We start from the raw sequence: 50,067 nt of genomic DNA on the forward strand, positions 1-50,067 counted from the left end.
TGGATGAGGTGTGCGAGTGCGCGGGGGTCGCGGGTGGTGTCGCGGTCGGCGAGGACGACGCGGGCGCCCGAGGTGAGGGGGACGTAGATTTCCAGGGTGTGGATGTCGAAGGCGACTGTGGTCACGGCGACGAGGGTGTCGTCGGTGTCCAGTGTCAGGTGTGTGCGCAGGGCGGCTGTGAAGTTGCCGAGTGCGTGGTGGGAGACGACCACGCCCTTGGGGCGGCCGGTGGAGCCGGAGGTGTAGATGACGTAGGCGGGGTGGGCGGGAAGCAGTGCCGTGCCGCGGTCGGTGTCGGTCAGGTTTTCGTGGCGGAGGTGTGAGATCGCCTCGGTGGTCTCCGGGGTGTCCAGGACCAGTCGTGCGGTGTCTTCGGGCAGTGCGGGCGCGATCGCCGCGGTGGTCACCACCAGCGCCGGTGCGGCGTCCGCCAGCACGTAGGCGATCCGGTCGGCCGGATGACCGGCATCGACGGGCACGTACGCCGCCCCCGCCTTCAAGACCGCCAACAGGGCGACCACCAGGTCGACCGAGCGGTCCATCAGTACGGCGACCCGGCCCTCCGGCCCCACCCCCCTGGTGACCAGCAGTCGCGCCAGGCGGTTCGCCCGGGCGTTCAGCTCCGCGTACGTGAGCTGGGTGTCCTCGAACACCACGGCGGTCGCGTCCGGCGTGAGCGCGGCCTGAGCCTCGAACAGCTCGGGAAGGGTCGCGGCGGGAACGTCCCGGGCGGTGTCGTTCCACTCCACCAGCGTGCGCCGGTGTTCGACCGTGGTGGCCAGACCCAGCCGGGCGACCGGCGAATCGGGCTCCAGACGGGCCAGGGACGTGAGCAGATGAAGGAACCGCGCCTGGTGGGCGGCGTTCTCCTCTTCGGTGTAGAGCGCGGGGTTGGCCAGGAAGTCCACCCGCAGACCCGCGTCCCGCTCGTAGACGAGGATCGTCAGGTCGTCCACCGCACCGTTCGCCAGGTAGGTGCGCGCGGTGGTCTCGCATCGCCCGAACCGGGGCATCGTGCGGTCATCGGGAAGGAAGTTGATGACGGGGCCGTACATGCGACCGTCCGTACGGGCGATCTTCAGGTCGCGACGCAGGTGTTCGTAGCGGTAGCGCTGGTGCTGCAGGACCCCCCGGCTCCGTGCGGACGCCTCACGGGCCAGCTCACGCACGCTCATGCCCGGCGCGACGGGCAGACGCAGCGGCAGCGCCTGAGCCATGCTCGCCAACGACCCGCGCAGACGGGAGCCCTTGCGTGCCGTGACGGTGAGCCCCAGCACGACCTCCTGCGCCTGCGCCATCCGATGCACGTAGAGCCCGGCGGCCCCGATCAGCAGGGCGGGCAGGGCGACGCCCGACGCGCGGGCCAGCTGTCGGAGCGACTGCGCGACCTCGGCCGAGGCCACGGCGGTCCGGCGGTGAGACGTACGGGACGCGAACGCCGTCCGCGAGGCCAGGGTGACGGCCTCGGGCGCGTCCCCCATCTGCTCCGCCCAGTAAGCCCGGTCCTGTGCGAACTTCTCACTCGCGCGGTACGACTCGTCGTCGGCCACGATCTCGTCGAGGGTGGCGAACGGCGTGAACGGGCAGTCCTTCCCGTCCTCCAGGGCGGTGTAGATCTCCGCCACCCGGTTCAGCCACACCGAGTATCCGATGCCGTCCAGGGCGATGTGATGGGCCGCCAGATACACCACGGTCCTGTCCTCGCCCACCAGCAGCGCGGCGAGAGCCCAGATCCGGCCGTCCTCGAGATCGGCGGGGCGGGCCGCCTCGGCACGCATCCACGCCTCCGCGGCCGCCACCGGCTCAGGCTCCTGCCGCAGGTCGATCACGGGCAACCGGAAGTCGAGCGGGGCGTCGACCACCTGCCACGGCCCGTCGCCGGTCTGCCCGAACCGCGCACGCAGCAGCTCGGTCTCGGCCACCGCCTGGCGGAACGCCTTCTCCAGCAAGGGGAGCCGCAGAGTACCGGCGATGTCCAGGTAGTCCGCCATGTTCTGGGCCGGGCTCTCCGGATCCAGTGCCTGGGCGTACCAGATGCCTTCCTGAGCCGCGGTCAGGGCCTTTGTGGCGTGGTTCGGCATATCGAAATGTCCCGTGTACTCGGTATCCAGCGAGGAATCGGCAAAAGGTCCTGCGCCGCGCGGACTCGGCATCCGTCGGTGAGGAATGTGGCTGACACACCCTCTTCGGTTCCCGGAAGCCTGGCAGTGGGCGCGGTGCCATGCTGGATCACCCCGGTGGCGACCAGCGAAGTCTCATAACCGTGGCCGATTATGTGATGAGTTCGCCGATATCGGACGAAAAGGTTCTCCGCTGCCTTGAATGCGGCCTGGGTGAACAGTTCGGTGCCCGACAGGTCACCCCGGGACGCACATCGGCCCAGGTCCGGGCCCGGGCGGCGGATCGGGGATCCGTCTCAGGGCTCACGTCCGGGTGGTGCGGAGGTCGGTCGGCGAAGAAGTGAAGGAAAGCGCGTGCGGCGGTCCCTGCCCGGGGGCTGATCGCCCCCGGGTGCGGTCCGCCGGAATCCGGCGGACCGCGAAAACCGCTGTGCTCAGTTGCCGCCCATGGCGTCGACCAGGCTCTGGGGTCGCATGTCGGTCCAGGTGCGCTCGATGTAATCCAGGCAGTCCTGCCGTGGAGCCTCGCCGAACGCGATCTCCCAGCCCCCGGGCACATCGACAAAGGTCGGCCAGAGCGAGTACTGCTTCTCCGAGTTGACCAGCACCAGGTAAGTAGCTTCTTGGTCCTCGAACGGGTTCGTCACGTTAGGGCTTTCTGCACTCATTGCTTCATTGCTTGTGTTCTTGGTGAACTTGACTCAGAGGGGAGTACAACCGCCCCAAGTGAACAGGAAGGTACTCCGGGTCGGCTTTAGGATGATCTTGCCGTGGCCGGTAAGCCCGGTCTTCGCACTTGAGCGGCACATCTCGCCGATGTGTTGACTACCTGTCACACCGTGTGATGTGCACGGTGGTACGGCTCCGGGACGCGGGACGCCGCGACGTCGCCGGCGCGTGCTGCCCGAGGTGGAGGTGCCGGGCGTCGACGGGACGGACCCGGCCCCGGACCGAGTGCCCGCCGGGTCGCGACACACCGTCGGACCTCGACGGCGACAACGTGGCAGCGCCCTTGCGGTGGCAGCACCCTTTTCACAGGTTGTTAGCCCGTTGTCACCCTGACTCACCCCAACCGTTAGGTCTCCGACGGATCATGGCAGGCGATACGGAGGTGCCGCCGGGGAGGCCGCCGACTGGCGTGCCCGTCCCTCAACAGGCCTCGGCTGCCGCACCCGACCGAAGTCAGCGACGTTCGGATGACCGGACATTCACCCGCTGGCCCCGGACTGTCCGCACGTCTCGTGAGTGAGGCGACACCCACGCGGATCCGCACCACGGTCCGACCAGACGCCAGAGCAAGGACGCAAACATGACGAACCCGTTTGAGGATCAGGACGCCCAGTACCTCGTGCTGGTCAACACGGAGAAGCAGTACTCGCTCTGGCCGACCTTCGTCGAGGTCCCCCAGGGTTGGGAGACCGCCTTCGGTGAGGCCCCGCGACAGGACTGCCTGGACTACATCGAGAAGACGTGGACCGACATGCGTCCCCAGAGCCTGGTCGACGCCATGGGCGGCAACTGAGCCGGAGCCCGGACCACGGTCCGCCGGCGATCCGGCGGACCGTGTCGGGGGCTCGACCGGAGCCGCCGCCGGGCACGCCACGGTGCTCAACGAGGGCCTGTGGGCCCCACCGTCTCCAGGTCCGAGGAACTACTGATCCCTCCATGCGCTCTCCAAGGCAAAGCACTCGCCACCGGCTGCCACGACAGTTCCGACTCGTCTGGGCCGCCGTGACCGTCTCGAGCATCGGCGACGGTATGCGACTGGTCGCCCTTCCCCTGCTCACCGCCCGCCTCACGGACGACGCCCGGTTGGTCGGACTGGTGGCCTTCGCCGGACAGCTTCCCTGGCTGCTGGTCAGCCTCGCCTCCGGCGTCCTCGCCGACAGGTTCGAGCGCCGCCGTCTCCTGTGCCTCGTCGACACGGCACGAGCGGCCGTCATGGCCGGCCTCGTGGTCCTCACGATGCTCGACGGCCTGTCCGTGCTGCTGCTGGCCGGTGTCGCCTTCCTGCTGGGCTGCGGCCAGACTCTCTACAACGGAGCCTGGTCCGGCATGGTGCCCTCCCTGGTGCCACCCGAAGGACTGACCAAGGCGAACTCGTACCTTCAGATCACCGTGCTGTTCGCCGGCCCGCTGCTGGGGACCCCGCTGGGTGCGGTGCTCTTCGGGGTCGCCCCCGCGCTCCCGCTCGCCGTCGACGCGCTGTCGTTCGTGTGCGCCGCGGTACTGGTCATGCTGTTGACAGGCGGAACACGGGCCGTCCCCGAGAAGAGCGTTCCCGCGCGGCGGTCACTGCGCCAAGACGCTCTGCAAGGACTTGTCTGGCTGTGGCGGCACAGCCAGATGCGCCGACTGTGCGCGGTCTCCGCCGTGAACAACCTCGTGGTGGTCGGTCTCATGTCCGTCCTCGTCCTGTTCGCTCAGCAGAGACTCGAACTGGGAAACTCGGGCTACGCGGTGCTGGTGGCGGCCTTCGCGGTCGGAGGCCTCGCCGGAGTGCCGCTCGCACCTCGCCTGGAGAAGCGGATCGGCGCGGTGCGGCTGCTGCGGCTCGGCATGCTGATCACCGGTGTCCTCTGCGCGGGCATGGGCATGGCCGGGTCGGTCCTGGTGGGGATGCTGGTCATCGCCGGGTACGGCGCGGTGAGTCTGGTCTGGGCCGTCACCGCGGTGTCGCTTCGGCAGTCGCAGGTTCCGGCCGAGTTGCTGGGCAGGGTCACCATGGCCTTCCAGATGGCTTCCGTGAGCGCGGGAGCCCTGGGGGCGCTGCTGGCGGGACTGGTCTACCAGGGCGTCGGTCCCCAGGCCCCCTTCTTCACCGGGGCGGCACTGCTCTGCCTTGCCGGTGTCTTCCTCTATCGCGCTCCCGCCGACGCCCCGGTGGAGGCGACGGCCGCGGCGCCGTCCCGGCGGACGAGCCCGGCTCCTCCTGAGTGAGGGCGGTGGTGAGGCGCTGTCACTTCGCAGCGAGGCTTGCGTCGGTTCCACGGGGCCGGATGGTACAAGCGGGGGCATGACCGACGAGTTCATCCTCCTGCCCCTCCGTCCGGGCCGTGCCCGATGACCGCGGGCGTCGACACCCCGGACCGCCGCGGCCGCACCGGGCTCGACCGGACCGGCCGCGACCTGACCCGGAACCCGCGTGTGAAGGTGCGGGACGTGAAACTGCTCTCCAGCCACTGGTACGTGGAGCGCACGACCACCTTCGACTTCCGCCGCACCGACGGCACCTGGAGCACCCAGGAGCGTGAGACGCACGACCGCGGCAACGGCGCCACGATGCTGCTGTACGACACCACCCGCGGGACCGTGCTGCTCACCCGCCAGTTCCGCTTCCCGGTGTATGTGAACGGGCACCCCGACGGCATGCTGATCGAGACGCCCGGCGGGGTGCTCGACGACGCCGACGAGCACCCGGAGGAGGCCGTGCGGCGCGAGGTGACCGAGGAGACCGGCCACACCATCGACGCCGTTCAGCATGTCTTCGACATCTATATGAGCCCCGGCTCGGTCACCGAACGCGTCAGCTTCTACGCCGCCGCCTACGGGCCTTCGACCCGCACCCACGAGGGCGGCGGGCTGGGTGAGGAGGGCGAGGACATCGAGATCCTCGAACTGCCCTTCCGCAGGGCCCTGGAGATGATCCGCACCGGAGAGATCGCCGACGCCAAGACGGTCATGCTGCTGCAATGGGCCGCCCTGGAAGGGCCGTTCGCCGAGCGCTAGCCGCCCTGTCCTCGACGTGAAGTGCGCTTCGCCCTGATGGCTCCCGTTCGTGCCCTGGACAACCGGGAACGAACGGGAGGTATCGCCATGAAGTACCGCGCCATCGGCACCGTTCGCTGGAGGGGAGCCTCGGGGCGCTGGAGCCGGGGCTGACGGTGGAGCCACGGGTCCGGCTGGACGGCGCGCGCCGACGTCAGGGCCGTACCAGGAGCTGGAAGTCGAAGGAGTACCGGGAGGCGCGGTAGAGGTGCGTCCCGTACTCCACGGCGCGGCCGGTGTCGTCGTAGGCCGTGCGCTGCATGGTGAGGAGTGCGGCGCCCTCCCTCTCGTCGAGGCGGGCGGCCTCCTCGGCGGTGGCACCGCGGGCGCCGATGGTCTGGCGGGCGCTGTGCAGGGTGACGCCGGTGGAGCGCAGCACGCGGTACAGGCCGGTGGTCTCCAGTCGGCCGGTGTCCGGCGGGAGCAGGCCCGCGGGCAGGTAGTTGCACAGGAACGCCACGGGGTGGCCGTGGGTGAGGCGGAGCCGTTCCAGGACGGTGACCTCGCCGCCCTCGGGCAGGGCGAGGGCCGCCGCGACGTCCGCGGCGGCCGGCGCGGTCTCGTTGCGGACCACCTCGGTGGTGGGCTGCTGTCCGGCCGCCTCCAGGTCGTCGTAGAGGCTGCTCAGCTCCAGCGGGCGTCTCACCTTGCTGTGCACGACCTGGGTGCCGACGCCCCGGCGGCGCACCAGCAGGCCCTTGTCGACCAGGGACTGGATGGCCTGGCGGACCGTGGGCCGGGACAGGCCGAGGCGCACCGACAGGTCGATCTCGTTGCCCAACTGGTTGCCCGGAGTCAGCGTTCCGTGCTCGATGGCCGCCTCCAACTGCTGGGCGAGCTGGTGGTAGAGCGGCACGGGGCTGGTGCGGTCGAGTGCGAAGTGCACGGCGGCGAGCCCGGAGACAGTACGTGTCATGGCGTCCCTCCCGGCCCCCACCGTAGCAGTTTGTTCTAACATTAGGACCTGCTTGTGAAATGATGTCTTAACAAAGTATTGACAGTGGGCGTGCCAAGGGATTTGATCCCGTCCCAACGACAGCCTTTCCCTCCATCGCTCAGTGAGGTGCAGGAAAGATGGACCGCTCTCGCACGATCACCTCCGCCCTGGCCGTGGCAGCGGCGGCCGCCCTGGTCCTCGCCGGCTGCTCCAGCGGTTCCGGCGGCAAGAAGGCCGAGGAGGGAGCGGACGGCGCCTCGGCGGGCAAGGCCGACACGCCCCGCATGACGGTCGCCCTGGTCACCCACCAGGCCCCCGGAGACACCTTCTGGGACATCGTGCGCAAGGGAGCCGAGGCCGCCGCCGCGAAGGACAACGTCAAGCTCGTCTACTCCGCCGACCCCAACGCCGGCAGCCAGGCCAACCTGGTCCAGAACGCCATCGACCAGAAGGTCGACGGCATCGCCGTCACCCTCGCCAAGCCGGACGCGCTCAAGGACGTCCTCGGCAAGGCCGCGCAGGCCGGGATACCGGTCGTCGGCCTCAACTCCGGTCTGAGCGACTGGAAGCAGCTCGGCCTGATGGAGTTCTTCGGCCAGGACGAGACCGTGGCCGGCGAGGCACTCGGCAAGCGGCTCAACGAGGAGGGCGCGAAGAACGCCGTCTGCGTGATCCAGGAGCAGGGCAACATCGGTCTCACCCAGCGCTGCGACGGCGTGAAGAAGACGTTCGAGGGCACCACGCAGACCCTCAACGTCAACGGCACCGACATGCCCTCGGTGAAGTCGACGATCACCGCCAAGCTCAAGCAGGACGCGGCCATCGACTACGTCGTCGCCCTGGGCGCGCCCTTCGCGATGACCGCCGTGCAGTCGGTGTCCGAGGCCGGCAGCGAGGCGAAGGTCGCCACCTTCGACCTGAACAAGGACCTGACCGGCGCCATCGAGCGCGGCGACATCCAGTTCGCCGTCGACCAGCAGCCCTACCTCCAGGGGTACCTGGCGGTCGACGGGCTGTGGCTCTACGAGAACAACGGCAACTACAGCGGTGGCGGCGAGCAGCCCGTGCTGACCGGCCCGGCCTTCGTCGACAAGTCCAACGTCGCCCGGATCGCGGAGTTCGCCGCGAAGGGGACCCGGTGATGGGCATGGCCCAGCAGGCGGCGCCGGCGGTGGCGACACCGCCGGACCCCGGCGCCGAGCCGGCCGACGGACGCACCCGGCAGCGACCGCTGGTCGTGCGGCTGCTCGCCCGGCCCGAGGTCGGCGTCTTCCTCGGCGCCGCAGCCGTGTTCGTCTTCTTCCTGATCGCCGCGCCCTCGCTCCGCCAGGGCGGCTCGATGGCCACGGTCCTCTACCAGGCGTCGACCATCGGCATCATGGCGCTGCCCGTGGCCCTGCTGATGATCGGCGGCGAGTTCGACCTGTCGGCCGGCGTCGCCGTCGTCACCTCGGCGCTCACCGCGGCCATGCTCAGCTACCAGCTGACCCTGAACGTGTGGACGGGCGTGATCGTCGCGCTCGTGGTGTCGGTCGGCGTCGGCGCGTTCAACGGCTGGGTGCTGGTGAGGACCGGGTTGCCGAGCTTCCTCGTGACCCTCGGGACGTTCATGATCCTGCAGGGCGTGAACCTCGCCGTCACCAAGCTCGTCACCGGCAACGTCGCCACCGACGACATCAGCACCATCGACGGCTTCGAGCAGGCCAGGACCCTCTTCGCCTCGTCCTTCGACGTCGGCGGCGTCCAGGTGAAGATCACCGTGGTGTGGTGGCTCGTCTTCGCGGCGCTGGCCACGTGGGTGCTGCTGCGGACCAAGTACGGCAACTGGATCTTCGCCGTCGGCGGCAACAAGGAGAGCGCGCGGGCGGTCGGTGTCCCGGTGACCTTCACCAAGATCACCCTGTTCATGCTGGTCGGCTTCGGCGCCTGGTTCGTCGGCATGCACCAGCTCTTCTCCTTCAACACCGTGCAGTCCGGCGAGGGCGTCGGCCAGGAGCTGATCTACATCGCCGCGGCCGTCATCGGCGGCTGCCTCCTGACCGGCGGCCACGGCTCCGCCATCGGCCCGGTCTTCGGCGCCTTCATGTTCGGCATGGTCCAGCAGGGCATCGTCTACGCGGGATGGAACCCCGACTGGTTCAAGGCGTTCCTCGGTGTGATGCTGCTCGGTGCCGTCCTCATCAATCTGTGGGTGCAGCGCACCGCGACCCGGAGGTGACCGCCATGACCAGCACCCACGGACCAGCGGTCCAGGACGCCGCGCCCCAGGGCGCCGGGGCCCTCGTCGAACTGCGCGGCGCGGGCAAGTCCTACGGCAACATCCGCGCCCTGCACGGCGTCGACCTCGCCGTCCACGCCGGCAAGGTCACCTGCGTCCTCGGCGACAACGGCGCGGGCAAGTCCACCCTCATCAAGATCGTCTCCGGGCTGCACCGGCACACCGAGGGCGAGTTCCTCGTGGACGGCGAGCCGGTGCGCTTCGGCACCCCGCGCGAGGCCCTCGACAAGGGCATCGCCGCCGTCTACCAGGACCTCGCGACGGTCCCGCTGATGCCCGTCTGGCGGAACTTCTTCCTCGGCTCCGAGCTCACCAAGGGGCCCTGGCCGGTTCGCCGCCTCGACATCGCCCGGATGAAGCGGACCGCCGACGAGGAACTGCGCGCCATGGGCATCGTCCTCGACGACCTGGAGCAGCCCATCGGCACGCTGTCCGGCGGCCAGCGCCAGTGCGTGGCCATCGCCCGCGCCGTGCACTTCGGCGCCCGCGTGCTCATCCTGGACGAGCCGACGGCGGCCCTCGGCGTCAAGCAGTCCGGCGTGGTTCTGAAGTACATCGCCGCCGCCCGCGACCGTGGCCTCGGCGTCATCTTCATCACCCACAATCCCCATCACGCGTACATGGTCGGCGACCACTTCAGCGTGCTGCGCCTCGGCACCCTCGAACTGAGCGCCGACCGCAGCGAGGTGAGCCTGGAGGAGCTGACCCACCACATGGCCGGCGGCACGGAACTCGCCGCGCTCAAGCACGAGCTGGCGCAGGTGCGGGGCGTCGACGTGGAGGAACTGCCCGAGGCCGATGACCTCTCCGGGCCGCCCTCCAAGGAGACCCCGGCCTCCTCCGCCTCTCCGGCCTCCTCTTCCGAAGGGACCACCTGACATGGCCGACACCCCCGCCCTCGACCGCATCCGCGTCGGCTCGGCGCCCGACTCCTGGGGCGTCTGGTTCCCCGACGACCCCCGGCAGGTGCCCTGGGTTCGCTTCCTGGACGAGGTCGCCGAGGCCGGCTACTCATGGATCGAGCTGGGCCCCTACGGCTATCTGCCGACCGACCCGGCCCGGCTCACCGACGAGGTGGAGAAGCGCGGCCTGAAGGTGTCGGCCGGCACCGTCTTCACCGGCCTGCACCGCGGCCCGTCCGTCTGGGACGCCACCTGGGAGCACGTCAGCGAGGTCGCCGCCCTCACCCAGGCGATGGGCGCCCGGCACCTCGTGGTCATCCCGTCGTTCTGGCGGGACGACAAGACCGCCGAGATCCTGGAGGCGCCGGAACTGACCGGCGAGCAGTGGGCGCACCTGACCAAGGGCATGGAACGCCTCGGGCACGAGGTCAAGGAGACCTACGGCCTCGACATCGTCGTGCACCCGCACGCCGACACCCACATCGACACCGAGGAGCACGTCGAGCGCTTCCTCGACTCCACCGACTCCGGGCTGGTCCGACTCTGCCTGGACACCGGGCACTACGCCTACTGCGGCGGCGACAGCGTCAAGCTGATCGAGACGTACGGCGAGCGCATCGGCTATCTGCACCTCAAGCAGGTCGACCCGGAGATCCTCGCCGACGTCGTCGCGAACGAGGTGCCGTTCGGGCCGGCCGTGCAGCGCGGCGTGATGTGCGAGCCGCCGTCCGGGGTGCCGGAGCTCGGGCCGGTGCTCACCGCCGCCCAGAAGCTGGGCGTGGACCTGTTCGCGATCGTCGAGCAGGACATGTACCCCTGCGAGCCGGACAAGCCGCTGCCGATCGCGGTGCGCACCCGCAAGTTCCTGCGGTCCTGCGGAGCCTGACGGCCACCGGAGGCGGTCCTGCGGGCTTGACAGCACCGGAGGCGGTCCGCGGAGACCGGGGGCCCGCCCGGAGGCGGGTCCGCGGCGCGGGTGGGTCACCCCTCGTCCGCGGGCTGCCTCCGCCCCCGCACCACCAGCACCCCGCCCACCACGGCGAGCACGAACCCGGCGGCCGCCGCGCCGATCGGGACGGTGCGGCCGACCGCGCGCAACTGGGCGCCGTCCGCCTTCGCCTTGTCCACCGCGAACCTCTGCGTGGCCGGGGTGTGGCTGAGCTTCTCCACGTCCAGCAGGACCACGGCGTCCTTTTCGGCGCCGGGCGCGCGCAGGGTCTGACGGGGACCCAGCTGGGCGTACAGGACACGGCCCGTGGGCTGGTCGACGACCAGCTTGATGCCGTGGTTGGAGTACCACTCCTCGGCGAAGACCTGGGAGGCCTCGGGCCGTCCGACGAGGGCGCCGGGGACCTGGCGGGTGCCGACCTTGGTGGGCGGCACGGTGCCGGTGAAGACGTACCCCCGGTAGCCGCGGACCTTCTCGGTGCCCCGGTAGGAGAGGGTGACCGCCGAGCCCAGCTGGCTGTCCCACCAGCGGTAGGAGCGCTTCTGCACGTCGAACGGGAACTTCAGATAGGCCTCGCCCTCGTGGTACGGCTGCTCCTCGCAGCAGTGCGCGGGCCGGTTGCTGGTGCGGTCGGTGACCCAGCGGGCGGTGGAGAAGTCCAGCGCGTCGTGCGGGTCCGCCGCGGGCAGCGACTTGTCCGTGTCGACCGTGGTCACCACGTCCCACACGGCGCGGCCGCTGCGTTCGCTGTCGGCGACGTCGCCGCGCACCCGCTGGGTGACGGTCACGGTCCGGTCGTGGAGCGTCTCTGTCTCCGCGACGTCGAAATAGCTGCCCGTGCCCTTGTAGACGGCGGTCACATCGATGTCGACCGGGGTCACCGCCGCACGTGGTGTGACGTACCACACCAGCATCGGCGCGAGGACGAGCAGGAAGACACCCAGGCCCAGCAGGACCAGGGAGAGGGGCGAGGCGCTACGGCGCATCCGGCACTCCAGGGCTTGGCTGCCCCGGGACCGTAGGCCCTGACGCGGCGCCGCGTCTACGCACCCGCGTGACAAACCGGTTGCGTGCCGCGCTCATGGACACGCCAAAATGGCGCACACCCGCGCCGACCCCGGAGGCCCCGTGATCCACCGCACCCTGGCCGAGTCCGACCTCGACCGTATCGGCGCGCTGCTGCCCACCGGCGAGGTGGGCGTCTGGGCGGACGCGGACCTCTTCCGCGAGCGGCTCGCCACGGGGGAGTACCGGCCGGAGTGGACCTGGGTCGCCGAGGAGGCCGGTGAGCCGCGGGCCGTGGCGGTGTGGTGGGGCAACCCCGGTGACGAACGGCCCGGCGCGCTCGACACTCTGAACGCCGTCACGTCCCCGGCCCGCACCGACGTCGTCGCCGGGCTCCTCGACGCCGCCCACGCCGCCTTCGGGGGGACCCCGCCGGAATTCCACCTCCTGCTCCCCGTCGACTGGCGGGAGCGGCCGGACGTCGTCGCCGGCCTCGGCTGGCGGCAGGAGGCGGCCCGGCGTGCCGGACTCACCACCGCGGTCGAACGGCTCCGCTACGAGTGGACCCGCGACAGCGGCGTCCCCGCGCCGCCCCGCCGGCTGCGCTTTCGTCCCGAGCCCGACGACGAGGTCTTCGTCGGCCTGTTCCGCCGGGTGCTCGACGGCACGCTCGACGCCGCGTCCGCCACCGGGGCCGCGGCGGTGGGCGCCGACGCGCAGGCCCGCGCCGACGTCGCGTTCTACCGGGACACGATGCCGGGCGAGCGCTCCTGGTGGCGGGTGGCCGAGGACGCCGACGGACGCCCGGCCGGCTTCGCGCTGCCCTCCCGCAACACCGGCTCGCACGTCGTCGGCTACCTGGGCGTCCTGCCCGAGCGGCGCGGTCACGGCTATGTCGACGACCTGCTCGCCGAGACCACCCGCATCCTGGCGGAGGAGGCGGGCGCGGACGTCGTCCGGGCGGACACCGACCTCACGAACCGCCCCATGGCCGCCGCCTTCGACCGCCTCGGGTACCGCGACGTCACCCGGCGGATGGTGCTGTCGGCGCGGCGGTGAGCCGGGGGAGTCGCCGCGGGCCCGGCGCCCGCGGCCGTCCGGGGCTCACCTCGGTGCCATCGTCCGGGTGCGCTCGGCGGGCGCCGGGCCGGGCCGTGTGCGAGATTGCCGACTGAGGGAGGCCGGGCCGCGCGTCGCCGTCCCGCACTGGTGCCGCCAGGGCACGACACCGGCCCGCCCGCCGTGACGTCCCACGACCCCGGGGGTTCGACCCGATGGCCCTGCACAAGACCCGCCGCCCGGAGCCGGGCCCCGAAGAAGACGTGTACACCCTGCCCATCAGCGCGCGGGCGCTGCCGAAGTACCGGATGCCCGACGGCGTCTCCGACGCTCGCGCGGTCCGGGCCCTGATCCACGACGAGCTGAGCCTGGACGGCAACGCCTCGCAGAACCTGGCGACCTTCTGCACCACCTGGGCGGAGCCCGAGGTGCACCAGCTGATGGACGAGTGCCTCGGCAAGAACATGGTCGACAAGGACGAGTACCCGCAGACCGCCGCGATCGAGGACCGCTGCGTCCATATGCTCGCCGACCTCTGGAACGCCCCGGACGGCGCCTCCACCGTCGGCTGCTCCACCACCGGCTCCAGCGAGGCCGGCATGCTCGGCGGACTCGCCCTGAAGTGGCGCTGGCGCGAACGCCGCCGCGCCGAGGGCAAGCCCACCGACCGCCCCAACCTGGTCGTCGGACCGGTCCAGGTGTGCTGGGAGAAGTTCGCCCGCTACTTCGACGTGGAGCTGCGTCAGGTCCCCCTGGAGAAGGACGCGCTGGGACTGCGCGCGCACCAACTGCGCGAGCACGTCGACGAGAACACCATCGGCGTGGTCGCGATCCTCGGCGTCACCTACACCTGCGTGTACGAGCCCGTCGCCGAGATCGTCGCGGAACTCGACCGCATCCAGGCGGACACCGGGATCGACATCCCGGTGCACGTCGACGCGGCCAGCGGCGGTTTCGTCGCCCCGTTCCTCCAGCCCGACCTGGTGTGGGACTTCCGGCTGCCCCGCGTCGCCTCCATCAACGTCTCGGGCCACAAGTACGGCATGGCGCCGCTCGGCGTCGGCTGGGTGGTCTGGCGCTCGCCCGAACTGCTCCCCGAGGAGCTGGTCTTCCGCGTCTCCTACCTCGGCGGCGACATGCCCACCTTCGCCCTGAACTTCTCCCGTCCCGGCGGCGAGGTGATCGCCCAGTACTACAACATGCTGCGTCTTGGCCGCGAGGGCTACGCCAAGGTGCACGGGGCCTGCGCCCGCACCGCCGGGATGCTGGCCGGACAGGTGGCCGCCATGGGCCCGTTCACCGTCCTCCACGACGGCCAGGGCGCCCTGCCCGCAGCCGCCTGGACACTGACCGACCCCGGCACGGCGTCCTTCACGCTGTACGACGTCACCGACCAGCTGCGCCGCCGCGGCTGGCAGGTACCGGCGTATCCGCTCGCCCTGGGCCGGGAGGAGACCGTCGTGCAGCGCGTCCTGGTCCGGCACGGCACCAGCTACGACAAGATCGCGCTCCTCGCGAGCGACCTGCGCACCGCCGTCGACCAGCTGCGCGCGGGACGGGCGGCCCACGTGACGCCGCAGCCCGGGTTCCACCACTGACCCGGGCGGCTCAGGCGGTACGCACCTCCTCGACGCGGACGGGGCGGTGCTCCCGCAGCGACAGCGTGCACGCCTCCGCGATCCAGCCCGCCTCCAGCGCGTCCGCGACCGTGCACGGCGAGGGCCGGCTGCCCGCGACGACCTCGGTGAAGGCGCCGAGTTCGGCGCGGTAGGCGGCGGTGAAGCGGTCCATGAAGAAGTCGTGCGGGGTGCCCGCCGGGAAGGTCACGCCCGGCTCCACCGACCGCAGCGGCAGCTTGTCCTCCAGACCGACGGCGATCGAGTCCTCGAAGCCGTGCAGCTCCATCCGTACATCGTGACCGCGGCCGTTGTGGCGGCTGTTGGAGACCACCGCGATCGTGCCGTCGTCCAGCGTGAGCAGCGCGCCCGTGGTGTCGGCGTCGCCCGCCTCCACGATGTACCGCGCGCCCCGGTTGCCGCCGACGGCGTACACCTCGGTCACCTCGCGGCCCGTCACCCAGCGGATGATGTCGAAGTCGTGCACCGAGCAGTCGCGGAAGATCCCGCCGGAGGCGGCGACGTACGCCGCGGGCGGCGGCGCCGGGTCCAGGGTCGTCGACCGTACGGTGTGCAGCGTGCCCAGCTCGCCCGCGAGCACGGCGGCCCGCGCGGCGGCGAACCCCGCGTCGAAGCGTCGGTTGTAGCCGATCTGCACCGGCACGTCCCGGGCCTCGACGGCCCGCAGCACCGCCACGCCTTCGGCCATGGTGCGGGCGACGGGCTTCTCGCAGAACACGGGCACGCCCGCGTCCACCGCCGCCATGATGAGGCCGGGGTGGGCGTCGGTCGCCGCGGCGATCACCACGCCGTCGATCCCGGCGGCCAGCACCGCCTCCGGTGAGTCGGCGACCTCGGCCCCGAACCGCTCGGCGGCGGACTTGGCCGCCTCGGCGAACGGGTCGGCGACGACGAGCGACTCGACCGCGTCGAGTCCGGCGAGGGTCTCGGCGTGGAAGGCGCCGATACGGCCGAGGCCCAGAATTCCGATACGCATGAGGGTATGGCTCCTTGTGGTGCGGGACGGCCTACGAGGGTGCGGTCAGGTCGGTCGAGGTCGAGGGCGAGGGCGAGGGCGGTCGGGCAGCGACGGTCCGGCCCGGTCCGGCCCGCCGAGAGAGTGCCGGTCCCAGTCGATCACCGAACCGGTGACCGCTCCGGACGGGCGAGGCCGGCGAGTCCGGCACCGGCCACAAAGGGGGCGCGGGCGGCGTCGAGACCGCGGGCCCGCTCGGAGAGCCGTGCACCGCGGTGCACGGGGGTGATGGACATCGGCGTCCCCTCGGTGACGGGATGGCGCAGCTCGGTGACGGGATGGCGCAGTGCTGTCATTGTTGTCAGTACAAACCCCTCGAACAACCGGCAGCAACCCATCAAAAACCCCTCAAGGAGCATCCGTGGGCCACCCGTTCCCCATCCGGGAGATCGCACGTCAGGCCGGGTTGAGCGAGGCGACCGTCGACCGGGTCCTGAACGGGCGGGGCGGTGTGCGCGAGAGCACCGCGCGGGAGGTGAGCCGTGCCATCGCGGATCTGGACCGGCAGCGCACGCAGGTCCGGCTGGTCGGCCGCACCTTCATGCTCGACATCGTGATGCAGGCGCCGGAGCGCTTCACCACCGCCGTGCGCGCGGCCCTTGAGGCGGAGCTGCCCTCCCTGCACCCGGCCGTCGTGCGCTCGCGCTTCCACTTCCGTGAGACGGGGCCCGCGGCGGAACAGGTGCGGACCCTGGACCGGATCGCCCGGCGCGGCTCCCAGGGCGTGGTCCTCAAGGCCCCGGACGTCCCCGAGGTCACCGCCGCCGCGGCCCGGCTGGTCGCGGCCGGCATCCCGGTCGTCACCCTGGTCACCGACCTGCCCGCCGGCGCCCGCCTCGGCTACGTCGGCATCGACAACAGGGCGGCCGGCGCGACCGCCGCCTATCTCATGGGCCAGTGGCTCGGCGACCGGCCCGGCAACGTCCTCACCAGCCTCAGCAGCGGCTTCTTCCGTAACGAGGAGGAGCGCGAGATGGGCTTCCGCGGTGCCATGCGCGCCCGGCACCCCGCGCGCGCCCTCGTCGAGATCGCCGAGGGCCAGGGGCTGGACGCCACGCAGTACGACCTCGTCCGCACCGCCCTGGAGCGCGACCCGGACATCCGCGCGGTGTACTCGATCGGCGGCGGCAACATCGCCACCCTGCGCGCCTTCGCGGACCTCGGCCGGGAGTGCGTGGTGTTCGTCGCCCACGACCTCGACCACGACAACACCCGCCTGCTGCGGGAGAACCGGCTGTCGGCCGTGCTCCACCACGACCTGCGCCAGGACCTGCGTGAGGCGTGCCGTCTGGTGATGCGCGCCCACGGCGCGCTGCCGCCGGCCGGGCCCACCCTGCCTTCCGCGATACAGGTGGTCACGCCCTACAACATGCCGCTCCAGGCGGCGGCCGTGTGACATCGGCGCGGTCCGGGGCGCGGCCCGGCGTGTATCCCCGCTCGCCGGGCCGCGGCTCCCTACCGTCCTCGCATGTGGAAATCGACCCCGGCCGGAGGTCCCGAGCGGGTGGTGGCGCTCGCCGACGGAGTCTTCGCCATCGCGATCACCCTGCTCGTCCTGGACCTCTCCGTGCCCCGGGGACTGAACTCCGCGCAGTACCTGGACGCCCTGTACGAACTGCTCCCCGACCTCGGGGCCTACGCGCTCAGCGTGGCGGTGCTCGGCGGCTTCTGGCGCGACCACCGCAGGATCTTCGGCCCCGTCCGCCGGGTCGACACCCGGCTCGTCTCCCTGTCCCTGCTCGGTCTCGGCATCGCCGCCCTGCTGCCCTTCCCCACCCGGCTGCTCGCCGACTACGGCGGGGAACCGGCCTCGGCCGCGATCTACGGGGCGGCGGTCGCCGCCCTCGGCGCCACCCACCTCGCCATGGCCGTCCTGGTGGCCAGGAACCCCGGGCTGCGCGAGGGCGCCGCCACCGACGTGGGCAGCGGGCACGACCTGCTCGATCCCGTCGTGACGGTGGCCGTCTTCCTCGTCACCGTCCCGCTGGCGGCGCTGGTCGGGTCGGGGGCCATGCTGTGGTGGCTGGTGCTGATCCCGGCCAGGCTCTGGACGGCCCGGGCGGCCCGCAGGGCGCGTTGAGCGCGCCGGCTCAGCCGACCGCGTCCACGTCCACCCAGGCGCCGCTCTCCGCGGACCGCGCCATCGCGTCCAGCACGACGGCACTGCGCACGGCGTCCCGCAGCGTCGCCCCGTACGGGGTGCCCTCGGCGACCGAACGCAGGAAGCGGTACGCCTCGACGACCTTCAGGTCGTCGTAGCCCATGGCGTTGGCGGCACCCGGCTGGAAGGCGGCGAACTCGCCCTGGCCCGGGCCGACGTACACCGTGCTCACCGGCTGGTCCTGGTAGGTCGTGCCCCGGCCGACCGCCAGCTCGTTCATCCGCCGGAAGTCCCAGAACACCGCGCCCTCGGTGCCGTGCACCTCGAAGCCGTAGTTGTTCTGCTCGCCGACCGACACGCGGCACGCCTCCAGGACGCCCCGGGCGCCGGAGGCGAAGCGCAGCAGGCAGTTCACGTAGTCCTCGTTCTCGACCGGGCCGAGCACGCCGCCGGTGGCACGGGAGTGGCCGGCCGTGGCACCCGTGGGGCGTGCCCGCTCCGGGACGAAGATCGCCGTGTCGGCGGTGAGCGAGGCGATGTCGCCGAGCAGGAAGTGAGCCAGGTCGGCCCCGTGCGAGGCCAGGTCGCCCAGCACTCCGCTGCCGCCGCGCTCCCGCTCGTAACGCCACGTCAGGGCGCCCTCCGGGTGCGCCGCGTAGTCGCTGAACAGCCGGATCCGGGCATGGGTGACCCTGCCCAGCTCACCGGCGGCGATCAGCTCCCGGGCGGTCTCGACGGCGGGCGCGTTGCGGTAGTTGAAGCCGACCGCGCCCTGCACCCCCGCCGCGGCCACCGCGTCGGCGACCGCGCGGGCGTCCCCGGCGGTGAGGCCGACCGGCTTCTCGATCCAGAGGTGCTTTCCGGCCTCCGCCATCGCCACGCCGATCTCGCGGTGCAGGAAGTTCGGCGCGGTGACGCTGACCGCCCGCACCCGCGGGTCGGCGGCCACCTCACGCCAGTCGCGGGTCGCCGAGGCGAACCCGAACTGCCCGGCGGCGCGCTCGGCCCGGCCCGGCACCTCCTCGGCGACGGTCACCAGCTCGGGCCGCAGGGCGAGGTCCGGATAGTGGTGCGGCAGGCGGGCGTACGCCTGGGTGTGCACCCGGCCCATCCATCCGAATCCGACGACGGCGACACCGAGCGTGCTCACCATGACAGCGCCCCTCTTTGGACCGGTCCATTCCTGTCCGCCCACGATCAGTGGGTGCCCTTCCCACTGTCAACCCTGCTCCCGCCCCCGCTCTCGCCCCATTGCCCCTTTGACAACCCGGCCCGACGAGTGGAACGGTCCAAGGCATGCGAAGACCGCCGACCATCCGCGACGTGGCGGAGCACGCCGGGGTCTCCAAGTCGCTGGTCTCCCTGGTGCTGCGCGGCTCCGGCCAGGTCCGCCCGGACAAGCGCGAAGCGGTGCTGCGGGCCGTACGCGAGCTGGGTTACCGCCCGAACGCCGCCGCCCGCAGCCTCAGCGAGCGGCGTACCCGCACCGTGGGCGTCCTCCTGAACGACCTGCGCAACCCCTGGTTCGTCGACCTGCTCGACGGCCTCGACTCGCTGCTGCACACGGCGGGCATGCACATGCTCCTCGCCGACGCCCGCCTCAACCGCCGTACCGGCCACGACCTCACCGGCCCCTTCCTGGACCTCGGGACCGACGGCCTGGTCGTCGTCGGCACGCTGCCCGAACCGGCCGCGCTCGACACGGTCGCCGCCCGGATGCCGGTCGTCGTCGCGGGCGCCCGCGATCCGGTGCCGCCCGGCGTCGACGTCGTCGCCGGCGACGACGAACAGGGCACGCGCCTGGTCACCGAGCACCTCATCGGCCTCGGGCACCGGCGGATCGCGCACCTCGCGGGATACGGCGCGGTCGGAGAGCTGCGACGGCGGAGCTTCGAGGCGACGATGCGGGCGCACGGCCTGGCCGGTGACGCCGTGGTCGAGCCCTGCGACCAGACCGAGGAGGGCGGTCACCGCGCCGCCGTCCGGCTGCTCGCCCGCCCCGGGCGGCCCACCGCCGTCCTCGCGGTCAATGACACCGCCGCCGTCGGCGCCCTCTCAGCGGCCGGGGACATGGGCCTGAGCGTGCCGGGGGACCTCTCGGTGACCGGCTACGACAACACCGGCGTCTCCCGGCTGCGCCATCTGTGGCTGACCACCGTCGACAACGCCGGCCACGAGGTCGGCCGCCGCGCCGCCCGCCGTCTGCTCGACCGGCTGGAGGCACCCGGGGGAGAGGGCCGGCTCCAGCTCGCGGTGCCGACGCTGGAGGTGCGCGGCACGACGGGCGCGGTGGGCGGCTGAGCCGGGATCCCCCGCCGGCCGTCACGGCGAGGCCGGGCCGCCCCCGATCCGCCGTCCCGCCGCGCGCACCTCGCGCGGTCCCGCCGCGGGCCGGTCGCGTGCGCCTCGCGCGGTACCGGGGGCGCGGGTCCGGCCGCCGCCCTCACCGCCGTACGCACATGCTGAGCGCGTTCGCCGCCACGACCGCGGCGATCCCCGACCACTCCGCCACGCCCAGGCCCTGACCGAGGACCACCCAGCTCTACCGGGCGTGATCGCCGCGGAGACCTGCTCGGCTCCCTTAGTATCATCTCTCGCTTATATAAGTGAATGCTGATAGATTCGGTCCATGCACGCTTTCGATGTGCTCGGCGACCCCGTCCGGCGCCGCATCCTGGAGTTGCTGGCCGACGGCGAGATGACGTCCGGTGCGGTCAGCGAGGTCGTCCGGGCGGAGTTCGGGATATCGCAGCCCGGGGTCTCGCAGCACCTCAAGGTGCTGCGGGAGAACGGCTTCGCGACGGTCCGCCCCGAGGGCACCCGGCGCCTGTACGCGGTGAACTCCGAACCGCTGCGGGACGTCGACGTCTGGCTCGACCGGTTCCGCCGCTTCTGGACCCCCCGCCTTGACGCGCTGGCCACCGAACTGGCGCGCGGCAGAAGAGAGCGCCGGCTGAGCGGCGCCGAAGACCCCCCGAGGAGCACCACATGATCGACGTCACCCATCAGATCGACGCCGTCGGCCGTCGCGTCGGCAAGCGTGTCTTCAAGGCCGGCGAGGCCCGCGTCGTCACGGTGAGTCAGACCTACGACGCCCCGCTCGACGACGTCTGGGACGCCTGCACCGACGCCGAGCGCCTGCCCCGCTGGTTCGCGCCGGTCACCGGCGAGCTCCGGCTCGGCGGGCGCTACCAGGTACAGGGCAACGCCTCCGGCACCGTCGAGCGCTGCGACCCACCCAAGGGCTTCTTCGCGACCTGGGAATACGGCGGCGAGACCAGCTGGATCGAGCTGCGCCTGACGCCCGAGGGCGACGAGCGCACCCGCTTCGAGCTGGAGCACATCGCCCATGTCGACGACGAGCGGTGGGCGCAGTTCGGGCCGGGAGCGGTCGGTGTCGGCTGGGACCTCGCCGTCATGGGCCTGGCCCGCCATCTGTCCGGCGCGCCCGCCCTCGACCCCGCGCAGGCCGAGGCGTGGTCGCTGTCGCAGGAGGGCATCCGCTTCGTCACCCTCAGCAGCGACGGTTGGTACGCCGCGAGCGTGGCGTCCGGCGAGGCCGAGCGGGCGGCACGCGAGGCGGCGGACCGGACCACCGCGTTCTACACGGGCGCCGAGCAGCCGGACAGCGGAGAGCGGTGACCCTGACGCCGCCGCTCCGGCGGGGGAACGGCACCCCGCGCGTGAACGAGCCCACGCGCCGTATGGGGTAGGGTTTGTCTGCGTGTTCACCCGGATCTCCGGGTGCCGACGCACCGGGACGTGGCGCAGCTTGGTAGCGCACTTGACTGGGGGTCAAGGGGTCGCAGGTTCAAATCCTGTCGTCCCGACGGTGCGAAGAGGGCCTTCGCCGGTGGGAGCCGGCGGAGGCCCTCCGTATTTCACGCCTGGCGCCTGCCGCGCAGCAGCCGCCACAACACCCACGCCTGGGCGAGTCCTCCGGCGGTGAGCAGCGCGAGCGACGCCTCCGGTGAGGCGGGTATCGCCAGCAGGGGGATCGACACGGGCAGCGTCAGGGCGATGAGCCAGATCCCGCCCGTGCCGGGGTCGCCCGCGGCGACGAGCGAGCCCAGCCAGGCGGCGACGCCGACGACGAGCGTGGCGTAGCCCCCGGCGAGCAGCAGGGCGGTGTCCGCGCGGGTGTACCGGCTCGGGGTCTGCCGGGGCGCACGCATGGGGTCTCCTCGGGTACGGGACTGTGTCCTTCTGGAGTACCCCTCCCGCGGGCGCCGAGGCCCCGGCGGCGCCGGCCGGCCGGCGACGAGCGGGCCGGCGCGGGGTGTGGCGTGGTCGGGGCCCGTCTCCCTCCCCCGAAGGCGACGGACCCCGACCGCTCCCCCGACGCCGGACTGTGGTCCAGGCGTCCGTGTGGGGACCGGCGGTCACCAGCACATGACCGCTGTCTCGCCCGCACCCCAGGAGGAGTACAGACGCACACGGACGAAGTAGCGGCGGCCCTTGACGAGCCGGGCCCGGACAGCGGCGTTTCCGGGGGTGCCCCCGTCGTCCTGTCCGGCCAGATAGCGGGGCTCGCCGTCCCGCTCCTCGAACACCACGACGACAGTGTCGCTGTCGCCGAACGTGCCCACGGTGTACGTGCGGGTCTCGGGCGGCTCGACGGCGAAGTCGGCCTGCTCGCCCTGACCCAGACCGAGCGGCGCCGAACGGAACGGCACCAGCGCGGGCGGCGGCGCGGCGCCGGCCGGCGGGTACCAGCGGAGCACGAACTCCTTGTCGAGGGCGGAGAGCGTGCCGGGCGGGTTCAGTCCCGCGCGGAACTGCTCGGGCTCCAGGATCAGCCCCGACGAGAACGGATACTCCATGATCGAGTGCGGGTCCCAGACGGAGCCGTTGACCTCGTCCGGATCGAGCTTGCGCAGGATGTTGGAGAACGTCCTGTCGCGGTTCCAGAAGTTGGGCGGGCCCGCCAACTCGTCGTAGACGGCCTCGTCGTCCCAGTGGATGCCGGCGAACGGGCTCTGGTGCTCGTGCAGCATCCCGAGCGCGTGCCCGATCTCGTGCAGCGCCGTGGCGCGTTCCCCGGGCTCGGTCAGGTCCCAGCCGAAGTTCATCGTGCGTTCGCCACGGCCGGCGCGGAGCGCGTCCCTGCCCACGGTCGACCACGAGCCGTCGCCCGGCTGGAAGCCGATCCGCAGTTCGGCCTCCGTCCGGTCGTCGACCTCGGCGAAGGCGATGCCGATGCCCAGCCCCTGCCACTGCGCGAGGCACTCGCGGACGACGTCCTGCTGCTCCTTGGCACCGCCCCACGACACCCGCCGCGTCTCCGCGGTCCCCGGCACGGGGATCACGGACCCGTCGGCGTCGCCGGTGAAGAAGCAGTAGTGCAGCACCGTGCCGTTGACCCACATCCGGCGTCCGCTCGCGAGCGCACCGAGCCGCTCGGCGGTCAGCCCCGGTGCGAAGACGGGGGCCGACGCCTGCATGAGGGAGCAGTAGCGTCCGGGCATGCGCACAGCCTGCCGTCGGACGCGTCCGGGGCGCCTGAGTCGGGGGCTACTCAAGTCGCCCTGTATCAGGACTGAGTAGTGCCACTCATGTTGACGTGACGCCTTACGAGCAGGACGCGAAGACCCTGGAACTTCCCTGGCCCTTCACCGGGCGGCAGGGCGAACTCGCACTCGTGCGCCGCTCGTTGACCGCCGGCCGGCCCGGCATCGTGGTGAGCGGGCCCGCCGGGTGCGGCAAGACCCGCCTGGCCACCGAGGCCGTCCGGGGCGCCGACCCCGCCAGGGCCGCCGGGACGCCCGAGACCAGGGAGATCCCCTTCGCCGCGTTCGCCGCTCTGCTGCCCGAGCGGGTCACTCTGCACCGTGCGGTCCAACTGCTCTCCGGCACACGGCTGTTGCTGGTGGACGACGCGCACCTGCTCGACGACGCCTCCGCCGCCCTGGTCCACCAGCTCGCCGTGCACGGCCGCACCCGCCTGCTGGTCGTGGTCGCCGACGGCGCGCCCGTGCCCCCGGCGATCTCCCGTCTGTGGACGGGTGAACTGCTGCCCCGGCTCGCCCTGGAGCCGCTGCCCGCCCAGGACACGCCCCAGCTGCTCACCGCGGGCGCCGGAGCCTCGCTGGAGCCTCTCACCGCGAACCGCCTGCACCACCTGTGCCAGGGCGACCTGAGCCTCCTGCGCGACTTGGTCGGCGCGCTGCGCGACAGCGGTCGGTTCACCCGGGTCGAGGGCACGGACGAGAGGGAGTGGCGCGGGCCGGTGCCGGTCACCGCGGCCGTCCTCCACCGGATCGCCCTCGCCCTCCACCGCACGGCCCCCGACGAGCGGGAGACCCTGGACCGCCTCGCCTTCGCCGAGCCCCTCCCGCTGCCCATGGACGCCCTCGACCTCGGCATCCTCGAACGGCTCGAACACGACGCCCTGGTGCACGTCGACGACGACGGCGCCGTCCGACTGGCCCACCCCCTCGTCGGCCCGACCCTGCGCGCCACCGCGGGCCGACTGCGCACCCGGCGCCTGGCGGGCACCCCGGACCGGTGCGACGCCGCCCTCGCCGCCGAACGGGCCGCGCTGCTGCGGCACCTGGAGCAGACCGACGTACGGCCGCCCGCCGCGCCCGTGGGGGAGTGGATCGTGGCCGAGGGCGCTTCGGTGCCGGCCGGGTACGCCGCCGTCCGGGCGCGGCTCGCGCGGCTGCGCGGGGAGCTGCGGGAGGCCGGGGCGTGGGCCAGGGAAGGGCTGCGCGGCGCGCCCGGGGACGCGCTGTGCCGCGCGGAACTCGCCCTCGCCACCGCCCAGTCGGGCGAGGTGGGCGCCGTCCGGCAGGCCGAGGCGAGCGGCGCCGTGGCCGTCTGGACGGCGGCGGCCCGCGGCGACCTGGACCGGGCGCTCGCGGCAGCCGACGCGGAGAGCGCCTACGACGCCGTACGCCTCGGTGCGCCCGAGCACGCCGCCGGCCGACTGCGAGGGGTGTTCGCCGAGCACGCCGACGCGCTCGCCCGGGGCGACGGGCCCGCCCTGGACCGGGCGGCCGCACGGCTGGAGGAACGGGGGTACCTGCTGTTCGCCGCCGAGGCGCACGCCCAGGCCGTACGGGCGCACCGCGACCCGCGCGCCGCCCGCACGTCCCGCACCCGCGCCGTCGCCCTGGCCCGGCGCTGCCAGGGCGCCCGCACCCCGGCCCTGTCCGGCCTCGCGCTCGGTGAACTCACCGCCCGCCAGCGCCAGATCGTCACGCTCGCCGCGGCCGGCCTCAGCAACCGCCAGATCGCCGAGCAGCTCACCCTCTCCGTCCGCACGGTCGGCAACCACCTCTACAGCGCCTACACCCGCCTCGGCACCGGCGACCGGGCTGCCCTGCCCTGGCTGCTGGAACTGCCGGACGCGCGGCCCGCGTGACCGCGCGCGGCGGCCTCGACCTGCGTGACCGCGCGGATCCTCAGGCCGCCCCGAACGCCGTGAACGCCCACCCGGTCGCCTGGTGGACCGCGTCCCCCGGAACCGCGGCGCGGGCGTCGCGGAGGGCCTCGGCCAGGGAGAGGCCGGTGGCCAGGCCCTTGTGGAGGGCGAGCATCAGGGGGACGACCGCGGCGTCGTTGACGGGCGCGCTGCTGGCGACGACGCCCGCCGTGCCCAGCGGGAGCAGCGCGGTGACCAGGCCGAGCAGCTCGTCCGCGCCGACGGACGCGAGGCGGGCGGTGTCGCAGCTGGAGAGGATGATGCGGTACGGGCTGCGGTCCAGACGTTCGAAGTCGTGCACGATGAGCGGCCCGTCGGCCATCCGCAGAGCGGAGAACAGCGGGCTGTCCGCCCGGAACGTGCCGTGCGCGGCGATGTGGGCGAGTGCGGCTCCGTCCAGCTCCTCCAGCACCCTGGGGACGCGGGCCTCGTCGTGCTCCAGGACCGTCGGCCTGCCGTACCGGTCGGCTACCTCGGGCACCTCCGCGCCCCCCGTCGCCAGCCCCGGCCCTCGCACCAGCACGTGCCGTCCGCCCGGCGGCGGTTCGGTCTCCCGGGCCCGCAGCCAGCTGACCGCCGACGGCGACACGCTGAGCACCCGTTCCCGCAGCGACGGCAGCAGCGCCCACGGCACCCGGTGCAGCCGGGCCGGCGGCACCACCACCACCGGGCCCGGCCCCAGATGCGCCGCGGCCGGCCCGAGCAGCAGCTCCTCCAGCCGCCGCCCCGCCGCCTCCACCACCGGCAGCCGCCCCTCCGCGCCCGGATGCGCGAGCCGCCGCAGCCCGGCCTGCACGTACTCGGCCTCGGCCTCCGCCTCCGTGATCCGCCCCGCCTCGTACCGTCGCACCCGCCCCTGAGCGCACAGCAGCACGTGCACGCGCCCGTCGAGCACGGCGAGTTCCACCAGTCGCGTGCCGCCCAGCCGCGCCAGCAGCCCGCCCACGTCGAAACGGTCCCCGTCGCCGGGCGAGCCGCCCCGGATGTGCAGGGTCCGCGAGCGGACCTCCCGCTCCAGGCGCCGCTGCTCCCGCTCCAGCGCGGGCACCGGACGGCCCTCCATCCGGGCGGCCTCCGCGCGTGCCGCGATCTCCCGGAACGCGGTCAGCGAACGCACCAGCGCCGGATCGGCCGGCGGCCGGGTGGGCGGCGCGGACAGCACCGTCGCCCGCCACCGCTCGCTCCACATCAGCAACCGCCGCGGGCCCCCGGCGGCGAGGCTCGCCTGCTGCGCCAGCGCGGCCAGTTCCGCGCCCTGTTCGGTGGCGCGTGCCCGCAACTCCGAGGCGCCGAGCGTCATCCGATGGTCGTCCAGTACGTCGAGACCCCGGCGGCAGGCCTCCAGCACCCCGCGGCTCGAACCGGCGGCATGCGCGCGCAGGGCCTGCGCCGCCCAGCCCGTCATCCGCGCGGGCGACGGTCCCGAGTGCCTGCTGCGGGCGGCGACCGCGAGATGCCGTTCCGCGTCCGTGCGCCAGCCCAGGGCCAGGGCGATCCGGCCCGCGAGCAGCGACGCCTCCGGCGCGGCGGGCGCCCCGAACGCGGCCAGCCGGTCGGCCACCGCCGCGGCGTCCGCGACCAGCCGGCCCGAACGGCGCCCGGCTGCCACCCGGGCCTCGATGAGCACCAGCCGGGCGTGCGTCTCCCACCAGGTGCGCCGCTGTGCCGCGAACAGCCGCACGGCGAGCGCCGCTCGGGCGATCGCCGTGTGCGGATCTCCGGCGAGACGGGCCGCGCGGGCGGCGACGAGCAGCAGCTCCGCCTTGCGGGTCGACTGGCCGCCGATGCCGTCCAGCACGCCGGTCGCCGCGTCCGCCTCGGCCAGCGCCTCCTTGGCCAGGCCGGCCGCCATCAGCACCTCGCAGCGCCGGATGTCGAGCATGAAGGAGGGCGTGCCGAGCTTGGCGTACCGCTCCTGCGCCTCGTCCAGCAGCCGCAGCGCCGCGGGGATGTCACCCGACCGGAACGCGGCCAGGCCCCGGCTCTCCACCGCGTCGGCCTTGTCGTGCTCCTGGCCGGTGGTGTCCCACAGCCGCTCGGCGGCCGTGAAGTCGGCGTCGGCGCGTTCCACCGAGCCCAGCGCCAGGTGCACGGTCGCCCGCAGGGTCAGCGCCCGCGCCGTCCAGATCACGTCGTCCGCCTGCCGCAGCACGGGAATCGCCCGGCGTACGTCCTCCAGCGCCTCCCGGTGATGGCCGAGCACCCACCACACGTAGGCCCGTCGGTACAGCACCCGCGCGCGCGTGTGCCCGGTGCCGCGCAGCACGCCCCGCTCGAACGCGGCGAGCCCCTGCCGTGTGCGGCCCGCGTGCACCAACGCCACGCCGAGCGTGCCGAGGACGTCCGCCTCCCGCTCCGCCGACTCGGCGCGCGCCGCCAGATCGCGGGCGCGGCGCAGATGGTCCAGGGCGATCCTCAGATCGCCGAAGTCCCGCTGCCAGATGCCGATCACCTGATGGGCGACCGAGGCGTGCAACGGCGGCGGATCGGCGCCGAGCACCCGTTCCGCGCCGGCCAGCGCGTCGTTCGGAGCGGCGAACACCATCGGCAGCAGTTCGAGGACCGTGTCGCTTCCCGCTGTCACCCCTCGGATGGTAGTGGCCCCGGAACCGTGCCACACAGGTTTGTCTCTGTATCAATCAGTCGCCCGTCTGCTCTAGTTGTCGACGCACAGCACCAGTAGGAGGACCCGCCATGGCACCACAGCGATTCCGCGAGCAGTTCGACCAGATCCAGCGCTCGATGCCGGACGTCCCCCTGGCGATGGGACCGGACGACTCCGCCGAGTTCCTGTACGAGAAGGGGGTCGTGCTCGCCCGCGACGGCGAGGAGGCCCGCATGGTCGAGGACGCCGTGCGCGCCCACTTCACCGAGACCACCGGCCTCGTCGGGGAGAGCGTCCGCCGGGCGGGCCCCGAGACGAACCGCTCCGGCATCACCCGCATCCAGGTCGGCGACCCCGGGCAGGGCGACCGCCGCGGCGACCGTGACGTCGCGAGCGCCCTGCGCGCCCTGCGCACCGCGGAGGGACGCGCCGGCCGCAGGCTGGTCAGCCGCAACCACGTGGTGCACATCGCGGTCAACGCCTGCCCGGGCGACGAGCCCGTGCCCGCCCAGCCCACCGAGCAGCCCAACCCGGCGCCCGCGGAGGGTCTCTACGACCCGGACACCGCCGTCGGCGTGCTGGTGATCGACACCGGTCTGATGCGGGACCACCGCTCCTACCCGTTGCTGGCGCGCGCCCAGGGCGACCTGCAGATCCAGGAGTGCGACCAGGACGGTGTCCTCCAGCAGTACGCCGGGCACGGCACGTTCATCGGCGGACTCGTCGCCGCCGTCGCGCCCAACACCGAACTCACCGTGCGGGGCAGCCTGAACGACGCGGGCGCCATCCTGGAGTCCGAGTTCGGCGACAAGCTCTTCGAGGCCGTCGACGCGGGCGGCTGGCCCGACATCATCAGCCTCTCCGCCGGCACCTCCAACGGCCGTTCCGACGGACTGCTCGGCGTGCAGGCATTCATGGAGGAACTGCGCGCGCAGCGGACCCTGCTCGTCGCCGCCGCCGGCAACAACGGCAGCGCCACCCCGTTCTGGCCCGCCGCGTACGCCGATCTGCCGGAGTACGCGAGTTCCGTGCTGTCCGTCGGAGCGCTGCGCGGCGACGGCGAGTTCGGCGCCTGCTTCAGCAACCACGGCGGCTGGGTGAAGGTCTACGCCCCCGGCGAGCGCCTCACCAGCGCCCTCACGGGCTTCACCGAGCCCGTCCCCTACATCTACCAGCACTCCACGTACGACTCCTGCCGCTACGGCTTCGGCTACGCCTGCACCTGTCAGTCCCCCCGTCACACCGGGGTGCTCAGCGCCGGTCAGGACGACCCGGGCGAGCCGGACCGGGTGATGTTCGAGGGGCTCGCGACCTGGAGCGGTACCTCCTTCGCCACCCCCGTGGTGGCCGGCCTGATCGCCTCGCACATGGTCGCCCACAAGGCGACCGACCCGCGTGCCGCCCGGCAGCAACTGCTCGCGGCCAACACCGAGTTCGCGGAAGTGCGCGGTGCCGTCGCGCCGGCGCTGCTCCCGCCGACCTGGCGCCCGGGGCCGGTCGGGACCGCCGGTCCTGGAGCATGAGTGCGCTGACGGTCCCCGCCACGGCGTACGATGTCTTGCCGTACACGAGGGGTGGGGCCGTGGACCGTGCAGATGTCGGCGCGCTCGTCCAGTCCGCCGTCGACGGTGACGCGGCGGCCTGGAAAGCGCTGGTGGAAGGGCTCAGCCCGCTGGTGTGGTCGGTGGTGCGCGCCCATCGGCTCTCCGACGCCGACGCCCACGAGGTCTACCAGACCGTCTGGTTCCGCTTCGCCCAGCACCTGGGCCGGATCCGGGAACCGCAGAAGGCGGGGGCCTGGCTCGCGAGCACCGCGCGGCACGAGAGCCTGAAAGTGCTCAAGAGCCTGCGCCGGACGACACCGACCGACGATCCGCAGCTGCTGGACCGGGTCAGCGAGGACCGCACACCCGAACAGACGGTGATCGACTCGGAGGAGGCGGCCGCCCAGAGCGAGCGCGTCCGGCGGCTGTGGCAGGAGTTCGAGGAACTGGGGGAGCGCTGCAGGCAGTTGCTGCGGGTGCTGATGGCCTCGCCGCCGCCCAGCTACCAGGAGGTGTCCGCCGCCCTCGGGATCGCCGTCGGCAGCATCGGGCCGCTGCGCCAGCGCTGCCTGCGCCGGCTGCGGGCCCGACTCGACGCACGGGGAGCATCGTGAACGCCACCGACGACAAGGGCTTCGACGACGAAGACGTCGTGTATGACGACGAGTTCGACTGCGGCCCGCTGGAGGAGGAGCTCCGGGGTGCCGCCGCCGTCCTGGACCCGGTGCCTGCCGAGCTGCGCCGGATCGCCGTCGAGGCCTTCGCGCTGCACGACATGGACGCGCGGCTGGCGGAACTGACCTTCGACTCGCTGGTCGACGCCATCCCCGTGCGGGGGGTGACGGACGCGCCGCGGATGCTGACCTTCCGCAGCGGTGAACTGACCGTCGACGTCGAGGTGACCGCCGAGGGGCTGATGGGGCAGCTGCTGCCGCCCCAGCCCGCCCGCATCGAGGTGCTCGGCGGGCCGCAGCCGACCGCGCCGGACACCCTCACCGCCGACGCCATGGGCCGCTTCACCGGTGACGTGGCGCCCTCCGGCCCCTTCGCGCTCCGGCTGCGGGCGGGCGGCGAGGTCGTGGTCACGGAGTGGCTGCGGGCCTAGGGACCGATCCGGGCGAACCTGCCCTGCCCCTCACCAGGCGCAGGGCAGGTTCACCGGGCCCCGGATCATGGTGCTTCGTCGCCAGCGGACGTCCGGCGCGGGGACGGCGAGCCGCAGCCCGGGAAGCCGTTCCAGCAGGGTGGTGACGAGCAGTTCGGTCAGTGTCCGGGCGAGGACGGCTCCGGTGCAGTGGTGCGGCCCGTTGCCGAAGGACAGATGCGGGTTGGGCTCGCGTCCGGGGTCGACGCGGTGCGGATCGGGGAAGACGTCCGGGTCCCGGTTGGCGGCCAGGTAGGAGACGTAGACCGCCTCGCCCGCCCGGATGAGGGTGCCGCGCACCTCGACGTCCTCCAGCGCGATCCGGGCCAGCCCGACCGAGCTGCGGTGCGGCACGTAGCGCAGCAGCTCCTCCAGGAGCGGACCACGGTCCTCCGGGCGGTCCCGCATCCGCCGCATCAGCTCGGGCCGGGTGAGCAGCACGTACAGGATCTGACCGCAGTTGTGGGTGACGGCCTCGCCGCCGATCTGGAGCGGCCCGGCGAGGCCGACCGCCTCCGCCGCCCCGACCTCCCCGCGGGCCACGGCGGCGGCGAGCAGGGAGTACACGTCCTGCCCGCCGCTGTCGCCGCGGGTGCGGACGGCCTCGGTGATCCAGCCGTAGAGCCCCTGCTTGGCCCGCTGCGCGGCTTTGGCGCCGCCCGAGGTGGAGATGATCTGCCGGGTCCAGTCGTGCACCCGCGCGCGGTCCTCGTGGGGCACGCCCATGACCTCGCTGGTCACGGCGACCGGGAACGGTTCGAGCACGCGCCCTACCAGATCCGCCGGCGGCCCCTCGCGCAGGACGTCGTCCAGCAGCGCGTCCAGGATCTCCCGCGCACGCGGGCGCAGCCGCCGCATCGCGCCGACGGTGAAGGCGCTCGCGACCGCCCCGCGCAGCCTGTTGTGGTCGGGCTGGTCGGCGAAGGCCAGCGAGCCGGGCCGTGGCGCGAAGTGCGGGGCCATCCGCGTCACCTCGCGACCGGGCAGCGCGGCGCGGCTGAACCGCGCGTCGCCGGTGATCGCCCGCACGTCCTCGTGGCGGGTGGCGAGCCAGGCCCAGCCCTCCCCGTACGGCAGCCGGACGCGGTTCAGGGGGCCCTCGGCCATGAGGTCCTCCAGGACCGGGTCGAACCGGAGGCCGTCCAGTTCGAGCGCCGGCCACTCCCGGACCGGGGGCCGTCGCCGTCCGGTCGGCGTGGTGATCTCCTCCGTCATGCCCCCACCGTCACCGCCGGGCCGCCCGCTGTCGCGCGGGGGCACTCCATCGGGTGCTCGGCGGGAGGGGCCCGTCGCCGTGCCTGCGCCTGCGGGAGGGATGCTGCCCGCGGCAGGCGGCAGGCGGCAGGCGGCAGGCGGCAGGCGGCGTGTGTCGGTGGGAGGGGGGGGCGCTGCGGGCCGGAGGGGCCGGTCTCGGCGGGACAGGCCGGTATCGGTGGGACAGGCGTCCCTGCCGGCGGGGCAGGCCGGTCTCGGTGGGCGGCGTCCGCGTCAGGGGGGGGCAGGCCGGTCTCGATGGGTGGAGCGTCCGCTTCAGCGGGACAGGGCGTCCACCAGTCGCGCCAGTGCCGAGGCGAGCCGGGGCAGCCCGGGGCCGGCCGGTCCGCCGGGCTCGGTCATGTAGGCGTCCCGGCGGATCTCCACCATCAGAGCGGACACCCGGGGCTCGGTCCCGTAGAACTCCAGGGGCACGTACGTCCCGCTGAACGGGCTGTCCAGGCCGACCTCGCCGACCTCCGAGAACGCCTCCCGGGCCGCCGCGAGCAGCGCGGGCGGGGTGTGGAACGAGTCGGTGCCGAGACAGACGGCCGGCCGCGGTCCCCGCCCGTGCAGCTCGTAGGGCAGCCGGCGGCTCGGGTACGAGTGCACGTCGATGATCACGGCCCGTCCGGCCGCCGCCAGCCGTCCGGCGACGGCGTCCGTCATCGCCCGCGCGTAGGGCCGGAAGTACCGCTCGACGAGCGGCCCGGGATCGCATCCCGCGTCCCGTAGTGCCTCACCGTGCGTGGTCCTCGTGTAGACGGCACCCATCCCGACGGCGAGCATCTCCTCCCGCTCGTCCGGAAAACGCTCCGGGTCCACGACCAGCCGCGACAGCCGGTTGACGAACCGCCAGGGCGCCACCTGGGCCGCCTCGGCCGCCTCCCGGGCGATCCGCGCGGTGTGCGCGTCCGTGATGTGGTCCAGCTCCCGCTCCAGCGCCTCGTCTCCCAGCACGATCCTCTGGCGTACGTCGGGGGGTATCTCCCGCGCGGAGTGCGGCACGTGCAGGATCACGGGCGAGTCACCGGCCCCGGGCAGCAGCTCGTAGGACGACGGCGTGGGGCTGGTCACGGGCGGCTCCCGGAGGTCGGCGGGGCAGTGCATGATCAAGGTGCCACATCGCCCCCGCACACGGCTCCGCCCCGGCCGGACGGTGCGCCGGTCGGGGCGGAGACGGAGACGGTGGCCCTGCGGGCCGGGGCGTCAGCTCAGGGAGCCGAGCACCTCGTTCCAGGTGGCCGACGGCCGCATGACCGTCGCGGCCTTGGCCGGGTCGGGCTGGTAGTAGCCGCCGATCTCGGCGGGCTCGCCCTGCGCGGCGATCAGCTCGTCGACGATCTTCTGCTCGTTCGCGGCGAGCGTCTCGGCAAGCGGCGCGAAGGCCTTCGCCAGCTCGGCGTCGTCGGTCTGCTTGGCCAGCTCCTGCGCCCAGTAGAAGGACAGGAAGAAGTGGCTGCCGCGGTTGTCGATGCCGCCGACGCGACGGGTCGGGGACTTGTCCTCGTTGAGGAAGGTCGCCGTGGCGCGGTCCAGGGTGTCCGCGAGGACCTGGGCGCGGGCGTTGCCGGTGACCTTCGCGTACTGCTCAAGGGACGGGACCAGCGCGAAGAACTCGCCGAGCGAGTCCCAGCGCAGGTAGTTCTCCTTGACCAGCTGCTGGACGTGCTTCGGGGCGGAGCCGCCGGCGCCCGTCTCGAACAGGCCGCCGCCCGCCATCAGCGGGACGACCGACAGCATCTTGGCGCTGGTGCCCAGCTCCAGGATCGGGAACAGGTCGGTCAGGTAGTCGCGCAGCACGTTGCCGGTGACCGAGATGGTGTTCTCGCCGCGGCGGATGCGCTCCACCGACAGCTTGGTGGCCTCGACGGGGGCCAGGACGCGGATGTCCAGGCCCGCGGTGTCGTGCTCGGCCAGGTAGGCGTCGACCTTCTCGATGAGGTTGGCGTCGTGGGCGCGGGTGGCGTCCAGCCAGAACACCGCCGGGTCGCCGGTGGCGCGGGCGCGGGTGACGGCCAGCTTCACCCAGTCCTTGATCGGGGCGTCCTTGGTCTGGCAGGCGCGGAAGATGTCACCGGCGGAGACCGTCTGCTCGATGACCGCGTCGCCGTTCGCGTCGACCAGGCGGACCGTGCCCGTGACGGGGATCTCGAAGGTCTTGTCGTGGCTGCCGTACTCCTCGGCCTTCTGCGCCATGAGGCCGACGTTCGGGACGGAGCCCATCGTCGAGGGGTCGTAGGCGCCGTGGGCGCGGCAGTCGTCGAGCACGGCCTGGTAGACACCGGAGTACGAGGAGTCCGGGAGCACCGCCAGGGTGTCGGCCTCCTGGCCGTCCGGGCCCCACATGTGGCCGGAGGTGCGGATCATGGCCGGCATGGACGCGTCGACGATGACGTCGGACGGCACGTGCAGGTTGGTGATGCCCTTGTCGGAGTCGACCATCGCCAGCGCCGGGCCCTCGGCGAGCTCGGCGTCGAAGGACGCCTTGATCTCGGCGCCCTCGGGCAGGGCCTCCAGGCCCTTGTAGATACCGCCGAGGCCGTCGTTCGGGGTGAGGCCGGCCGCGGCGAGCTTGTCGCCGTACTGGGCGAACGTCTTCGGGAAGAAGGCGCGCACCACGTGCCCGAAGATGATCGGGTCGGAGACCTTCATCATCGTGGCCTTGAGGTGCACGGAGAACAGCACACCCTCCGCCTTGGCCCGGGCGACCTGCGCGGTCAGGAACTCGCGCAGCGCGCCGACGCGCATCACGGAGGCGTCGACGACCTCGCCGGCGAGGACCGGTACGGACTCGCGCAGGACGGTGGTGGAGCCGTCGTCGCCCTTGAGTTCGATCCGCAGGGTGCCGTCCTCGGGGATGACGACGGACTTCTCGGTGGAGCGGAAGTCGTCCACGCCCATGGTCGCCACGTTCGTCTTGGACTCGCCGGTCCAGGCACCCATGCGGTGCGGGTGGGTCTTGGCGTAGTTCTTGACCGAGGCGGGGGCGCGGCGGTCCGAGTTGCCCTCACGCAGGACCGGGTTCACCGCGGAACCCTTGACCTTGTCGTAGCGGGCGCGGATCTCGCGCTCCTCGTCGGACTTCGGGTCGTCCGGGTAGTCCGGAAGCGCGTAGCCCTGGCCCTGGAGCTCGGCGACCGCGGCCTTCAGCTGCGGGATGGACGCCGAGATGTTCGGCAGCTTGATGATGTTGGCCGCGGGCGTCTTGGCCAGCTCGCCCAGCTCGGACAGGGCGTCCGGGATGCGCTGGTCCTCGGTGAGGTACTCCGGGAACACCGCGATGATGCGGCCCGCCAGCGAGATGTCCCGCGTCTCCACGGCGACACCCGCCTGCGAGGCGTACGCCCGGACCACCGGCAGGAACGAATACGTCGCCAGGGCGGGGGCCTCGTCAGTGTGCGTATAGATGATGGTCGAGTCAGTCACCGGGTGCTCCGCTCCACGTCTGCAACATTGCTCGACATCAAGATATCTCGTGCCGGGGCACCGCTCGACAGGGGTCCGAGTGATTCCGGGCATCCGGCCGCGCCCCGCGGCCCGGGTGAGCGGACACCGCAGCTCACGGCGGACCCGGCCCGCGGTGAGCGGCGGATCACCGGGCGTGACGAGCACGCCCGGCCACCCTCGGACCCACGGTCGCTCAGTCCAGGCGGAAGGCCGCCAGGTCGTCCGTCTCGTCGGCGCCCCGCTGCTGCGGAATCGATCCCGTGCCCGGCTCCAGGAACACCCTGCGCGCCGGGACCGGGATGCGGATGCCCTCGGCCCGGTACCGCTGGTGCAGCCGCTTGATGAACTCGTGCTTGATCCGGTACTGGTCGCTGAACTCGCCGACACCCAGGATGATCGTGAACCCGATCCGGGAGTCGCCGAAGGTGTGGAAGCGGACCGCCGGCTCGTGGTCCGGGACGGCGCCGTCGATCTCCGTCATCACCTCGGCGATGACCTCCATCGTCACCCGCTCGACCTGCTCCAGGTCGCTGTCGTACGCCACACCCGCCTGGAGCAGGATCGTCAGCTGCTCCTCGGGGCGGTTGTAGTTGGTCATGTTCGTCCCCGCGAGCTGCCCGTTGGGGATGATGACCAGGTTGTTGTTGAGGTTGCGGATGGTGGTCTGGCGCCAGTTGATGTCCGTGACGTAGCCCTCCTCGCCGCTGCTCAGCCGGATGTAGTCGCCGGGCTGGACGGTTTTGGAGGCGAGGATGTGGAGGCCCGCGAAGAGGTGCGCCAGGGTGTCCTGCAGAGCCAGGGCGACGGCCAGACCGCCGACGCCGAGGGCGGTGAGCATCGGGGCTATGGAGATGCCCAGCGTCTGGAGCATCACCAGGAAGCCGATCGCGAACACCGCGACCCGGGTGATGTTCACGAAGATCGACGCCGAGGCCGCGACCCCGGACCGGGACTGCGCGACCGTACGCACCAGGGCGGCGACCGCGCTTGCCGAGGCCGCCGACACGACGAGGATGAACAGCACCGTCAGGGACTGGTTGACGTGGTGCTGGACCGTGCGGGTCAACGGCAGCAACCCTCCGGCGGCCGCCGCGCCGCCCACGACGGCCCCCCACGGCACCACGGTCCGCAAGGCGTTCACGATCACGTCGTCGCCGCCCCAGCGGGTCCGCAGGGCGTGCTTGCCCAGCCAGCGCAGCAGCGTGCGCAGCAGGAACGCCGCCAGCAGACCGGCCGCGAGGGCGATCCCGGCGAGTATCAGATCGTCCAGGGTCAGCGCGCGGGTCATCGGTCACCTCCGGGGAAACACTCTGCGGCATACCGGATGTGAAGTCGCGTCAAGTTGTCACCTGCTCGAAGACGGGATGTGCGAGCGCGCCGGCCCCTGATGACGGGGCGGCGCGATGGCTCATCCTGCCGTATCCAGCACACCAGTTCGCACCTGGAGCGGTGGCCGGACCGCCTGGAGCAGACGATTTCCTGTGCCGTTCCGGCCTGTTGACGGTCCGAGCCGTACGCGGCGGTCGTGGGCGTTCCGTACGAACGGCGGGCGGGGCACCACCACGCGGTGGCGAGGACGAGTACGACGACCAGGGTGACGGAGGCGTGGTGCATCGTGTCCACCGTCACCGGCGAGGACCGCGACAGGCAGAGACAGGACGGTGTGCGTGGAGCGTGTGGTGCCGGGGCCGGCTCGGCGCGGGTACGCGCGGGCGTCGGCCGGCGTCGCCGCTGAACGAGTGGGGTGTTCCCGCGTGGAGGGGGAGCGGGGAGTGCCGGGTCGGCTCGGCGGGGGTGCGCGGGGCTCGTCCTCAGCCGTCCGTGAATGAGCCGTGCCGTCCGGCTCCCGCGGCGAAGCGGGCGGCGCCCTCCAGACTCGCCGCCAGCACGCCCATGCCGTGCCGGAGCTCCCCGCGCATCGCCGCCGTTTCGTCGAGGCCCTCCTGCTCCGCGACGGAGGCGCGGTCGGCCCGCAGGCAAGCCTGCGGGAAGCGGGCGATCGCGGCGGCCAGTTCCTCGGCCTCGGCACGGGCCCGGCCGGTCGGGACGACACGGCTGGCGAGCCCCATTTCCAGCGCCTCGCGGGCCGACACCGGCCGCCCCGTGAGGATCATGTCCAGGGCGCGACCGGTACCGATCAGCCGCGGCAGCCGTACCGTGCCGCCGTCGATCAGCGGGACACCCCAGCGGCGGCAGAAGACCCCGAAGACCGCGTCCTCCTCGGCCACCCGCAGATCGCACCAGAGCGCCAACTCCAGGCCGCCCGCGACCGCGTGCCCCGCGACGGCCGCGACGACCGGCTTGGTCAAGCGCATCCGGGTCGGCCCCATGGGCCCGTCACCGTCCTCGGCGACCCTGTTGCCGCGCTCGGTGCCGATCGCCTTGAGGTCCGCCCCCGCGCAGAAGGTGCCGCCCTCACCCCACAGCACCGCCACCCGCGCCTCGTCGTCCGCCTCGAACTCACGGAACGCGGAGGCGAGTTCGGCCGCCGTCGGGCCGTCCACCGCGTTGCGGGCCTCGGGGCGGGAGAGGATGACCGTGGTGACGTGCCGCTGACGCTCGACACGGACCGCCATGGTGGTGCCCCCTTCGTTCGTTCTTCGCTCGGTCTTCGCTCGGCCTTCGTTCGGTTCCACGTTCGCCGAAGGGCAGCACGCTACTGGTCCGGGCCGGCGTCAGATCACCTTCAGCCGGACCAGCGCTCCCAGTGTCAGCGCCCCCGGCAGCAGCGGCAGCCACAGCGTGATGACGCGGTAGGCCAGAACCACCGCCGTGGCCACCGCGGCCGGGCTGCCCGCCGCGACCAGCGCGACGATCAGCGCCGCCTCGACCGAGCCGAGCCCGCCCGGTGTCGGCACCACGGCGACGGCCACCGTCGCGGCCAGATACGCGAGGACGATGTGCCACAGCGGTATCTCCAGCCCCAGCGCCAGCCCCACCGCGACCAGCCCGGCCGCCTGCAACGCGGGGAACGCCAGCGAACCGCCCCACAGGGCCAGCGCCCGCGACGGACGGGTGTGGACCGAGCGGGCCTCGCCCAGCGCCGTGCGCACGAAGGAGGACACGGCCGAGCGCAGCCGCCGTACGACCAGCACCACCGCCACCGCCGCCAGCGCGACCGCGCCCAGCACGAACAGCAGCGGGCCTGCCGCGTTCCCCGGCAGCAGCGTGCCGAGCCGCAGCGCGCCGGGGAAGACGATCAGCAGGACGGCCAGCATGCCGACCCGGGCGATGCTCTCGGCGAGCAGATAGAGCGCCACCGCCGCCGACGAGCGCGCCAGCGGCAGCCCGCACACCGTCATGAACCGCAGGTTGACCGCGCTGGATCCCAGCCCGGTCGGCAGCATGTGGTTGGCGGCCATCGCCGCGACCTGGGTGGCGAGCAGCCGGAAGCCCGGCAGCCGCTCGACGACCGCGCCCTGCCGCGTCACCGCCATGGCGACCCAGGTCAGGCAGGTGGCGCCGCCCGCGGCCAGCAGCCAGGGCCACTTGGCGGTCGCCAGATGGTGGAAGCCCTCGGCGAGCACGTCGTGGTGCCGCACCCCGAGGCAGGCCACGAAGGCGAGCGGGATCAGGCCCAGGATGAGCCGGTAGGGGATGCGTCGGGGGCGCCGTCCGGCCGGTCGTTCTTCTGCCGCTGTCACACTTCGAGAGGTTTTCCGCACCGCCCCAACTGCGGGTTGCGGAAGCGCGGACGGGGGATTACGTGCGGGAAGCCGGCCGACAACGATCTTCACGGCGGCCCGCGCGGAACGCTTGACCTCAAGTTTGGTCGAGGTTCTATGTTCGCCCCCATGAGCATGGAGACCACGGCGTGGACGCAGTTGTACAGCGTCATGAACGCCACAGAGGAACGCCGCGCGTTCGCCCGCGCCACGCTGCGCCGGATCGCCGCGTTCGCCCGCCCGCACCGCCCCCGGATCGTGCTGTTCGTGCTGCTCGGGGTCGCCACCGCGCTGCTCGCCGTCGCGACCCCGGTCCTCGCCGGACGGGTCGTCGACGCGATCGTCACCGACGGCGACGAGCGGACCGTCGTACGGCTCGCACTGCTCATCGCGCTCATCGCGGTGGTGGAGGCGGCCCTCGGCATCCTCGCCCGCAGGCTCTCGGCGGCGCTGGGGGAGGGGCTCATCCTCGATCTGCGGCGGGCCGTGTTCGACCATGTGCAGCGCATGCCGGTCGCGTTCTTCACCCGCACCCGCACCGGAGCGCTCGTCAGCCGGCTCAACAACGACGTGATCGGCGCCCAGCGGGCGTTCAGCAACACCCTGTCCGGAGTGGTCAGCAACCTCGTCACGCTGGTGCTCACCCTCGCCGTCATGCTCACGCTGTCCTGGCAGGTCACCCTGCTCGCCCTCGCACTCCTGCCGGTCTTCGTGATCCCGGCCCGGCGGATGGGCAGCCGGATGGCCGGAATGCAGCGCGAGGCGGCGACGCTCAACGCCGCCATGGGCACCCGGATGACCGAGCGCTTCTCCGCCCCGGGCGCCACCCTCGTCAAACTCTTCGGCCGGCCCGAGGAGGAGTCGGCGGAGTTCGCCGTGCGGGCCCGCCGGGTCGCGGACATCGGTATCCGCACGGCGACCGCGCAGTCCGCGTTCATCACCGCGCTGACCCTGGTGTCGGCGCTCGCCCTCGCCCTGGTCTACGGCCTCGGCGGCTGGTTCGCCCTGCGCGGCAGCATGGAACCCGGTGCGGTCGTGGCCCTCGCCCTGCTGCTGACCCGCCTGTACGCGCCCCTCACGGCGCTCGCAGGGGCGCGCGTCGAGGTGATGAGCGCCCTCGTCAGCTTCGAGCGGGTCTTCGAGGTGCTCGACCTCGAGCCGCTCATCGAGGACGCGCCGGACGCCGTCGAGGTACCCGAAGGGCCGGTGTCGGTCGAGTTCGAGAACGTCCGCTTCGGCTACCCCTCAGCAGACAAGGTCTCCCTCGCCTCGCTGGAGGAGGTGGCGTCCCTCGACAGCCGGGGCGGCGCCGAGGTCCTGCACGGCGTCACCTTCCGCGCCGAACCCGGCCGCACCGTCGCCCTCGTCGGTTCCTCCGGCGCGGGCAAGTCGACCGTCGCACAACTCCTGCCGCGCCTGTACGACGTCGACGGGGGCGCCGTCCGCGTGGGCGGCGTCGACGTCCGGGACCTGAGCGCGGGCTCCCTGCGCGCCACCGTCGGCATGGTCACCCAGGACGGCCACCTGTTCCACGACACGGTCCGCGCCAACCTGCTGCTGGCCCGCCCCGAAGCGAGCGACGGCGACCTGTGGGACGCCCTGCGCCGGGCCCGCCTCGACACCCTCGTCCAGGCCCTTCCCGACGGCCTCGACACCGTGGTCGGCGAACGCGGCTACCGCCTCTCGGGCGGCGAACGCCAGCGCATGACCATCGCCCGCCTCCTGCTCGCCCGTCAGCGGGTGGTGATCCTCGACGAGGCCACCGCCCACCTCGACAACACCTCGGAGGCGGCCGTGCAGGAGGCCCTCACCGAGGCACTCCAGGGCCGCACCGCCCTCGTCATCGCCCACCGCCTGTCCACCGTGCGCAACGCCGACCTGATCCTCGTCCTGGAGGGCGGACGGGTCGTCGAACGGGGCACGCACGAGGGGCTGCTGGCCGCGGGGGGACGGTACGCGGAGCTGTACCGCACGCAGTTCGAGGAGGGGCACAGGGAGCCGACGGACACGACAGTCACGGCGGAGGTCGCCGGGGTCGCGGGGGTCGCCGAGCTGACGGTATAGCGGCAGCGGCGGGGCGCCGGCCGGGCCGGCGGGCCGCACGCTCCGGCGTCCGGGCCGCACGCTCCGGGACCCGGCGCAGAAGGGGGTGCCGCGCCTCCAAGTCGCGTCGCCCCTCCGCGTGGCCGCCACCTACGCTGGCGCCATGTCCCACGCGAAGACCTCCTACGTCTGCCTGCCCTGCCGGGCCTCGTACAAGCAGCCCTACGACCGGGACAGGCAGCGGAGCTGCCCTCGCTGCGCGCAGCCGCTGATCCACGCGGGCTCCGCCTTCGCCGCACCCCGCCGCAGGGACACCGCCGCCTGGCGAACGCTGTCCGTGCTGCTGCACGCCGGTGTCCGCTTCCACAAGAGTTGCTGCGGCGGCCCCGGGTATCGCCCCCGCACCCTGAGCGAGGTACGCGAGCGGATGACGTACGCCCGGCGCAGCGGCGAGCCTTTCGCCAGAGCACTCGTACGGCACGAGGTGCCCTGACACCGGTCGCCGCTCGTGCGCCCGGCCGGACCCGGGTGGATCGAGGTGGACCGGTGTGGACCCGGGAGGACCCCTCCGCCGTCCATCCGTCGGGTCAGGACCTGCCGGTCGGCGGGGCCGGTCCGGCCACCTGCCGGATGGTCTCACCGGCACGGTTGCTGAAGTCTGGTGACCAATGCCGCGGTGGGCTCTCTTCTGGAGGGTCCGTGACCCGTCCCTGTGGGAGAAGGGGGTCGAACGGTGATCGTGCGAGTGACGATGTTGTGCGCCGCCGGGGGAGAAGGCGGCGAAGCACAGATCTTCGGGGACGGTGCTCCGAGCGGCTGCGGCACGCGTCAGCGCGCTGCGCACAGGGCCATGACCGACGCCGTCGTGCCACCGCACTCCCTGGCCCTCCGAGCCCCCTCCGACCGTTGCGCGCGGGCCGCCGAGACCCTGGCGGTCGCGGCCCTTCCCGAGGACGCGCTGCGTGACCTGGACCACGGCGCCTGGCACGGTCGCACCCACGAGGACATCGAGGCCGAGGACCCCTACGGCTACTCGGCCTGGCTGACCGACGCCGAGGCCGCACCGCACGGCGGCGAGTCCGTCGCGGGGCTCTGCCGTCGGACGGCGGAGTGGCTGGATTCGCTGCCCCCCGAGGTGGGCCGCGTCCTCACGATCACCGAGGCCGCCGTCGTCCGGGCCGCGCTGGTGCACGGCCTGTCGGCACCCGCCCGCGCCTTCTGGCACCTCGGTGACCCGGCCGCGGTCACGCTGACGAGGCGGGACGGCTGCTGGACCGCCCAGCCCGGCCGCATGGCCGTCCCTCGGCAACTGCGCCCCACCGACGACTCCCCCTTCGCCCCGCTGCCGGGCACACCGGCGACGGGAGGGTTTCCGCCACTCCTCGTCCGACCATGAGCGTCATGACCACCGGAGCCGGACCCTGAGCAGTCGGCCCCGAGCAGTCGGCCCTGAGGAGTCGGACCCGGGAGGAGTCGAACCCGAAGCAGCTGAACCCTGAGGCGCCGATACCGGAGGCGCCGATACCGGAGGCGCCGGTACCGGAGGATCCGATTCCGGCGGCGGAGGCGACCCCGGGCGGCGCCCAGCGGCGGAGCCGCTTCGGCCGTGATACGAATCGGACAGTGGTCCGACATCGGCTGGAGCACACGTGATCCGGGTACTGGTGGTCGACGACGAAGCCCTGATCCGCACAGGCTTCGAGCGCATCCTCGACGCCGCCGACGACATCGAGGTCGTGGGGGCGGTGTCCGGCGGCCAGGCTCTGCCGGCGGTGCGCGAGACGTGCCCCGACGTCGTGCTGCTGGACATCCGGATGCCCGACGTGGACGGCCTCACGGTCCTGGGTCACCTTCGCGAACTGCCGGAACCCCCTGTCGTGGCCATGCTGACCACGTTCGACATGGACGAGTACGTGGAGACGGCCCTGCGCTCGGGTGCGGCCGGTTTCCTGCTCAAGGACACCGATCCCGAGGCACTGCCCCTCGCGGTGCGGAGCCTGGCCGGTGGCGGCACGGTGCTGTCGTCCAAGGTGACGCGAACGGTGGTGGAGGGCTATCTGAGCGCCGGGGCCCAGCAGCACCCACGGATCCTGAAGCGGCTGACCGACCGTGAGCGCGAAGTGCTCGTCCTCGTCGCGGAGGGCCTGTCGAACGCCGACATCGCGACCCGGATGCATCTGAGCACCGGCACCATCAAGGACCACGTCAGCGCGATCCTCACCAAACTGGAGGTGAGCGGCCGGGTGCAGGCCGCGCTCTTCGCCCAGCAGGCCGGACTCCTCACCAGGAGGACCGAATGACGCGCCGGCCGCCCCCGCTGGTCCTGGACTGCGCGGCGGTGGGCCTGGCCCTCCTCGACGTCTGGGTCCACTGGGACGCCGAGGAGATGTGGCGGACGGCCTTCGGTCTGGCCGCCGCCGTCGCCCTGCTGCTGCGCCGAAGGCAACCGCTGCTCACCTTCGTCCTCACCCTCCCGGCCGTCCTGCTGTCCGACGCGCTCTTCGCCTGCCTGATCGCGCTGTACACCCTCGCCTCCCTCAGACGTCCGCGGGCCCTGCTGGTCGTGTGCGCCCTGGCCTACGCCATCAGCGACGCGACGCTCCTGCCGTCGCTGGAACTCGATCTCACCGACCCCGCGACGCTGATCAGACTCGGCTACACCTGCGCGACAGCCGCGGCCGCCGTGTTCCTGGGGCAGCTCGTGCAGACACGCCGCGACCTCTCCCTGAGACTGACCGAGATCTCGCAGGCGCGTGACCATCAACAGCTGCTGACCACCCAGGCGGTCCTGGCCAAGGAGCGCGCGCAGCTCGCGCGGGAGATGCACGACGTCGTCTCCCACCAGGTCGGTCTGATCGCCGTGCACGCCGGGGCTCTTCAGGTCGGCACGCGGGATCCCGAGGTAAAGGAGGCAGCCGCGACGATCCGGCGACTGAGCGTGCACACGCTCGACGAGCTGCGCCACATGGTGACCGTCCTGCGCGCCTCCGGTGGCCGCCCCACGGAACTGACCCCGCAGCCGGCCCTCACCGACCTCCGGAAGCTGGCCGACAACTGCGGGATCGAGGCCGAACTCAGGACGGACCTGCCCGAAGATCTCTCGCCCACCGTCCAGCGCGCGGTCTACCGCACGGTCCAGGAGGCCCTGACCAACACCCGCAAACACGCCCCCGGCGCGACGGCGTGCATCGACCTGTCCCACGCCGGCGGCCGCGTCCGCGTCCGCGTGACCAACACCGCGCCCACCCGGACAGCCCTGCCCCTGCCCGGCGCGCACCATGGCCTGATCGGCCTCCGCCAGCGCACCGAGCTCCTCGGCGGCACGATGACCTCGGGTCCCACGAGCGACGGCGGCTACGAGGTCTGCGTGGTGCTCCCGGCGGAGGCCACGACATGAGCGGGCGCGCACTCCGACGGCCGTCACCGGCAACGGGGGCAGCGGGGGCAGCGGGGGCGGCGAGGGCAGCGGGGGCGGTGGCGGCCGGGTGGGGAGCGGGCAGCCCGGTCGGCCCGCCACCGTTTGTGGGGGTTCGCGACCTGGGGCACGGTGAGTGGGGAATCCGCGGGTCACGGATGCGAACTGCGGCCGAACGTCCACTCCAGGCAGTCCCACGGAGGTGTGGTCCATGTCAGAGAACAACCCCGCGCACGAGCCCCCGGCCGGGGGGAGCGACGTCTCGCTGCCGCCAGAGGTCAAGTTGCTGCAGGAAGTCTCTCCGCCCTTCTTCCCCGAGGGCGGTTCGGCGATGACGATCCTCGTCGAGTGGCCTCCTGGTCATCCCGGGCTCCCTCCGCACCGCCACTCGGGGCCGGCGTTCGGCTACGTGATGGAAGGCGCGCTCCGGTTCGAGGTCGAGGGTCGGCCCGAGCAGGTGATCCACGCCGGGGAGACGTTCTGGGAGCCGGGCGGCGACGTGATCCACTACCAGGACGGCAACGCCAGCGCCGAGGAACCGAACAAGTTCGTCGTGACCATGGTGTGCGCGCCGGGTCAGCCCATGCTCACGGTGGTGGACGAGGAAGAGCTGAAGCAACGGACGCACCTGCGCGCCCCGCGCCCCTAGTCCTGGGGCACGGGGTCCGGCAGGTTTGTCTCACAGGCGGCGTGCCTCGGCCGGTGTGACCGGCGCTCCGGCGCGCACGCCCTGCAGGACGTGGGCGAGCACCTCCGCTCCACGCACCACCCGGGGTCCTGGACGGTTGAAGTACGACGGCCCGTCCAGGACCCACACCCGGTCCGCGCGCGCGGCCGGCAGCTCCTGCCACCCGGGCAGCCCGGTGAGCGACTCACGCTCTCGCAGGGTCCGTTCGGGCGGAAAGCCGCAGGGCAGGACGAGCAGCACATCGGGGCGGGCGGCGCGTACCGCGTCCCACGTCATCGGCCCCGTGTGCGCGCCGGGTGCCGCGAGGAGCGGTTCGCCGCCTGCCGCCGCGATCTGCTCGGGCACCCAGTGCCCGGCGGGCCACAGCGGGTCCAGCCATTCGATCGCCACCACCCGGGGCCGGGGCCGGCCGGCGACCAGGGCGCGGACCGCGTCGAGACGGGCGGCGAGCTCGCCCCGGCGACGCCGCGCGTGTTCCCGGACTCCGAGCAGCGCCCCGACCGTGACCAGGCACTCCAGCACGTCGTCCAGCGTGCGCGGCTCCAGGCTCAGCACGCGCGTGCCGGCGTCGAGGCGGCGCACCGCCCGGCCGGCGTCCTCGTAGGAGACGGCGCACACGTCGCACAGGTCCTGAGTGAGGACGACATCGGGGCGCAGCGCCGCGAGTGCCTCGGTGTCCAGGGTGTAGAGCGAGGATCCGGAGTGCGCGGACCCGCCGACGGCGTCGGAGATCTCCCGGCTGGTGAGCCGCTCCTGGTCGAGGTCGGCGCCGGTCACGACAGGTACGGACGCGACGTCCCGCGGCGGCCAGTCGCACTCGTGGGTGCGGCCGACGAGCTGTGCGGACAGGCCGAGTTCCGCGACGATGTCGGTCGCGGCGGGCAGCAGCGAGACGATGCGCATGCCGCGACCCTACGACCTCCGACGGCGGTGTCAGGAGTCCCAGCACGCGGCGATGTCGTCGCCGACACCCACCGGCGCACCCCGGGCGAGGGGTGTCGAAGGCCGAGCCCCGCACCGCGGCCACGGCTGCCTCAGCGAGTACGGGCACTGAGAAGATCGTCCGACCTGCGAGTCCACCGGATGCTGGAAGGAACGAACGAGATCATGCGTGTCATCGTGGCCCACGGCCTGACGGAGGCGTTCGGATGACCGACGTCCTCCTCCGTACGACGGGCCGGGCCGCCCACATCACCCTCAACCGGCCCAAGGCCCTCAACGCCCTCACGCACGACATGGTGCGCCGTATCGACGAGGCGCTCACGCGCTGGGAGCACGACCCGGCCGTGAGGACCGTCGTGATCTCCGGGGCGGGCGGGCGCGGCCTGTGCGCGGGCGGCGACATCCGCGCCATCCACGACGACGCCCGGGACGGCGACGGCACGGCCTCGGCGGCGTTCTGGCGCGACGAGTACCACCTCAACGCCCGTATCGCGCGCTACCCGAAGCCGTACGTCGCCCTCATGGACGGCATCGTGATGGGCGGGGGCGTCGGAGTCTCCGCGCACGGCAGCGTCCGGATCGTCACCGAGCGGTCCAGGATCGCCATGCCCGAGACCGGCATCGGCTTCGTCCCGGACGTCGGCGGCACCCGTCTCCTCGCCCTCGCCCCCGGCGAGCTGGGCACCTGTCTGGCGCTCACCGGTGCGCAGATCGGCGCCTCGGACGCCTTGCTGTGCGGGCTCGCCGACCACCATGTCCCCTCGGTCTCGCTCGGGCCGCTCGTCGACGACCTCGCCGGCCTGCCCGTGCACGAGGCTGTCGCACGGCACGCCACGCGGGGGGCGGCGGGTGAACTGGCCGGTCACCGGGGCTGGATCGACGACTGCTTCTCGGCCGACACGGTCGAGGAGATCGTCCGGCGGCTCCTCGCCCACGGCGACCCGGCCGCCAAGGAGACCGCCGAGACCCTGCTCGCCAAGTCGCCCACCGCCCTCAAGGTCACCCTCGCCTCCCTGCGCGGCGCCCGCCGGCTCGGACCGCTGGAGCGGGTCCTCGACCAGGAGTACCGCGTGTCCTGCGCGAGCCTGAAGGACCCCGACCTGGTGGAGGGCATCCGCGCGCAGATCGTCGACAAGGACCGCGCCCCCCGCTGGTCGCCGGGGACGCTGGCCGAGGTCACCGACGCCGATGTCGAGCGCCACTTCACCTCCCTCGGCGAGCACGAACTCGGCCTCGCCGCAGGGTTCGGCCCCACCGAGGAGGCGGCCCGGTGAGCCGCGGGCCGCGACCGCGTCCGTGACCGCGACCGCGACCGCGCCCAGGACACCACGGTGTCGAGCCCGGTCCGCGCGCACGTCTCGGCGCGGTACCGGCCCCCGACTGCCCGCCGCCGACCGCACCGACGCGCGTGATGCGGCCGCTCACGCTCCGGCCTCCGTCCGCTTCACGAGGTGGCGGGTGTAGGCGTCAGGGGTGAAGAACAGCGGCAGTTCGCCGGCCAGCGCGGTCCGTTCGAAGAGATCCCGGATCTCGTCCAGCGGCGCCCACGGGTACTCGGCGCCGAGCGCCGCCACCTCGTCGTCGAGCAGCCGCAGCACGGTCTCCCGGTCGACGACGCGGTGGCGCAGCCACTGCCAGAGCTGCACGCGGGCGATCTCGGCGGTCGCCGCGTCCTCCATCAGGCCGTACAGCGCCACGGCGCCCTGTCCGCGCAGCCAGGCGGCGAAGTACCGCAGTGCCACCGCGACGTTGGCGCGCACCCCGTCCGGCGTGGGCGGTCCGGCGATGCGGCGTACCGAGAGCAGGTCGGCCGCCGTCACCTCGACGTCGTCGCGGGCGCGGTCGATCTGGTGGGGCCGCCCGCCGAGGACGCCGTCGAAGACCTCGCGGCAGACGGACACCAGACCGGGGTGGGCGACCCAGGAGCCGTCGAAGCCGTCCTCGGCCTCACGTTCCTTGTCCAGGCGGACCTCGGCGAGGGCGGCCTCGTTCGCGGCCGGGTCCTTGCCGGGGACGTGGGCGGCCATGCCGCCGATCGCGTGGGCGCCGCGCTTGTGGCAGGTGCGCACGAGGAGTTCGGTGCAGGCCCGCATGAAGGGGGCCGTCATGGTCACCTGCGCGCGGTCGGGGAGGAGAAAGTGGGTGCGGTGGCCGAACGTCTTGATCAGGCTGAACAGGTAGTCCCGGCGGCCCGCGTTCAACCCCGCGCTGTGCTCGCGCAGTTCGTAGAGGATCTCCTCCATCTCGAAGGCGGCGGTGATCGTCTCGATGAGCACGGCGGCGCGGATCGTGCCGCGGGGGATGCCGAGCAGTTCCTGCGCGAGCACGAAGACGTCGTTCCAGAGCCGGGCCTCGTACCGGTTCTCCAGCTTGGGAAGGCAGAAGTACGGGCCGTGCCCGGCGTCGATCTGCCGCCGGGCACAGTGGAAGAAGTACAGCCCGAAGTCGACGAGCGCGGCGGGGACGGGCCCGCCGTCGAACTCCAGGTGCTCCTCGTCGAGATGCCAGCCGCGCGGGCGCACCATGATGGTGGCGAGCCTGTCCGGCTCCGCCGGCCGGTGCTCCGTGCCCTCGGGCGTGGTGAAGCCGATCCGGCGCTCGACGGCGTCGAGAAGGGTGAGCTGCCCGCCGACGACGTTGTCCCAGAGCGGGGCCGTGGCGTCCTCGAAGTCCGCCGTCCACACCCCGGCGCCGGAGTTGAGCGCGTCGACGGCCGTACGACGGTCGGGCGGGCCGGTGATCTCGACGCGCCGGTCGGTCAGCCCGGGGGCGGGGGGCGCGACCCGCCAGGTGGGGTCGGCGCGGACGGCGGAGGTGACCAGCGGGAAGTCGAGCGGTGAGCCGGACGCCAGTCGCAGCACCTGCCGGCGGCGCTCCTTCCAGAGGTCCAGGCGGCGCGCGCCGAAAGCCTCTGCCAGCCGGCCCACGAAGTCCAGAGCGGCGGGCGTGAGGATTTCGTCGTGCCGACGGCCCCCACCGGCGAGGACGCGGACGTGACGGGTCGGTGCGGTGGTGGGCATCGGGTTCTCCTCAGGAGTGGGAGCGGAGGGGCGGACGGGGACGGTCGCCCGTCCCCTCCGCTCGGCCGTGGGGAGCCCTGCGGTGAGGCTCCCGGACGTGGCGGCCTAGTGGAACTGCTCCTCCTCCGTGGACCCGGCCAGCGCGGTGGTGGAGGAGGCGGGGTTGACGGCCGTGGAGACCAGGTCGAAGTACCCGGTGCCGACCTCACGCTGGTGCCTGACGGCGGTGAAGCCGTGCGCCTGGGCCGCGAACTCCCTCTCCTGGAGGTCGACATAGGCGGTCATGCCGTGCTCGGCGTAACCGCGGGCGAGGTCGAACATGCCGTGGTTGAGGGAGTGGAACCCGGCCAGGGTGATGAACTGGAACTTGTAGCCCATCGCGCCCAGTTCGCGCTGGAACTTGGCGATCTGGTCGTCGTCCAGCGCGGCCTTCCAGTTGAAGGACGGGGAGCAGTTGTAGGCGAGCATCCGGTCCGGGTACCGCGCGTGGATCGCCTCGGCGAACTCGCGGGCCTGGGCCAGGTCCGGGGTGCCCGTCTCGACCCAGATGAGGTCGGCGTACGGGGCGTAGGCGAGACCGCGGGCGATGACCGGGGTCCCGGCTGCCGGGAGGGCAGTCGTCAGGCGCGCGAAGCGCGTCAAGCCCGCAACCGCAAGGTAAGCAGGAATCTCCCGGCCTTCAGCCAGGAGAGCACTTCAATCCGACGGCCTCGACCTCGCCAGCCCGTCCGCCGTGACCCCGATCGGCATGGGCTGCCGCGTCTGCGAGCGCCTGGACTGCCCGCAGCGCGCCGCCCCGCCGCTGGACCGCACGCTGCGGATCGACCAGAACAGCAGCACCTTCGTGCCGTACCCGGTCGAAGAGCCGGGCACGGCGTGACCATCCGCCCGCGAGGACTACGGGGTGTTCGCCCTGGCCCGCAGGAGCATCAGCAGGTGACGGCCGACACGCTCGACGCCCCGGCCGCCCGGCCCATGACGTCCGGCCCGGCGGCCGCCGGCGCCGTACCGGGGCCGTGCCCCGTGCCGTCACCCGGTACGGCCGTCACCCTCGGTGCCGATGTGCCGCGTATGAGCTCACCTGACACGACGGTGTC

43 protein-coding genes, 1 tRNA gene and 4 pseudogenes are annotated in these 50,067 nt (G+C 72.8%); 28 read left to right on the forward strand and 20 right to left on the reverse strand.

Annotated elements, in window-relative coordinates:
• Positions 1-2,081: AMP-binding protein (locus tag ACWCPM_RS29245; RefSeq protein ID WP_450979259.1), on the reverse strand; the 2,081-nt coding region annotated here is incomplete at its 3' end.
• Between the two features lie 473 nt (positions 2,082-2,554).
• Positions 2,555-2,767, reverse strand: a complete 213-nt coding sequence (locus ACWCPM_RS29250) for an MbtH family protein (RefSeq protein ID WP_450979260.1) — start codon at positions 2,765-2,767, stop codon at positions 2,555-2,557.
• Positions 2,768-3,429: 662 nt separating this feature from the next.
• On the opposite strand from ACWCPM_RS29250, the gene ACWCPM_RS29255 reads away from it, so the two are divergent.
• The 3 genes from ACWCPM_RS29255 (at position 3,430) to ACWCPM_RS29265 (ending at position 5,849) form a co-directional block, all read left to right on the forward strand.
• Complete coding sequence (locus ACWCPM_RS29255) at positions 3,430-3,642, forward strand: MbtH family protein (RefSeq protein ID WP_450979261.1); 213 nt, start codon at positions 3,430-3,432, stop codon at positions 3,640-3,642.
• Between the two features lie 143 nt (positions 3,643-3,785).
• Positions 3,786-5,060: an MFS transporter gene (locus tag ACWCPM_RS29260; RefSeq protein ID WP_450979262.1), complete on the forward strand. Its 1,275-nt coding sequence runs from the start codon at positions 3,786-3,788 to the stop codon at positions 5,058-5,060.
• 123 nt (positions 5,061-5,183) lie between these two features.
• Positions 5,184-5,849, forward strand: a complete 666-nt coding sequence (locus tag ACWCPM_RS29265) for an NUDIX domain-containing protein (RefSeq protein WP_450979263.1) — start codon at positions 5,184-5,186, stop codon at positions 5,847-5,849.
• Between the two features lie 193 nt (positions 5,850-6,042).
• Here the strand turns inward: ACWCPM_RS29265 and ACWCPM_RS29270 are convergent, their stop codons facing one another.
• The gene (locus ACWCPM_RS29270; protein ID WP_450979264.1) at positions 6,043-6,804 is read right to left on the reverse strand and encodes a GntR family transcriptional regulator; all 762 of its coding nucleotides are present in this window, start codon (positions 6,802-6,804) and stop codon (positions 6,043-6,045) included.
• 158 nt (positions 6,805-6,962) lie between these two features.
• On the opposite strand from ACWCPM_RS29270, the gene ACWCPM_RS29275 reads away from it, so the two are divergent.
• From ACWCPM_RS29275 to ACWCPM_RS29290, 4 genes are read left to right on the forward strand one after another with little or no spacing between them, the layout of a single operon-like run.
• Positions 6,963-7,967: a sugar ABC transporter substrate-binding protein gene (locus ACWCPM_RS29275; protein WP_450979265.1), complete on the forward strand. Its 1,005-nt coding sequence runs from the start codon at positions 6,963-6,965 to the stop codon at positions 7,965-7,967.
• Positions 7,967-9,043, forward strand: coding sequence for an ABC transporter permease (locus ACWCPM_RS29280; protein WP_450979266.1), 1,077 nt, complete (start codon positions 7,967-7,969; stop codon positions 9,041-9,043). The genes ACWCPM_RS29275 and ACWCPM_RS29280 overlap by 1 nt, the downstream gene beginning before the upstream one ends.
• Before the next feature lie 5 nt (positions 9,044-9,048).
• On the forward strand, positions 9,049-9,981 hold the full coding sequence (locus ACWCPM_RS29285; protein WP_450979267.1) for an ATP-binding cassette domain-containing protein: 933 nt from the start codon (positions 9,049-9,051) through the stop codon (positions 9,979-9,981).
• Between the two features lies 1 nt (position 9,982).
• Complete coding sequence (locus tag ACWCPM_RS29290; RefSeq protein ID WP_450979268.1) at positions 9,983-10,891, forward strand: sugar phosphate isomerase/epimerase family protein; 909 nt, start codon at positions 9,983-9,985, stop codon at positions 10,889-10,891.
• Between the two features lie 95 nt (positions 10,892-10,986).
• On the opposite strand, the gene ACWCPM_RS29295 is transcribed toward ACWCPM_RS29290, so the two are convergent.
• Positions 10,987-11,940 carry a DUF3068 domain-containing protein gene (locus ACWCPM_RS29295; RefSeq protein ID WP_450979269.1) on the reverse strand — a complete coding sequence of 318 codons (954 nt, stop codon included), beginning with the start codon at positions 11,938-11,940 and terminating at the stop codon, positions 10,987-10,989.
• Positions 11,941-12,049: 109 nt separating this feature from the next.
• Here ACWCPM_RS29295 and ACWCPM_RS29300 point away from each other — a divergent pair, with 109 nt between their 5' ends.
• Both ACWCPM_RS29300 and ACWCPM_RS29305 read left to right on the forward strand, forming a co-directional pair.
• Positions 12,050-13,018 (forward strand): N-acetyltransferase family protein, encoded by a 969-nt coding sequence (locus tag ACWCPM_RS29300; protein WP_450979270.1) that lies wholly within the window; start codon positions 12,050-12,052, stop codon positions 13,016-13,018.
• A 215-nt stretch (positions 13,019-13,233) separates the two neighbouring features.
• Positions 13,234-14,616 carry a glutamate decarboxylase gene (locus tag ACWCPM_RS29305; protein WP_450979271.1) on the forward strand — a complete coding sequence of 461 codons (1,383 nt, stop codon included), beginning with the start codon at positions 13,234-13,236 and terminating at the stop codon, positions 14,614-14,616.
• Between the two features lie 10 nt (positions 14,617-14,626).
• Here the strand turns inward: ACWCPM_RS29305 and ACWCPM_RS29310 are convergent, their stop codons facing one another.
• On the reverse strand, positions 14,627-15,631 hold the full coding sequence (locus tag ACWCPM_RS29310; protein ID WP_450979272.1) for a Gfo/Idh/MocA family protein: 1,005 nt from the start codon (positions 15,629-15,631) through the stop codon (positions 14,627-14,629).
• Positions 15,632-15,771: 140 nt separating this feature from the next.
• A complete protein-coding gene (locus tag ACWCPM_RS29315) occupies positions 15,772-15,966 on the reverse strand; it encodes a hypothetical protein (RefSeq protein ID WP_450979273.1) in 195 nt (64 codons plus the stop codon).
• Positions 15,967-16,031: 65 nt separating this feature from the next.
• On the opposite strand from ACWCPM_RS29315, the gene ACWCPM_RS29320 reads away from it, so the two are divergent.
• Positions 16,032-17,066, forward strand: a complete 1,035-nt coding sequence (locus tag ACWCPM_RS29320; RefSeq protein WP_450979274.1) for a LacI family DNA-binding transcriptional regulator — start codon at positions 16,032-16,034, stop codon at positions 17,064-17,066.
• 72 nt (positions 17,067-17,138) lie between these two features.
• The gene (locus tag ACWCPM_RS29325; RefSeq protein ID WP_450979275.1) at positions 17,139-17,750 is read left to right on the forward strand and encodes a TMEM175 family protein; all 612 of its coding nucleotides are present in this window, start codon (positions 17,139-17,141) and stop codon (positions 17,748-17,750) included.
• A gap of 10 nt (positions 17,751-17,760) precedes the next feature.
• On the opposite strand, the gene ACWCPM_RS29330 is transcribed toward ACWCPM_RS29325, so the two are convergent.
• On the reverse strand, positions 17,761-18,924 hold the full coding sequence (locus ACWCPM_RS29330) for a Gfo/Idh/MocA family protein (protein WP_450979276.1): 1,164 nt from the start codon (positions 18,922-18,924) through the stop codon (positions 17,761-17,763).
• A 143-nt stretch (positions 18,925-19,067) separates the two neighbouring features.
• Here ACWCPM_RS29330 and ACWCPM_RS29335 point away from each other — a divergent pair, with 143 nt between their 5' ends.
• The 4 genes from ACWCPM_RS29335 to ACWCPM_RS29350 all read left to right on the forward strand — a co-directional run bounded on the left by ACWCPM_RS29335 (position 19,068) and on the right by ACWCPM_RS29350 (position 21,601).
• Positions 19,068-20,072 carry a LacI family DNA-binding transcriptional regulator gene (locus ACWCPM_RS29335; RefSeq protein ID WP_450979277.1) on the forward strand — a complete coding sequence of 335 codons (1,005 nt, stop codon included), beginning with the start codon at positions 19,068-19,070 and terminating at the stop codon, positions 20,070-20,072.
• Between the two features lie 328 nt (positions 20,073-20,400).
• Positions 20,401-20,763: an ArsR/SmtB family transcription factor gene (locus ACWCPM_RS29340; RefSeq protein WP_450979278.1), complete on the forward strand. Its 363-nt coding sequence runs from the start codon at positions 20,401-20,403 to the stop codon at positions 20,761-20,763.
• Positions 20,760-21,413, forward strand: a complete 654-nt coding sequence (locus ACWCPM_RS29345; protein ID WP_450979279.1) for an SRPBCC family protein — start codon at positions 20,760-20,762, stop codon at positions 21,411-21,413. The genes ACWCPM_RS29340 and ACWCPM_RS29345 overlap by 4 nt, the downstream gene beginning before the upstream one ends.
• Before the next feature lie 114 nt (positions 21,414-21,527).
• Positions 21,528-21,601: transfer RNA gene (locus ACWCPM_RS29350), tRNA-Pro, on the forward strand.
• Positions 21,602-21,652: 51 nt separating this feature from the next.
• Here ACWCPM_RS29350 and ACWCPM_RS29355 read toward each other — a convergent pair.
• Both ACWCPM_RS29355 and absR1 read right to left on the reverse strand, forming a co-directional pair.
• A complete protein-coding gene (locus ACWCPM_RS29355; protein WP_450979280.1) occupies positions 21,653-21,946 on the reverse strand; it encodes an SCO4225 family membrane protein in 294 nt (97 codons plus the stop codon).
• A gap of 207 nt (positions 21,947-22,153) precedes the next feature.
• Complete coding sequence (gene absR1 / locus ACWCPM_RS29360) at positions 22,154-23,239, reverse strand: beta-glucuronidase AbsR1 (protein ID WP_450979281.1); 1,086 nt, start codon at positions 23,237-23,239, stop codon at positions 22,154-22,156.
• A gap of 95 nt (positions 23,240-23,334) precedes the next feature.
• Here absR1 and ACWCPM_RS29365 point away from each other — a divergent pair, with 95 nt between their 5' ends.
• Complete coding sequence (locus ACWCPM_RS29365; RefSeq protein ID WP_450979282.1) at positions 23,335-25,140, forward strand: LuxR family transcriptional regulator AbsR2; 1,806 nt, start codon at positions 23,335-23,337, stop codon at positions 25,138-25,140.
• Positions 25,141-25,180: 40 nt separating this feature from the next.
• Here the strand turns inward: ACWCPM_RS29365 and ACWCPM_RS29370 are convergent, their stop codons facing one another.
• Positions 25,181-27,784 carry a CHAT domain-containing protein gene (locus ACWCPM_RS29370; RefSeq protein ID WP_450979283.1) on the reverse strand — a complete coding sequence of 868 codons (2,604 nt, stop codon included), beginning with the start codon at positions 27,782-27,784 and terminating at the stop codon, positions 25,181-25,183.
• 110 nt (positions 27,785-27,894) lie between these two features.
• Between ACWCPM_RS29370 and ACWCPM_RS29375 the strand changes: the two genes are divergently transcribed.
• Genes ACWCPM_RS29375 through ACWCPM_RS29385 form a run of 3 tightly spaced genes read left to right on the forward strand, consistent with a single transcriptional unit; the run spans position 27,895 to position 30,454 of the window.
• The gene (locus ACWCPM_RS29375; RefSeq protein WP_450979284.1) at positions 27,895-29,328 is read left to right on the forward strand and encodes a S8/S53 family peptidase; all 1,434 of its coding nucleotides are present in this window, start codon (positions 27,895-27,897) and stop codon (positions 29,326-29,328) included.
• Positions 29,329-29,387: 59 nt separating this feature from the next.
• On the forward strand, positions 29,388-29,963 hold the full coding sequence (locus tag ACWCPM_RS29380) for an RNA polymerase sigma factor (RefSeq protein ID WP_450979285.1): 576 nt from the start codon (positions 29,388-29,390) through the stop codon (positions 29,961-29,963).
• Entirely contained in the window at positions 29,960-30,454 is a 495-nt protein-coding gene (locus ACWCPM_RS29385) for a hypothetical protein (RefSeq protein ID WP_450979286.1), read from the forward strand. The genes ACWCPM_RS29380 and ACWCPM_RS29385 overlap by 4 nt, the downstream gene beginning before the upstream one ends.
• 30 nt (positions 30,455-30,484) lie before the next feature.
• Here ACWCPM_RS29385 and ACWCPM_RS29390 read toward each other — a convergent pair whose 3' ends face one another.
• From ACWCPM_RS29390 to ACWCPM_RS29420, 7 genes and pseudogenes are all read right to left on the reverse strand, one after another.
• A complete protein-coding gene (locus ACWCPM_RS29390; RefSeq protein WP_450979287.1) occupies positions 30,485-31,708 on the reverse strand; it encodes a cytochrome P450 in 1,224 nt (407 codons plus the stop codon).
• A 315-nt stretch (positions 31,709-32,023) separates the two neighbouring features.
• A complete protein-coding gene (locus tag ACWCPM_RS29395) occupies positions 32,024-32,857 on the reverse strand; it encodes an N-formylglutamate amidohydrolase (protein ID WP_450979300.1) in 834 nt (277 codons plus the stop codon).
• 99 nt (positions 32,858-32,956) lie between these two features.
• Complete coding sequence (locus ACWCPM_RS29400) at positions 32,957-35,176, reverse strand: NADP-dependent isocitrate dehydrogenase (RefSeq protein ID WP_450979288.1); 2,220 nt, start codon at positions 35,174-35,176, stop codon at positions 32,957-32,959.
• Positions 35,177-35,390: 214 nt separating this feature from the next.
• Positions 35,391-36,485, reverse strand: coding sequence for a mechanosensitive ion channel family protein (locus ACWCPM_RS29405; RefSeq protein ID WP_450979289.1), 1,095 nt, complete (start codon positions 36,483-36,485; stop codon positions 35,391-35,393).
• A 182-nt stretch (positions 36,486-36,667) separates the two neighbouring features.
• Positions 36,668-36,847: pseudogene (locus tag ACWCPM_RS29410) on the reverse strand (amino acid permease); the annotation flags it as partial.
• A 161-nt stretch (positions 36,848-37,008) separates the two neighbouring features.
• The gene (locus ACWCPM_RS29415) at positions 37,009-37,773 is read right to left on the reverse strand and encodes a crotonase/enoyl-CoA hydratase family protein (protein WP_450979290.1); all 765 of its coding nucleotides are present in this window, start codon (positions 37,771-37,773) and stop codon (positions 37,009-37,011) included.
• 99 nt (positions 37,774-37,872) lie between these two features.
• On the reverse strand, positions 37,873-38,841 hold the full coding sequence (locus ACWCPM_RS29420; RefSeq protein ID WP_450979291.1) for a lysylphosphatidylglycerol synthase transmembrane domain-containing protein: 969 nt from the start codon (positions 38,839-38,841) through the stop codon (positions 37,873-37,875).
• Positions 38,842-38,997: 156 nt separating this feature from the next.
• On the opposite strand from ACWCPM_RS29420, the gene ACWCPM_RS29425 reads away from it, so the two are divergent.
• The 6 genes from ACWCPM_RS29425 to ACWCPM_RS29450 all read left to right on the forward strand — a co-directional run bounded on the left by ACWCPM_RS29425 (position 38,998) and on the right by ACWCPM_RS29450 (position 44,969).
• Positions 38,998-40,926 (forward strand): ABC transporter ATP-binding protein, encoded by a 1,929-nt coding sequence (locus ACWCPM_RS29425; RefSeq protein ID WP_450979301.1) that lies wholly within the window; start codon positions 38,998-39,000, stop codon positions 40,924-40,926.
• Positions 40,927-41,068: 142 nt separating this feature from the next.
• Positions 41,069-41,398 (forward strand): deoxyxylulose-5-phosphate synthase, encoded by a 330-nt coding sequence (locus ACWCPM_RS29430; protein ID WP_450979292.1) that lies wholly within the window; start codon positions 41,069-41,071, stop codon positions 41,396-41,398.
• 357 nt (positions 41,399-41,755) lie between these two features.
• On the forward strand, positions 41,756-42,301 hold the full coding sequence (locus tag ACWCPM_RS29435; protein WP_450979293.1) for a histidine phosphatase family protein: 546 nt from the start codon (positions 41,756-41,758) through the stop codon (positions 42,299-42,301).
• A 253-nt stretch (positions 42,302-42,554) separates the two neighbouring features.
• A complete protein-coding gene (locus ACWCPM_RS29440) occupies positions 42,555-43,205 on the forward strand; it encodes a response regulator (protein ID WP_450979294.1) in 651 nt (216 codons plus the stop codon).
• The gene (locus ACWCPM_RS29445; RefSeq protein WP_450979295.1) at positions 43,202-44,302 is read left to right on the forward strand and encodes a sensor histidine kinase; all 1,101 of its coding nucleotides are present in this window, start codon (positions 43,202-43,204) and stop codon (positions 44,300-44,302) included. The genes ACWCPM_RS29440 and ACWCPM_RS29445 overlap by 4 nt, the downstream gene beginning before the upstream one ends.
• Before the next feature lie 229 nt (positions 44,303-44,531).
• Positions 44,532-44,969 carry a cupin domain-containing protein gene (locus tag ACWCPM_RS29450; RefSeq protein ID WP_450979296.1) on the forward strand — a complete coding sequence of 146 codons (438 nt, stop codon included), beginning with the start codon at positions 44,532-44,534 and terminating at the stop codon, positions 44,967-44,969.
• A 30-nt stretch (positions 44,970-44,999) separates the two neighbouring features.
• Here ACWCPM_RS29450 and ACWCPM_RS29455 read toward each other — a convergent pair whose 3' ends face one another.
• On the reverse strand, positions 45,000-45,911 hold the full coding sequence (locus ACWCPM_RS29455) for a cobalamin-binding protein (RefSeq protein WP_450979297.1): 912 nt from the start codon (positions 45,909-45,911) through the stop codon (positions 45,000-45,002).
• 112 nt (positions 45,912-46,023) lie between these two features.
• Between ACWCPM_RS29455 and ACWCPM_RS29460 the strand changes: the two are divergent.
• Positions 46,024-46,160, forward strand: a pseudogene (locus tag ACWCPM_RS29460) (acyl-CoA dehydrogenase family protein); the annotation flags it as partial.
• Complete coding sequence (locus ACWCPM_RS29465; RefSeq protein ID WP_450979298.1) at positions 46,157-47,224, forward strand: enoyl-CoA hydratase/isomerase family protein; 1,068 nt, start codon at positions 46,157-46,159, stop codon at positions 47,222-47,224. The pseudogene ACWCPM_RS29460 and the gene ACWCPM_RS29465, both read left to right, overlap by 4 nt.
• Positions 47,225-47,371: 147 nt before the next feature.
• Here the strand turns inward: ACWCPM_RS29465 and aceB are convergent, their stop codons facing one another.
• Both aceB and ACWCPM_RS29475 read right to left on the reverse strand, forming a co-directional pair.
• Positions 47,372-48,970, reverse strand: a complete 1,599-nt coding sequence (gene aceB, locus ACWCPM_RS29470; protein WP_450979299.1) for a malate synthase A — start codon at positions 48,968-48,970, stop codon at positions 47,372-47,374.
• Positions 48,971-49,075: 105 nt separating this feature from the next.
• Positions 49,076-49,564, reverse strand: a pseudogene (locus tag ACWCPM_RS29475) (isocitrate lyase); the annotation flags it as partial.
• Between the two features lie 88 nt (positions 49,565-49,652).
• On the opposite strand from ACWCPM_RS29475, the pseudogene ACWCPM_RS29480 reads away from it, so the two are divergent.
• Positions 49,653-49,850: pseudogene (locus tag ACWCPM_RS29480) on the forward strand (short-chain fatty acyl-CoA regulator family protein); the annotation flags it as partial.
• Positions 49,851-50,067 lie beyond the last annotated feature (217 nt).

The organism is Streptomyces sp. NPDC002309 (genome assembly GCF_053593375.1).

Bases quoted from the DNA above. Each gene is read 5' to 3' on its own strand.
- ACWCPM_RS29255 (WP_450979261.1), top strand. From the start codon at position 3,430: ATGACGAACCCGTTTGAGGATCAGGACGCCCAGTACCTCGTGCTGGTC.
- ACWCPM_RS29260 (WP_450979262.1), top strand. From the start codon at position 3,786: ATGCGCTCTCCAAGGCAAAGCACTCGCCACCGGCTGCCACGACAGTTC.
- ACWCPM_RS29265 (WP_450979263.1), top strand. From the start codon at position 5,184: ATGACCGCGGGCGTCGACACCCCGGACCGCCGCGGCCGCACCGGGCTC.
- ACWCPM_RS29270 (WP_450979264.1), bottom strand. From the start codon at position 6,804: ATGACACGTACTGTCTCCGGGCTCGCCGCCGTGCACTTCGCACTCGAC.
- ACWCPM_RS29275 (WP_450979265.1), top strand. From the start codon at position 6,963: ATGGACCGCTCTCGCACGATCACCTCCGCCCTGGCCGTGGCAGCGGCG.
- ACWCPM_RS29280 (WP_450979266.1), top strand. From the start codon at position 7,967: ATGGGCATGGCCCAGCAGGCGGCGCCGGCGGTGGCGACACCGCCGGAC.
- ACWCPM_RS29285 (WP_450979267.1), top strand. From the start codon at position 9,049: ATGACCAGCACCCACGGACCAGCGGTCCAGGACGCCGCGCCCCAGGGC.
- ACWCPM_RS29290 (WP_450979268.1), top strand. From the start codon at position 9,983: ATGGCCGACACCCCCGCCCTCGACCGCATCCGCGTCGGCTCGGCGCCC.
- ACWCPM_RS29295 (WP_450979269.1), bottom strand. From the start codon at position 11,940: ATGCGCCGTAGCGCCTCGCCCCTCTCCCTGGTCCTGCTGGGCCTGGGT.
- ACWCPM_RS29300 (WP_450979270.1), top strand. From the start codon at position 12,050: ATGGCGCACACCCGCGCCGACCCCGGAGGCCCCGTGATCCACCGCACC.
- ACWCPM_RS29305 (WP_450979271.1), top strand. From the start codon at position 13,234: ATGGCCCTGCACAAGACCCGCCGCCCGGAGCCGGGCCCCGAAGAAGAC.
- ACWCPM_RS29310 (WP_450979272.1), bottom strand. From the start codon at position 15,631: ATGCGTATCGGAATTCTGGGCCTCGGCCGTATCGGCGCCTTCCACGCC.
- ACWCPM_RS29315 (WP_450979273.1), bottom strand. From the start codon at position 15,966: ATGACAGCACTGCGCCATCCCGTCACCGAGCTGCGCCATCCCGTCACC.
- ACWCPM_RS29325 (WP_450979275.1), top strand. From the start codon at position 17,139: ATGTGGAAATCGACCCCGGCCGGAGGTCCCGAGCGGGTGGTGGCGCTC.
- ACWCPM_RS29330 (WP_450979276.1), bottom strand. From the start codon at position 18,924: ATGGTGAGCACGCTCGGTGTCGCCGTCGTCGGATTCGGATGGATGGGC.
- ACWCPM_RS29335 (WP_450979277.1), top strand. From the start codon at position 19,068: ATGCGAAGACCGCCGACCATCCGCGACGTGGCGGAGCACGCCGGGGTC.
- ACWCPM_RS29340 (WP_450979278.1), top strand. From the start codon at position 20,401: ATGCACGCTTTCGATGTGCTCGGCGACCCCGTCCGGCGCCGCATCCTG.
- ACWCPM_RS29345 (WP_450979279.1), top strand. From the start codon at position 20,760: ATGATCGACGTCACCCATCAGATCGACGCCGTCGGCCGTCGCGTCGGC.
- ACWCPM_RS29355 (WP_450979280.1), bottom strand. From the start codon at position 21,946: ATGCGTGCGCCCCGGCAGACCCCGAGCCGGTACACCCGCGCGGACACC.
- absR1 (WP_450979281.1), bottom strand. From the start codon at position 23,239: ATGCCCGGACGCTACTGCTCCCTCATGCAGGCGTCGGCCCCCGTCTTC.
- ACWCPM_RS29375 (WP_450979284.1), top strand. From the start codon at position 27,895: ATGGCACCACAGCGATTCCGCGAGCAGTTCGACCAGATCCAGCGCTCG.
- ACWCPM_RS29390 (WP_450979287.1), bottom strand. From the start codon at position 31,708: ATGACGGAGGAGATCACCACGCCGACCGGACGGCGACGGCCCCCGGTC.
- ACWCPM_RS29395 (WP_450979300.1), bottom strand. From the start codon at position 32,857: ATGCACTGCCCCGCCGACCTCCGGGAGCCGCCCGTGACCAGCCCCACG.
- ACWCPM_RS29405 (WP_450979289.1), bottom strand. From the start codon at position 36,485: ATGACCCGCGCGCTGACCCTGGACGATCTGATACTCGCCGGGATCGCC.
- ACWCPM_RS29415 (WP_450979290.1), bottom strand. From the start codon at position 37,773: ATGGCGGTCCGTGTCGAGCGTCAGCGGCACGTCACCACGGTCATCCTC.
- ACWCPM_RS29425 (WP_450979301.1), top strand. From the start codon at position 38,998: ATGGAGACCACGGCGTGGACGCAGTTGTACAGCGTCATGAACGCCACA.
- ACWCPM_RS29430 (WP_450979292.1), top strand. From the start codon at position 41,069: ATGTCCCACGCGAAGACCTCCTACGTCTGCCTGCCCTGCCGGGCCTCG.
- ACWCPM_RS29435 (WP_450979293.1), top strand. From the start codon at position 41,756: ATGACCGACGCCGTCGTGCCACCGCACTCCCTGGCCCTCCGAGCCCCC.
- ACWCPM_RS29445 (WP_450979295.1), top strand. From the start codon at position 43,202: ATGACGCGCCGGCCGCCCCCGCTGGTCCTGGACTGCGCGGCGGTGGGC.
- ACWCPM_RS29450 (WP_450979296.1), top strand. From the start codon at position 44,532: ATGTCAGAGAACAACCCCGCGCACGAGCCCCCGGCCGGGGGGAGCGAC.
- ACWCPM_RS29455 (WP_450979297.1), bottom strand. From the start codon at position 45,911: ATGCGCATCGTCTCGCTGCTGCCCGCCGCGACCGACATCGTCGCGGAA.
- ACWCPM_RS29465 (WP_450979298.1), top strand. From the start codon at position 46,157: ATGACCGACGTCCTCCTCCGTACGACGGGCCGGGCCGCCCACATCACC.
- aceB (WP_450979299.1), bottom strand. From the start codon at position 48,970: ATGCCCACCACCGCACCGACCCGTCACGTCCGCGTCCTCGCCGGTGGG.